The sequence below is a fragment of the Micromonospora endophytica genome (assembly GCF_003236305.1).
Taxonomy (GTDB): domain Bacteria; phylum Actinomycetota; class Actinomycetes; order Mycobacteriales; family Micromonosporaceae; genus Micromonospora; species Micromonospora endophytica.
This window is the reverse complement of sequence record NZ_POTX01000026.1, coordinates 1-42,242: the sequence shown is the minus strand read 5'-3', so window position 1 is coordinate 42,242 and position 42,242 is coordinate 1. Positions and strand designations below refer to the sequence as shown.

Sequence of the window (42,242 nt, the reverse complement as noted above, 5' to 3'; positions counted from 1 at the left end):
CGCTTCTCCTGGACCCCGCCCACCCCCTAGCCGCTGCGCCGCGTCTGAGGCGCAGCGTCGCGTCAGCCCCGGGTTGGGCGGTGGGCCGCGGCGAGGGCCAGCAGGGTGTCCACCGGCCACTGGTCGTAGGCGTGCTGGCCGTGGTGGGCGGCGACGATCCGGCCGTCGGGTGCGATCAGGAAGTCGGCCGGCAGGCCGAGTCGCCCACCGTGTGGTGTGCCGGCGGGCAGCCGCTCCCGGCCGCGGAGCACCTGCCAGGTGCCGGTCAGCACCGCGCGGACGATCGGCAGCCAGGCCCGGGGGTCCAGCAGCGCCCGGCGGCCCGCTTCCACGCCGAACTCCCGGTAAAGCCGCTTCTCCGGATCGGCGACCACGGCGATCGGCAGCTCCGCCACGTGCTCGCGCAGTTCGTCGGCGGGGGAGTGGAAGAGCACCACCTCGCGTACGCCGGCCGCCTCGATCTCGGCGTGCCGGCGTACCACCGAGCGCAGGTGCAGGTTGCACACCGGGCAGCCGGCGAACCGGCGAAACTGGAGGTGGACCAGCCGATCGGGATCGGGCAGCTCGACCGGTCCGGTGTTCACCGGCGTGAGCGTCCGGGCGTTCACGACAGGCAGGGGACGAGAGGTACGCATCGGGCTCTCCTCGTAGGCGTACGATGTATACCTACGAGGGTGCAGTAGGGTGTCAAGCGACATGCCTCGGCCCCGCTCGCTGACCCCCGACCGGATCGCCTCGGCGGCGTTGACCGTGATCGACCGCGACGGCCTCACCGGGTTCACCATGCGGGCGGTCGCCGCCGAGCTGGCGATGAGCGCGATGGCCCTCTACCGCTACATCGACGATCGCGGCGAGCTGGAACGGCTGGTCGTGGAGCGGGTGCTCGACGGGATCGACGTCAGCCCGCCCGACCCCAAGCTGCCCTGGGCCGCCCGGGTCACGCTCCTGCTGCGGCGGATGCGCGCCGCCGTCGCCGCCCACCCGGCGGTCGCGCCCCTGGTGCCCGTGCACCGGCACCGGTCGGCTGCCGTGCTGCGCTGGACGGAGACCGTGCTCGGGCTGCTCACCGAGGCCGGACTCACCGGCGAGCGGCGGGTGCTCGCCCTGCGCGCCCTGCTCGGCTACCTCCTCGGCGCGATCCAGTTGGAACATCTCGGCCCGCTCGCCGGGGCCGGCACCGCGGCACTGGCCGAGCTTGCGCCGCAGGCGTACCCGCACCTCGCCGACACGGCCCGCACCGCGCGGCACATCGATCCGGACGCCGAGTTCGACGGCGGCCTGGCCCTGCTCCTGCGCGGCCTCACCGCCCCACCCGACTGACCCACCTGACCCGCCTGGCCCGCTCCGGTTCGACCCACCTGGCCCGGCTCGAGTTGGCCCGCCTGATCTGCCGGGTTGGCCCGCCTGATTCGCCCAGGTCAGCGGCGGTGGTCAGCGCGCCGCGAGCAGGCCGCGCGGCCGGATCGAACGCAGCGGCTCGGTGGCCGCGCCCGCCGCCCGCAGGATGTGGTTGGCCGCGAGGATGCCGGTGGCCGCCGCCCGTTCCATCAAGGCGCTGGGAAAGTCGGTGCGGATGCCGTCGCCGGCCAGATAAAGCCCCTCGGCCTCGGTGCGAACCCCGGGTCGCCAGGCGTGACTGCCCGGCGTGAAAGCGGGCGCCTTGGCCTCCACCCGGGCCCGCAGCTCACGCACGCGCAGCCGGGCCGCCTCCGGCCAGAGCACGGTCAGCTCGGCGCGCATCCGCTCGGCCAGCTCCGTCGCGGGCACGCCCGGCTCACAGGCGTACGCGTGCAGCTCGATGATCGAACCGCCGGTGCGCTCCGCCCAACGCCGGGACTCGTCCTCCAACCGGTGGTACAACGTCACCGAGTCCAGTGTGGGCTGGCGGGACACCCCACTGAAGACCGCCCGCTCAGGGCCGACGTCCCCGTCACACCAGTAGCGGGCCACCGCGTACGGCGGGCCGGGCCGCCCGAACCCGGGCATCGCCGCCACCAGGCCCGGTGCGGCGTCGGCCAGCCCGGGTGAGGCCGCGACCAGCGCGGCGAGGGCCGGCGGGTCGACCGCGAGCACGACGTGCCCGACGTCGTACGCCCGCTCGGCGGTCGTCACCCGCCACCCGGCGGCTGCCCGGTGCAGCGCGGTCGCCGCGACCCCGGTCACCACCCGGCCACCGTGCCGCTCGACGTGCCGGGTCAGCGGCCCCCAGATGGCCGTGGCGTAGTCCTCGACCGGGCAGTCGAAAGCCAGCCCCTCGGGATTGCCGAGCAGATAGAAGTGGAACTGGGCGATCATCTCGGCGGCCGACATCTCCGCCTCGTGATTGAAGAACGAGTGGGAGAAGACCTCGAAGAGCATCGCCCGGGCCCGGTCCGGCAGCCGCAACGAGGTGAGCAGGTCATCGGCGGTCGCGCCGTCGAACTCGGCGTACGTGCGAACCGGGTGGTAGGCCAGCAGCGGCAAGGCGGCGTCCCGGTCCATCCCCCGCAGGTCCCGCAGGCGCAGGCTGGGGCTACGGGCCAGCAGGGTGAGCAGGTTCGCCGGTGGAGCCGGCGGCAACCGGCCGAACTCCTCGGCCGGCCACTGCGCGCTGAGCACCGGATAACCCGGCACCGGGCGGAGGAAACGCAGCGCCGGGTCGATCCGGCGCAGGATGCCGCGCCAGTTGTAGTACTGCCGGAAGAACGCGTGGAAGCCGTGCTCGTTGATCTGGCTGCTGCCGTCGGCGAGCCTCTCCGGCCAGGCACCCAACCGGCCACCCAGGGCCGGCGCGGCCTCCAGCACGGTCACCTCGACACCCCGCTCGGCGAGGACCACCGCCGCCGACATGCCGGCGATCCCGCCGCCGACCACCACCGCCGTCACCGGCTGCGGCACCCGGGCAGCGCCACCGCCGCCGGGCTCCTCCACCCGATGCGGCCGTACGCCGATCAGCCGACCCACCACCTGCGACAACGCCATCCCCCCAGTCTGCCTGAGGTGTAAGGAGGGTCCCCCTATTAACGCCTGCGGTAGAGGAGGGGCCCCCTGTTAACACTTGATCTAGCGCTGGAACGCTTGATCTAGCACTCGGCGGGCGCGTGTTAATAGGGGACCCCTGCTATGCACGAGGCGTTAATAGGGGGACCCTCCTTACGCGCGGTCGGAGGGGGGCCAGACGTAGTCGAGGTTGTCGGGGAGGTCGGGGCCGAAGATCGGGCGGTAGTGGGCGGGGTCCTTGCGCAGCAGCGCGGAGCGGTGGCTCAGGTGCAGGTCGGTGCGGCCCAGCCAGGGCGGCAGTTCCCCGGCTGCGGCCAACTCCTGCTGGGAGCGGACCTGCTCGATGCCGCGGGCGGCGGCGAGGTCGGCGGTCAGGGTCGCCGCGCAGGTGTCGGCGCGGCCCGTCGCGCACCAGACCGCGCAGATGTCGAGCCCGTAGCGGGTCAGCGCCTCCTCGTACCCGGTCCACATTTTGACCGCCGGGTGGTGGCGCCAGCCGTACCCGGGGCGGGTCAGCCCGCGCAGCACCTGGATCGCCTCGACCCGCTGTTTGCCCAGCCGTCGTTGGTCCAGCGCCCGGGCGCTGGCCAGGAAGTCCGGGTACGGCAGGAACGTCTGCATGGGCGGTGCCGTACCCGTCCTCGGCGTACCCATGCCGGACCAGTCAAAGTCAAGATCATCGGCGGGCTGCGCGGGTGCGACCAGGTGATTACCATGCGGGCATGGCGGAGCCGCTGCTCGATCGGGCCCTGCGGGCCGGCCGCCGGCTGCGGGCCAACGGTGAGACCCGGGCGCACTACGTGGTCTGCGGTCAGGATCCCCTCGCCTACTGGGTGGTGCGGGCGTTACGCGGCGGTGAGACGCAGGCCGGGCGGCTCCGGATCACGCTGATCGTGCCCGAACGTCGGCGTTCCCCCGGACCGGACGGCCGGGACCTGCCCGGTGTCGAGGTGATCCGGGCCGACCGGCTGGACGAGGCCGCTTTCCGCCGGGCCGGCCTGGCTGGGGCGGCCGGGCTGGCGTTGCTGCATCAGGACGACGTGGGCAACATGCACGCCGCCCTCTGTGCCCAGGAGGTCGAGCCCCGGTTGCGCCTGGTGGTGCGGATGTTCAACACCGGCCTGGCCAACGGGGTGCGGCAGATCTTCCCCGACTCGGCGGTGCTCTCCGACACCTCGATGGCCGCCCCGGCCTTCGTGGCCGCCGCGCTCGGTGAGGTCGCGCCCACCCACTTCCGGCACGGCGGACGCACCCTCTACGTGGCGCGTCGCGACGACGTACGCCCGAACGAGATCGTCTGCGGCGTGGCCGACACCCGTGACCCCCAGCAGGACCTGGTGTTGCCGGCCGACGAGCGGGACGCCGACGTGGTGCTCGCCGAGGCCAGCGGGCGACCGGCCGGTGCCGAGCTGGCCGCGCGCCGGTTGGCGCGGGCCCGGCGTCGGCGGCGGCCGGCGGCGACGCTGCTGCGGGCGGTCCGCAGCTTCGCCACCCGCAAGATCGGCATCGCGGTGCTCCTGCTGCTGGCCGTGGTGGGCACGCTGGGCGGGCTGTACGCCGGCGCGGCCCACGTCAGCCTGCCCGACGCGGTCTACCTCACCCTGGTCACCACCCTCACCGGGCAGGACCCGGACATCGCCAAGGGCGCGGCCGAACAGGTCATGCAGGTGCTGCTCAACCTGGCCGGGTTGGCGTTGATCCCGCTGATCACGGCGGTGGTGGTGGACGGGGTGGTGCACACCCGGCTGGCCCTGCACACCGGGCGGATCCTGCCGGAGCGTTCCGGGCATGTCGTGGTGGTGGGGTTGGGCAACATCGGGACCCGGGTGATGGCCCAGCTCAACGACTTCGGTGTCGAGGTGGTGGCGATCGACAAGAACCCGGACGCTCGCGGCGCCGGTCTGGCTCGGCGGCTCGGTGTGCCGCTCGTCGTGGGAGACGCCGCGCAGGAGGAGACGCTGCGGGCCGCCTCGGTGGCCACCTGCCAGGCGCTGGTGGTGGTCTCCACCGACGACGGGGCGAACCTGCGGGCGGCGCTCAACGGCCGCACCATCAACGACCAGCTCCGGGTGGTGCTGCGGCTCTTCGACGGTGACTTCGCCGAACGGGTGCAGCGTGCCTTCGGCATCGGCACCTCGCGCAGCGTCTCCTATCTGGCTGCCCCGTCCTTCGCCGCCGCGCTGCTGGACCGGGCGATGATTGCCACCATTCCGGTCGGCCGGCACGCCCTGCTGGTCACCGAGATCCCGGTGGCGGCCGGCTCGGCTCTGGACGGCCAGCCGCTCGGCGCGGTGGGCCGGGCGGGCAGCGTACGACTGCTCGCGCACGCCCGGCCGGGCCAGCGGCTCGACTGGTCGCCGGACCGGCGTCTGGTGATCATGGCGGGGGACCGGCTGACCGTGGTGGCCCGCCGCGCCGGCCTGAACGCCCTGCTCCGCGAGACCGCCCCACCTCCGCCCGACCCTGAACCGGTGCTGCCCACACCTCGCAGCTGAACCAATCACCTGTCGGAGAGTGGCGACAAAACCGGAGGACGGCCGTGCGCCCCAGATCACATACCGAAAATGATCAAATTTTTGCTGGTGATCTAGCGGCGTCCAGCCGATGCCAAATAGCCGTTTATCGATTGATAGTCGTGGGTGGTTGCTTCGTCACCTTCTGAGCGGGGCATCTCAACTGAGGTCGCAGCCTTGTGAGGTGGCGGGGGCCGCGGGTGCCGAGGAGCCCATCTGCCGGCCGACCGGCACTGCCGCGAACAACTGTGGCAGCGGCACCAACAGTCAGACCTTGGGTTGGGATGCTGAGGGCAAGCTGGCCACTGTCTCGGCTGGCGGGCAGACCGTCGAGACCAACATCTACGACGCAGACGGTACGAGGATCATCCGTCGGGACAGCGGGGGCACGACTCTTTACCTGCCCGGGCAGGAGATTCGCCGGGAAGGCGGCGTCAATACCGGCACCCGTTACTACAGCTTCGCCGGCACTGTCTGCGCGTCCCGCACGGGCGGTTCGGCGAGCACGGACCTGACCTGGCTGTTCAACGACCACCAGGGCACCCAGCAGGTCGCGGTGAACGCGGGGACGCAGGCGGTTTCGATCCGCCGTCAGACTCCGTACGGTGCGCCGCGGGGCGCGAACCCGGTTTGGGTGAACAACAAGGGCTTTGTTGGTGGGGACATCGATCCCACCGGTCTGACCAACGTCGGTGCCCGGCAGTACGACCTGACGTTGGGCCGGTTCATCTCGGTGGACCCGGTGCTGGTCGCGGACAGTCCCGCTCAGTACAACGGGTATCAGTATGGTGGGAACAACCCGATCGACAATGCCGACCCGACCGGCTTGTACTTCACGGAGAACGGCGAGGACACCGGGGACCGTGCCTACGTCGACACCACTCCCTTCGGAAACAACGACATCAAGATCGTCAAGAAGTACGTTCCTCCGGCTTGTGGCTCTGCCTGTCAGCAGCAGCGTGAAGCGTTCCGGCAGGCCAGCAACGAACGCGCCGAGCGGGAACGCAAGCAGCGGGAGTGCCAGTCCAGCTTCTGGTGTCGTAACGCCGGGGCGGTGGGTGCGGTGGCCGGTGTCGCCGCTGGTGTCATCGTCGGTGGTGCCTGCACGGCTGGCAGCTTCGGTGTGGGTGCTGTCGGCTGCGCGGCGATCGGCGGGTTCGTCGGCGGCTATGTCGCCTCGTTGACCACCAACAGTCTGGACGCCGACGAGGAAAGCTTCTTGCAACTCGCTGGTGAAGCCGTCCTCGGTGGGGCCATCGGTGGTGTGCTGGGCGCGGGTGGTGCGGTTCTCCTGCCAGCCCTCGGTGCAGGGGCCTTCGGTCTTGCCAGTGGGGCAGGGCTGCGGACGTCCGTGGGTATGGCAGGTGCCGGAGCGCGATCGGCGGCCCGTGGTGGTGGTGTTGGGGGTGCCTGTGGCTTCCGCAGCTTCAGCGGTGACACCGAAGTCCTGATGGCGGACGGCAGCAAGAAGCCGATCGAGGATGTCGAGATCGGCGACGTTGTCCTGGCCACCGACCCCGAGACGGGGGAGGAAGGCGCCCGTGAGGTGACCCACCTGTGGGTCCACGAGGACCAGCTCGTCGATCTGAAGGTGAGTGGCGGGGAAGTCACCACCACGGAGGACCACCCGTTCTGGAACGTGACCGACCAGCAGTGGCAGGACAGTCAGGATCTCGACCCTGGCGACCTGCTGCACACGGCCAACGGGGCGACCCTCACCGTCACGGGAGTCGACTGGAACACCACTCGACAGGGCACCGCCTACAACCTCACCGTCGCAGACATCCACACGTACTATGTGCTCGCCGGCAACACACCGGTCCTCGTACACAATACAAATTGCTCCACCAATGCCCAGATTCTTGGTGACAATCTTGAGGCCTCCAGGGTTGCGCGGCCTGCCGAAACGGCCGCGCACCACATCGTGGCCAGCACGTCTCCGAAGGCCGCAGCGGCACGGGCGCAGCTTAATAGATTCGGCATTGGCATCAACGATGCGAGCAACGGCGTATTCCTGCCGCGGGGATCGGCATCGGCGAACCCCGGAGCTATGTCGGTTCATTCGCGAATTCACACGAACGACTACTATGCTTACGTCAACGACATGATGAGCGGTGCACGAAACGCTGGTGAAGCCCGCGACGTCTTGAACCACATACGGGGTCAGCTCCAAGGCGGGTACTGGCCGTAGCCGAGTGTGTAGCCTGGCCGTGGCGCGGCCTAGGGATGCCGCTGTACCGCGGCAAGGCTTTAGCCGTTGAACCGGAGTGAGGGAGGTAAGTAGTGAGCAGACCGATCGACTCTGCACTAGGTGTGGTGCAAGGCATCGCTGACCAGGCAAGATCGAGTCGAGAGGTTCCGACTGTCGAGGAACTTATCGCGACGGTCCGCGGCTTTGAGCGGATTACGTTCGATGTTCCCGAAGGTAATGACTCCGACGGTTTCCTCTTTCAGTATGGCGAAGTAAACTGGTTTGCTGAGCCTGCATTCACAGTTGGCTTTGTGCGTCAAATGGAAATCGTCGACGCCGACGGCGAGCATGAAGGGTACTCGCAGGTTCAACTTGAGTATAGATATCGAGCTGATCCAGACCTGCGGTCGCTGCGAGGTCTCAACTCCTGGTGGTTCCGTGACGGCGGGACGTCGTTCGACGAATGGATCAGATCGGTAGAGCAGGATCCCATCTGGGGGATCATTCGAGGCAAGTTTCCTGTGGAATTCGACATCTCGCAGGAGCTTGCTTGAATTCGTCGGCTCGGGCATATAGCTGCGCTTATTTGCCGAAGGTCGGGCTGAATTCTGGATCGAATGGCGTGGCAAGCCGACGGACCCCTCCGGAAGTGTCTGGAGGTGGGTTGAGTAGGTGAACGAGGCGGGTCCGGAGCGGATGACGCAGATCCAGCGCGAGCAGATCGCCGCGTACGAACGGCGTGGGCCCATCATGGGCCGCTTGACGCAGCTCGCGACGGCGGTCGCCCTCATCGCCGCGGTCGTCATCTCGACGTTGGTGTTCGACACGGTGGCCAGTTTCTATCCGGGCACCGGTGCGGTGAGATCCACCCCTGCTGAACAGTCGGCCGAGGCTGCGGTGCGGGACTGCCAGCGAGTAGGTCCGGTAAGCGGCGAAGGTCTCGGCTACTGGTGGCGCTGCGCCGTGACGGTCCGGACCCGCGACGGTCGCGAGGTGAAGACAGTGGTGGGTCACTCGGTTGTCACCCCAGCCGACCGGGGGAAGTCGATCGATTTCCGTGAAGTGTGCTACGGGGAGGGGAATACCGATTGCCGGTACGGCCGTCCCATTTCACGCGTTTGGGCTCTCGCTGTATCGGTGCTGGGCATGGTGAGGATTGCCGTCGTTTTTCTGTTGGTCATCGGCGTCGGCTTCTACTTGGTTCGAAGCGTGGTTGGTGTCCCGAGGTATTACGCCTGGGTCAACCGACGCGCCAAAAAAGGGAATGTCTAACTTTTCTATTGGGTAACGGATATAGAAAAGAGTTTTTGAATATGAGCTCCGTGGATAAATATATCCAACTTGTTGCTGGCGACCGTGGGTGGATGGATTGCAGCCAGCCATGATCCATTCACCAGCGCTGTCGGCTCTATGATGGACTGACAGGCTTCTGGAGGTAAAGCATGGTCATCGTCACGGTGCTATTCGTCATTGCAGGGTTGACCACACTGATCTGGATGGCCAACTGGCCCTTCGGAACGCCGCTGGCAAAGGAACTCAGTGACGAGGATCGCCGCATTAACGCCGAGCACAATAGGCGCCACCATCGCGGTGTGGCGCGCGGCTTGTTGCCCATTCTCGCCGTCATTTTCGGAATTGCATCTATTAGCCTTTTCGGGGGCTCGAGTAGTGACAAGCCTGCGGCTATCGGCATGGGTGTGTGTTCGGCCGTGTGTGTCGGTTTGTTCGTTGCATCTATAAAGATGGGGCGCAGGCGGCGGTCTTCGAAACGGCGATGAACTCCCACCCTGGGCGAGCGTGGGGTCGGCGGTGGTGACCGTGGGCTCCGTGATGCAACGCGTGTAACGTTTTTAGGTGTTTGTGGGAAGTGTGTGCAGCAGGAGAAGACTGGCTGGGAGGTGATCGCGGTTGCCTAAGCGTGGCAATCGTCGTCAGAGCAAGGAGACTCCGGGCGTCGGTGAATCAGCTGGGACGGCAATGTTGGCGATCAGCCTCGCCTACCCACCTTCGGCGTTCGTCTATCGGGCTACGAAGCCGCGCCTGTTGGTAGATGGCGTTGACGTCGGAGTGGCGCGGTGGGGCAAACATCGAGTGCCGGTCACGGTGGGTCGGCACCGGGTGCAGGTGTGGGTGCCGTACGTGATGCCCCGGAAAGCTGGACGAGCGCAGATGGACATCTCGGTGAGTGATGGTGAAGTCGCCAGCATCGCCTACATGGCGCCGGCGGTGACCTTTGCCCGGGGGTCGCTAGGGGCCCCCGGGCAGAAGTCGACCGGACTTCCGACAGTGATGGTCCTCAACGCCATCGCGATCGTCGTGGCGGTCGCCGCCTTGCTCGTCCTTCTTGTAGCCAACCTCGCCTGAGGGACGGGCGGTGCTCCTGTGGCCATGTCAAGAATCGCGGGTGTTGCACCGCCCCTTCCTGGTTCAACGGAGGGGGACGGCCGCCGCCAGCATCCGACCTGAGTTGTAGCGATCGCGCAGTAGTTGTGCCTGCTCGGCCAGGTCGGAGGGGTTGGGTTCGCGCTATCGGCTCGATTTCACCAGCCTTCGGGCCGGGCAGGGCGTCACCCTGACCGCGCTGGAGGTCTCCGATGACGTCTCGGCGCAGCGGGACATCCGCCAGTACGTCGACTGGGGCGACGGGGAGTTCTCGTATCTGAACGGCGACGAGACGTCGCAGTGGCACCGGTACTACAACCCCGGCTCGTACACCGTGACCGTCCGGGTCACCGACCGGGCGGGCAACTCGTCGTCCGGGGTCTTCGCGAAGACGGCCACGGTCACCGTGGTGAAGATGCCCGGCACGTTCAAGATCGTCAAGAAGAAGGTGTGGATCGGCGACCCCGCGGTCGTCACCCTTGCGGGTATCCCCAGCGATGTCAGCAAGGTGCGGGTGTGGTGGGGCGACGGCAAGTCCTCCACGGTTGGCCGGACGACCAAGCAGGTCAAGCACTACTACACCAGCCAGACGCGGTGGACGGTGACCGTCAAGCTGACCAACGCGGCCGGTGAGGCCTACGGTCGGGACATCGGCGACATCACCACCGAGTATGACGAATCCGCTCCTCAGGTCCGGCTGACCAAGCCCAAGAAGCCGACGTACGTGTCGTCCTGGCGCACGATCAAGGGCACGGTCAGCGACCGGGGCCGAGGGACGGCCGAGGTGGGTCTCGTCCTGCTCGAACAGCGGGGCAGCGCCTGGTACTACTACACCGGCATGAAATGGATCAAGGCCAAGTCGTTCGACCAGGCCATGAAAAAGGTGAAGACGATCGCGGTGCGACCGACCGCGAAGAACACCTGGAAGGTCAAGATCAAGGGCCTCAAGAAGGGCACGCTGTACGTCGTCTACGCCGCCGTCGACAAGGACAGCAACCAGTCGGAGGCGAAAGCCAAGAAGCAGAAGCTGACCCGATGACGCTGCCGCACGCGGCTGCGGCTGACGCATCCGGGTAGCACGAGAAGCGTTCGGGTTGCTGCGGCTGTCGCCGGGGAGTGACCGCGACAAAGACGTGGCGATCCTGGCCCTACCACACCCCTCGCGGTGTGGTAGGGCCAGTTCGTTCGGTAGCTCTGCGGGCATTCTCGCTGGTGAGCTATGCGATGGCGGCGATGTCGCCATCGTCGAAGTAGATGGCTTGGTGGAGGCGTCCGCCGAGGGCGGCGGCGTAGCGGGCGACGATGTCTTGGCCGGAGATTTTACCCTGTTCGATTTGGGAGACGCGGCCTTTGGTGACGCCCATGCGGTCGGCGACCTGCTGTTGGGTTAGGCCACGGGCGCGCCGTACCTCGGCGAGGCGGTGTCCGACGACGTTGGTGAGTAGCTCCTGCTTGCCTGCTTCGACGGCCTCTTCGCCGCCGGCGCGTTCGACGTGGGCGGCGCGGATGTCGCTCCAGCGTGCATAGCTGCTCACGGCTGTCGTCCCTTCTCCTCGGCGCGTTCCTTAAGGTAGATCTCGTAGCGTTGCTCGGCCAGGGGGATCGCTTCGATGTACCACTGCTGCCAGCGTCCGGCCTTGTCTCCGGCGACGAGCAGGATGCTGGAGCGCCACGGGTCGAAGGCGAACAGGATGCGTACGGTGCCGGGGCGCAGCTCTTTGAGATTGGCGATCGAGGATCCGTGGATCGTGTCGACCAGCGGCCGGCCGAGCCCGGGGCCAGCTTCGGCGAGCAGGTCGATGGCTTGCACGACGCGGGCGTGAGTGAGTGGATCGAGGCTGTCGATCCACTCCTGGACCTCTTTGACGAGGTAGATCTCCCACTCGTCGGTAGCCATGCCTGGAGTATAGCGTCCGCTATACCAGGGGTGTTGGCGCGAGATTGAAAGCGTCAGCCTCGTCGAATTGATGTCGTGAATTCGCGTCAGTGGCGGGCGGGGCGTAGGGCGTACCAGGCGGCGCCGAGGGCGAGCACCCCGAAGCCGCTGAGCACGCTCGACAGCGGCAGGCTGACCGCGAGCACGACGCAGCCGATCAACCCCGCCACCGCGAGCGCCTGCACGGGCAGCTTCCGGGCCGGCTCGCGGCCCAGGGTCAGCGCGGCGGCGTTGGCGATGGCGTAGTAGACCAGCACGGTGACGCTGGAGAAGCCGATCGCGGAGCGGACGTCGGCCACCGCCACCACCACGATCACCACGGCGGCGACCGCCAGTTCGGCGCGGTGCGGGACCTGGTGCACCTGGTGCACGGCGGCCAGCGCGGCGGGCAGGTCGCGGCGGCGGGCCATCGCCAGGGTGGTGCGGCCGACCCCGGCGACCAGGGAGAGCAGCACGCCGGTGACCGCGACGGTGGCTCCGGCCCGGACCACCCAGGCCAGGCCGGGTAGCCCGGCGGCGGTCACCACGTCGGCCAGGGGCGCGGCGGAGGCGGCCAGCCGGGTCGGGCCGAGCACCCCGAGCGCGATCACGGCCAGCACCAGGTAGATCACCAGCACCAGGCCGAGCGCCAGCGGGACCGCCCGGGGGATGGTCCGCTCCGGGTCGCGTACCTCCTCGCCGAGGGTGGCGATCCGGGCGTACCCGGCGAAGGCGAAGAAGAGCAGGCCGGCGGCGGTGAGGATGCCCCGGGTGGTGCCACCGGGTTGGTCGATGCGGCCGAGCGACACGTCTGTCGCGCCGACCACCGCGACCAGGGCCAGCACCGCCAGCACGACCAGCACCAGGATCCGGGTGGTGGTCGCGGTCTTGGTCACGCCGCGCAGGTTCACCGCGGTCACCGCGACGACGGCGGCGACCGCGACCAGCCGGGCCTGCCCCGGCCAGAGGTACGCCCCGATGGTCAGCGCCATCGCCGCGCAACTGGCCGTCTTGCCGATCACGAAGCCCCAGCCGGCGAGGAAGCCGGCGAACGGGTTGAGCCGTTCGCGGCCGTACACGTAGGTGCCGCCGGACTCGGGATAGCGGGCCGCGAGCCGGGCCGAGCTGGTGGCGTTGCAGTAGGCGATGAAACCTGCGATCCCGAGCGCCACCAGCAGCCCGGGTCCGCCGGCCGCAGCGGCGGCGGGGGCGAACACCACGAAGACGCCCGCGCCGAGCATCGACCCGAGACCGATGATCACCGCATCCCGTACGCCCAACCGGCGGGCCAGTCGATCCACGCCCGCAGCCTAGGGCTGTCTGGTGAACGGTTCACCCCAGTTGCGTAACCGGCCGGGCAGCGGCAGGTCGTCCCAGGGCACTCGGTGCAGCGCCCGGTCCAGCAGCAGCCCGAGCAGCAGCGCGGCCAGCCCGTCCGTGAGCCAGTGGAAGTTCAGGTAGGTGGTGGTGACCAGCAGGATCGCCGGTGGCGCGTACCGGACCAGCCGGTAGAGCCCCACCGGCAGCCGGTCGCCGGTCAGGGCGGCCAGCAGCAGGGCGATCACGCCGTACCAGACGATCGCGTTGGCCACGTGCCCCGACGGGTACGACATCGAGTAGGCGTCCGGCGGCAGTTGGTGGTGGAAGATCCGCACCGCCTGGTCGAGTGGTAGGAACGGTTCCTTCACCGAGGCGGTGGGCGCGGCCCGGTCGGTCCAGAGTTTGAGCGGGCCGATGGTCAGCGTGGTGATCAGGAACGCGCCGCCGACAAGCAGGAACGGCCGGACCGTACGCCGACGCCAGGCCACCGCCACCGCGAGCCCGCCGGAGAGCGGCAGCAACAGCCCGCCGCCCTGGCCGAGCAGGTTGAACGCCCGAGCGGTCCAGTACAGCGGGGCGGGGACGTGCGCGAAGGCCCACTCGCTGACGGCCAGGTCGAGGGCGAGCAGGTGGCCGGCGGCGAGCAGGGCGGTGATCGCCACGAACCCTGCCAGCAGCAGCGCGTCGAACCACCAGCCGGCCGGCCGGACCGGGGCCGGGCGCAGCTTGCGGCGTACCGTCGTCTTCTCCCGCACCCCGATCACGCTACCGGCCCGACCGGGGGCGACCCGCGCGGCCGCCGGGCTGGCCCGACCTGGCCGGGCTCGCGCGCTGGCCCCGATCGCGGCCCGGCCCGGGACGCGATGGCGGCCGGGCCGCCCGGACCGCGACGGCGGCCCAGCGGTGGTCGGTGAATGTGGGCCGAGCCACGTGGAGCAGCGGTCCGGCGGCGAAGTTGTCACACTTGTGGCCGTGCGGATCACTTCGGCCCTCGTCGACCCGGCGCTGCTCGACCTCCCGTGGTCGACACCGTTGGAGCAGTGGCCGGCCGCGCACCTGGTCGCGCTGCCGCAGGGCATCTCGCGGCACGTGGTGCGCTTCGTCCGGCTGGGCGGGTACGTCTACGCGGTGAAGGAGACCGGCGAACGGGTGGCCGAGCGGGAGTACGACCTGCTGCGCGCCCTGGAGCGGATCGACTTCCCGTCGGTACGGGCGGTGGCGATCGTCGCCGACCGGAAGTCCGACGCCGGGGAGCCGCTCGACCCGGTGCTGATCACCCGGCACCTCCAGTTCTCCCTGCCCTACCGGGCGCTGTTCTCACACACGCTGCGGCCGGAGACGATGGGCCGGCTGCTTGACGCGCTCGCCGCGCTGCTGGTGCGGATGCACCTGACCGGCTTCTTCTGGGGCGACTGCTCACTGTCCAACACGCTGTTCCGGCGGGACGCGGGCGCCTTCGCGGCGTACCTGGTCGACGCGGAGACCGGGGCGCTGCGCACCATGCTCTCCAACGGTCAGCGGGGTGAGGACCTGGAGATCGCCCGGGTCAACATCTTCGGTGAGGCGCTGGACCTCCAGGCGGCCGGCCTGCTGCACGAGTCGATCGATCCCGAGGTGGTCTGCGAGGAGGTCGTCCAGCGGTACGAGCGCCTCTGGCACGAGATCACCTACGAGCAGCAGGTCGAGCGGGAGGCGCGGCACGACATCGAGGGGCGCATCCGCCGCCTCAACGAGTTGGGCTTCGACGTGGCCGAGGTGGCCATGGCGACCATCGGCAACGGGCGGTACCTGGTGCGGCCGAAGGTGGTCGACGCCGGTTACCACCACCGGCGACTGCTCCGGCTCACCGGGCTGGACGCCGAGGAAAACCAGGCCCGCAAGCTTCTCAACGACCTCGACGCGTACCGGGCGGAGAGCGACCTGATTGACGAGCAGCAGGCCGCCCACCGCTGGTTGACCGAGGTGTTCGAGCCGGTGGTCCGGGCGGTGCCGACCCATCTGCGGCGCAAGCTCGAGCCGCAGGAGCTGTTCGCCCAGATCATCGAGCACAAGTGGCTGCTCTCCGAGCGGGCGGGACGGGACGTCGGGATGCGCCACGCGGTGCAGTCGTTCCTCACCGAGGAACTCGTGCACCGCCCCGACGAGCAGGCCGTCCTCGGTGTCGAGATGTCGATGGACTGAGCCGGGTCACTGCACCCATTCGCCGGCGCGCATCACCCGTACCACGTTCAGCTCGTCGTCGAGCTCCACCAGATCGGCGCGCAGACCGGCCTGGAGGGCACCGACCTGGGCACCGAGACCGACGGCCAGGGCCGGCGTGGTGGAGACCATGCGGACCGCGTCGGGCACTGGGACGCCCACCTGCACCGCGTGCCGCAGCGCCGCGTCCATGGTGAGGGTGCTGCCGGCGATCGCGCCGTCGCGGGCGAGCCGGGCCACGCCGTCGGTCACGGTCACCGCCTGACCGCCCAACTCGTACTCGCCGTTGGGCATGCCGGCGGCGGCCATCGCGTCGGTGACCAGCACGCACCGTTCCGCTCCGGCGGTCGCTACGGCGAAGGTGAGGGTTCCCTCGTGCAGGTGCACCCCGTCGGCGATCAGCTCACAGAAGACGTTCGGCGCGGTCAGCAGCGCCACCGCCGGCCCCGGATCCCGGTGGTGCACCGGGCGCATGCCGTTGAACAGGTGGGTGCCGACGCTGGCACCCGCGGTCACCGCGGCGCAGGTCTGCTCGTACGTGGCGTCGGTGTGCCCGACCGCGGCGACCACGCCGTGGGTGGTGAGCAGTCCGATGGCCTCCAGCGCACCGGTCCGCTCGGGGGCGAGGGTGACCATTCGGACCGCACCCTCGCCGATCTTGATCAGCTCGGTCAGCTCCTCGAGGGACGGGTCGCGGAGGAAGTCCGGGTTCTGTGCGCCGCAGCGGGCGGCGGAGAGGTACGGCCCCTCGAAGTGGATGCCGGCGAGCACTCCCTCCTGCACCAGCGGCACGAAAGCCGTGGTGGCCGAGCGCATCAGCTCGAAAGGCGCGCTGACCAGGCTTGCCAGCAGGCTGGTGGTGCCGTGACCCAGGTGGAACGCGGCGGCGGCGCGGGCGGAGTCGGGCTCGCCGGTGGTGAAGGTGTGCCCACCCCCGCCGTGGGTGTGGATGTCCACGAAGCCGGGCACGATCCAGTGGCCGTCGCGGATCGACGGAAACTCGGCGACCGCGCTGATCCGGTCACCTCTGACCTCGACACAGCCCTGCCGGATCACCCCGCTCGGGGTCACCACCTTGCCGTTCACCCGAAGGGTCATCTCGTCTCCAGCTGGTCGAGGGCGAGCAGGGCGGCGCCGAGGCATCCGGCCTCGTCGCCGAGGGCGGCCGGGACCAGTCGGGGCTCCCGGTGAAAGGTCAGGCGGTCCCGCAACGCGGTCCGCAGCGGGTCGAACAAGCCGGCGCCGGCCTGGGCGAGGCCGCCGCCCAGCACGATCGTCTCCACGTCGAAGAGCGCCTGGCCGGTGGCGAGGCCGTCGGCCAGCGCCTCGACGGCCTCCCGCCAGACCTGGACGGCGAGTTGCTCGCCCGCCGCCGCCCGGGCGGCCACCTGGGCGGCGCTCACCATGGTCCGTCCCCGGCCCGGTCCGCCGCCGGACGCACCGTCCGGTGCGGCAGCGGATTCGGCGTTGCCGGCCGGGCCAACGGCCTCGGTGGGTGCGGCGGCCGGGCCGCCGGCCTCGGTGAGTACGGCGTAGCGGCGGGCCACGGCCGAGGCCGAGGCGACCGCCTCCAGGCAGCCTCGACGCCCGCAGCCGCAGGCCGGGCCGTCCGGGCGGACCAGGATGTGGCCGAGTTCTCCGGCGGCGCCGTGCGCCCCGGTGGCGGCCGAGCCGGCCACCACGTGTGCGGCGGCGATGCCGGTGCCGATGGCCACGAAGAGCACGTGCCCGGCGTCGCGACCGGCACCCAGTCGTGCCTCGGCGAGGCCGCCGGCCCGCACGTCGTGGCCGAGCGCCGTGGGCAGGCCGAGCCGCGCGGAAGCCAGCTCCCGCAGGGGTACGTCCCGGAAGCCGACGTTCGCCGACCAGACCGCCACGCCGCGTGCCTCGTCGACGACGCCCGGCACCACGATGCCGAGCGCGGTGGGGCTGAGCCCGTCCGCCCGTGCCTTGCCGGCCAGCCCTTCGGCCACGGTCAGGATCGTCTCGACCACGGCGTCGGGACCGCGTCCCGCGTCGGTGGGGTGCCGCTCGGTGTGGACCAGGGCACCGTCCGCGCCGACAAGCGCGCACTTCATCCCGGTGCCGCCCACGTCCACCGCGACGGCAACCCGCTCATCGCCCACCGTCACCGCATCCCCCACCGCGAACAGATCCTGGTGCGGGAGCGCCCCCGCGGAGACAGACTCGTACCAGGATCTTGTGGCGGGAGACTCACGTGAGGACCACGGAGCGGCTGAGGTGCCGGGGTGCGTCGGGGTCGAGGCCACGGCTGGTGGCCAGGGCGACGGCGAACCGCTGGGCCAGGATCAGGTCGGCCATCGGGTCGACCGGGGTACGCCCGGCCGCCCAGCGGCCGAGCACCGTACGGACCCCGTGGGTGCGGCTGTGCGCGAAGGCCGCGCCGGTGGCGGCCACGTCCTCGGGCAGCCCGTCGGGCAGCTCGCCGAAGGCCCAGACCAGCCGGCCGGGGGCGGCCACCGAGATCGGGCCGTGCCGGTAGTCCATCGCCGGGTACGCCTCGGCCCAGAAGGTGGCCGCCTCGCGGCACTTCAGCGCCGCCTCCTGGGCGAGCCCGATCGTCCAGCCCCGGCCGAGGAAGGTGACCTGTTCGATCAGGCTCGGGTCGATCGGCAGCGGGGCGCGTACGGCCACCTCGGCGTCGGCGACGAGGGCGGTGATGTTGTCACCGAGTTGGGCCCGGAGCAGGGCCAGCGCGGTGGTGGCGAAGCGGGTCTGCACCACCGAGCGCTCGTCGGCGAAGGGCATGGTGACGGCGGCGTCCGCGACACTCACCGCCGGTGAGTCGGGGTCACCGACCAGCACGGTGCTCGGTGTGCGCCCGCGCAGGGCGCTGAGCAGTTCCAGCACCTCGGTGGTGGTGCCGGATCGGGTGATCGCCAGCAGTCGGTCGTAGCGGCGGCCGGCCGGGAACTCGCTGGCCTGGAAGGCGTCCGTCTCGCCCTGGCCGGCGGCTTCGCGGCGGGCCGCGTACGCCGTCGCCATGAACCACGACGTGCCGCAACCGACCACCGCGACCCGTTCACCGGGGCTGGGTAGCCGGTCGAGCACTGTGGGTGCGAGCTCTGCCGCTCGGCGCCAGCAGTCCGGCTGACTCGCGATCTCCGCGTGAACGTACGCCATGAAGACTCCCTCGCCGGGCGGGCCGTTGCGCAATACGGCTCGTTACTCCCATCTTTCGCGCGTCATTCTGCGTGAAACCTGGTGGAAATAGCAACCGCAGGCGTGATCGCGCAGCGCGAGGTTTTGCCTCATCCTAGTTTCGAACACTACTGTGCACGCAACCAATCACCGTTCGTGCAGACACGGAGGCCCGGGGTGGACCGCTACGCGAGATGGAACGCCCTGCTCGAGATGCTCACCGACTCCGGTCGGGTCACCGTCGAGGAGGCCGCCGACCGGCTGGACGTCTCCCAGGCGACGATCCGCCGGGACTTCGACCAGCTCGCCCAACAGCAGATGATCACGCGTACCCGGGGTGGCGCGGTCGCCAACGGGGTCTCGTACGATCTGCCGCTGCGCTACAAGACGGCCAAGCACTCGGCCGAGAAGCAGCGCATCGGCGCCGCCGCCGCGGCCCTGGTCTCGCCCGGCACGGTGGTCGGCCTCAACGGCGGCACCACCAGCACCGAGGTGGCCCGGGCGCTGGCTGTCCGGCCGGACCTGAACACCAGCGCCGAGGGTGCCCAGCTCACCGTGGTCACCAACGCGCTGAACATCGCCAACGAACTGCTGGTCCGTTCCCGGATGAAGGTCGTGGTGGCCGGCGGGGTGGTGCGGCCGAAGTCCTTCGAACTGGTCGGGCCGTTGGGCGGGGCGCTGCTGCGCGAGGTCACCCTGGACGTGGCGCTGCTCGGCGTGGACGCGATCGACCCGCAGCTCGGCGCCGCCGCCCACCACGAGGGTGAGGCGGCGATGAACAACCTGATGGTCGCCCGCGCGAAGCGGGTGGTGATCATCGCGGACTCGTCCAAACTGGGCGGTCACGCCTTCGCCCGGATCTGCCCCGTCGAGCGGGTGGAAACGCTTGTCACCGACTCGGGCGCCGCGCCCGAGCTGATCGACGCCTTCCGCGCCGCAGGCGTCCACATCATCACCGCCTGAGGTGCAAGGAGGGGCCCCCTGCTAACGCCTCCGGTAGAGGAGGGGCCCCCTGTTAACACCCACCCCACCACTCCCGCGGCGTGCCGTGCATACCGGGTATTGCCTTTCGTTGCATACCGCGTATGGTGTCGTCGTCGCCCACACACCAACGGGGGAGGTGCAGCTTGCCAGCTGTCCTGGAAATCGAAGGTCTACGAAAGACGTACCGCAGCCGACGACGCGGCGTCCGCAATGCTCTGGACGGCTTCGACATGCGGGTGGAGGCGGGGCAGGTGCACGGCTTCCTCGGCCCCAACGGGTCGGGTAAGACCACCACTCTGCGTACGCTGCTGGGTCTCATCCGGCCGGACGGTGGCCGGATGGCCATCCTCGGCCACGAGGTGCCAGGAGCGTTGCCGCAGATCGCCGGCCAGGTCGGCGCGATCGTGGAGAGCCCACAGTTCTTCCCGCACTTCACCGCCCGTGACACCCTCTCCCTGCTGGCCAGCGCCGGTCAGGTGCCCCAGCAGCGGGTCGACGAGGTGCTGGAGCTGGTCGGCCTGCGCGACCGGGCCGGTGAGCGGGTCAAGACGTACTCGCTCGGCATGAAGCAGCGCCTCGCGGTCGCCTCGGCACTGTTGAAGAACCCGAAGCTGCTGATCCTGGACGAGCCGGCCAACGGCCTCGACCCGGGCGGCATCCGGGAGATGCGTACGCTGGTGCGAAACCTCGCCGAGTCGGAAATGACAGTGGTGCTCTCCAGCCACATCCTCGGCGAGATCCAGCTCATCTGCGACTCGGTCACCATCATCTCGCTGGGTCGGCGGGTCGCCTTCGGCCCGGTCGACGAGGTGTTGGCGCAGCACTCCTCCGGTGCGCTGCGGGTCCGGCTGGAGGCCGTCACCGACCTGCCGGTGGCCGCCGGCGCGCTGCACGACGCCGGTTACCGGGTCACCCCGAATCTGGATCACCTGATGCTGGCCGGTGTCGACAAGCCGGCCACTGTCACCCGGCTGCTGGCCGATCGGGGCCTCTATGTCAGCGAACTCGCACCGGTCACGGTCGACCTGGAGAGCGTCTTCCTCGAACTGACGAACACCGCGCCGGTTCCCGGCCAGCACCGTCAGGTCGACCAGTCCGCACGAGTCGATGGGGCGGAACCCTCCGCGCCCACCGGGGGAGGTTGGGGCGCGTGAGTCTCTTCCGTACCGAACTGCGCCGGCTGACCAAGCGGCGCTTCACCCGCTGGATGACCGTCGGTGGCCTGCTGGTGCTGGCCCTCATCGTGGTGGGGCTGTTCATCAGCAACCAGAAGATCGGCCCGGAGCAGTGGGCCGAGGCCGAGCGCTCCGCCGACCGGCAACATCAGGAGCAGGTCCAGTGGGCCCAGCAGGAGCGGGCCGCCTGTGAGCGGGCCAAGGCGGCGGGCGAGACCGTCGACTACTACCCGGCCGACTGCGCGGATATCACCCCGCCGTTGCGGGAGGATATCCGCGCGGAGTGGTTCCTGCCCTCGACCTTCGTCTTCCGGGACAACTTCGAGGAGATGCTCGTCCCGCTCGCCGGCATCCTGGCGATGATCGGCTTCGTGGTGGGTGCCTCCTTCGTCGGTGCCGAGTGGAGCACCGGCGGGATGATGAACCTGCTGCTGTGGCGTCCGAAGCGGTTGACCGTCCTGTTGACCAAGCTGGGTGCGCTGCTCACCGGGCTGCTCGCCCTGGCGCTGCCCGCCACGGCGGCCTGGTTCGGCAGTCTCTGGCTGGTCGCCAACTGGCGCGGGGTCACCACCGGAATGACCTCCGGCACCTGGCAGTCGTTCCTGATCACCGGGGGACGCGGCATCATCCTGGTGTTGGTGGCGGCGACGCTGGGCTTCGCCCTGGCGTCGCTGGGCCGGCACACCGCGATGGCGCTCGGCGGTGCGGTCGCGGTCATGGTGGTCGGCCAGGTCGGGCTCGCCATCCTGCTGGAGATGGCCCAGGTCCGGTTCGCCGAGGCATGGCTGCTGCCCACGTACGCGTACGCCTGGATGACCAAGAAGGTCACGCTCCAGGACTGGCGCTCCTGCAACGCCACCTACACCGGTGAGTGTGAGCCGGCCACCCTGGACCTCACCTGGCAGCACTCCTCCGCGCTGTTCACGGTCGGGGTGGTGGCGCTCCTCGGCGCCGCACTCTGGACGATGCGCCGGCGGGACATCGCCTGAGGGGTGTGGGCGCGATCTCTCCCCGGATCGCGCCCACCGGCGTCCGATGCGGCCGCGGTGACCTGTGGCTAGGCTGGGAAGCCCCGGTTGGCGTCGCCAGTGCCGGCCCGCCTGCGTGAGGAGCCTGATGCAGCCCGCCGACGCCACCCCGGCCGCGGAGACCACCGACGCCGCGGTGCCGCTCGGCGCCGGTCCGGAGACCGCCGCGGTGCCGCCACCGAGGACGGCACCGGAGGCGCAGCCGGGCGCTACCCGCCAGGTCCAGCCCCCCAGCGGTACGCCTGACGACGCCGAACCTGTCGCGGGCGGTCCCGGGGCAACAGGTGTCGCTGACGCCCTCGACGAGCGAAACCGGGAGATCCTCGCCTTCGAGCGGCAGTGGTGGCGGCACGCCGGCGCGAAGGAGCAGGCGATCCGGGACCGCTTCGGGCTCTCCGCCACCCGCTACTACCAGTTGCTCAACGCGTTGTTGGACAACCCGGCGGCCCTTGCCGCCGATCCGGTGCTGGTGGGCCGGCTGCTGCGCCTGCGCGCCTCCCGCACCCGCAACCGTCGTCGCTGACTTCCTTCGACCAGGCGCTTGACTTTGACCTCGGGTCGGCTTTGTCAGCTGCGTTGGGTGGCGTAGGCGGCTAGCCAGGCGACCTGGGCCGGGTCCAGGGAGGGGCGGACGCGGGAACGGGCCGTGGCGACGTGCGCGGCGGTGACAGTGGTGGCGGTAAGCGACTCGCGCATCGCGGCCAGCGCTGCCTCCCGGATCAGCGCCGCGCAGTCGGCGGCGGAGAAGCCGTCCAGCTCTGCGCCGAGCGCGGCGAGGTCGACCTCCTCGGCCAGCGGTACGTTGCGCGCCGAGGCGCGCAGGATCTCGGCCCGCGCCTCGGCGTCCGGCGGCGGCACGTAGACCAGCCGTTCCAGCCGCCCGGGACGCAGCAGCGCCGGATCGATCAGGTCGGGCCGGTTGGTGGCACCGATCACCACCACGTTGCGCAGCGCCTCCACCCCGTCCAACTCGGTGAGCAGGGCGGCGACCACCCGGTCGGTGGTGCCACCGTCGGTGGCCTGGCCGCGGGTCGGCGCCAGGGCGTCCACCTCGTCCAGGAACACAAGCGTCGGTGCCGCCTCGCGGGCCCGGCGGAAGAGTTCGCGTACCGCGCGTTCGCTCTCGCCCACCCACTTCGACAGCAGCTCCGCGCCCTTGACCGAGAGCACGTTGGCCCGGCCGGAACCGGCCAGCGCGGTCACCAGGTAGGTCTTGCCGCAGCCCGGCGGCCCGTAGAGCAGCACCCCGCGCGGAGGCTGCACGCCGAGCCGGGCGAAGGTGTCCGGGTAGGTGAGCGGCCAGAGCACCGACTCGGTGAGCGTCTGCTTCACCTCGACCAGGTCGCCCACGTCGTCGAGGGTCACCCGGGCCAGCTCCAGGGTGGCGGCGGCCATGGTGGTTGGCCGGACCACCTCCAGGGCGGCGGTGAAGTCGTTCATCCGTACCGTCGGGTTCTCTGCCGTCTTCTGCCGCAGCGCCGCGCGGACCCCGGCTTCGCGGACCAGTGCGGCCAGGTCGGCGGCGACGAACCCGGGGGTACGACCGGCCACCTCGTCCAGGCGTACGTCCTCGGCGAGCGGGACCGGGCGGGTCAGCACGGTCAGCTGCTCCCGGCGCAGGGCCAGGTTCGGCAGCGGCACGTCGATCCGGAGCGAGAGCAGGTCCGGGGCGCGCAGCGCCGGGTCGACAGCTTCCGGCCGACTGGTGGTGCAGACCACCGCCGCCCCGGCCCGGACCACCTCGGCCAGGCACTGGCGGAACACCGTCGCCACCGGCCCCGGGCTGTCCGCCGGGGCCAGCGCCTCCAGATCGGTGACCAGCAGTACGGCCGGCCCGGCGGCGACCACCTCGGCGGTGGCCGCCCGCAGCCGTGCGGCGGCCGAGGAGTTGGTCAATGCCGCGATCTCGGGTGCCCAGAGCGGCTGCACCCGGGCACCGACCTGCGCGGCCACCGCGTGGACCAGGGCGGACTTGCCGGAGCCGGCCGGGCCGGCGACGAGCACCCCGAGCGCGACTGTGGTGCCCAGCCGGCCCAGCACCTCCCGGTGATGGAAGCCGAGGTCGAGCAGCTCGGTCAACTCCTCGGCCTGGGTTCGCAGGCCGGGCAGTTCGTCCACGGACGGCGCGTCGGCCACCTCCGCCGCGCCGGTGCTCGTCGGGGATGCCTCGTCGGCCGGCCGGGTCGATCCGACAGGCGTGGCGGCACCGTGGGTGGCGGCACCATGTTCCCAACTGACGACCGTGTCCATGGTGACCAGCGCGCCGGGGTCGGGCTCGACGGCGATCACCCGTAGCAGGGTGCTGGTCCAGGCGTAGCCGACCCGGGTGGAAAGGCTCCGCCGGGCCGCCTCGACCAGGGTGCGGGTCGAGGCGGCCGGCAGGACATCCTGGGGCAACAGGGAGACGTCGTCGCCGGCGGTGACCACCTTGCCGAGCAACGCCAGCCGGAGCATCTCCGGGGAGACCACCGCGACGATCTCCGCCGGCCCGGCGAGCTGCACCCGGGTGGCACCGGTGACCGGGGCGGGGCTTACCCGAACCTGCCCGCCGTCGCGTACGCCGAGGTTGCCCAGCACCAGGTCGTCGGCGTGCAGCAGGGCGGCACCCGCGCTCTGCTCGGCAGGGGCGACGATGCCGGCGGTCACCCGGCGGCCGGTCAGCCGGACCGGGTCACCGGGCTTCAGCGCGAGCGCGGTGAGCACCTCCGGGTGCATCCGGACGATGCCGCGCCGGGCGTCAAGCGCAGCGGGCCGCAGGGTCGCGGTCAAGGTCAGCTCGGGTTCGCCCATCGCCCGACCCTAAACGGCCCGGTCATCCTTCGTCCGGTCAGCCCGGTGGCTCCTCGCCTGTGAGCAGGGACGGGTTGCGCCGGATCAGCGCGGCCAGCCGGGCCGCCGGGTCTGCTTCGAGGCCCTCCGGGTCGGCCGGCGAGCCCGGCCCGGTGTTCGCCGACATCGGCCAGGACGGCGGCGGCGCGGCAGGCTGCCCGGTGACCGTGACCTCACCGTCGGACCAGGCCGCCCGCAGGTCGTACGCCTGTCCGTCGTGCTCGATCCGGGCGGCGACCGAGGTCCGCGGGTGTGCCGCGACGACTGCCCGCAGCGCTTCGGCGGCGTCCTCCAACACGTGGCGCTGGGATGCCTCCAGGTTCAGCTCGCGGCTGCCAGCCCAACCAGGTGCCAGGTCGCGGCTGTCGGTCCGGCTCAGGCCCGTGTCGGTCCGGTCCGGATCCGGCGGGCCGCTCTGGTCCTCGGGTGACCGGAACTGGTCGCCGGTCGCCCCGGTCGACTCCGCCGCCCGTCGGCGCAACGCCTCCTCACGTCGGCGCAACCGAGCAAGGGTCTCGTCAAGTCCGCCTCTCATCCGCCTCACCCCTTCCCACGAGGAACCGCGAGCCGGTCGGCTCAGGCCCGGCTGTCCCGGGTGGCGCGGTCCAGGGCCCGGTCCAGGACGACCAGCAGGGCGTCCCGCACCGAGATCCGATCCCGAGCGTCGAACTGCACCAGGGGTACGTGTTCGCTGATGGCCAGGGCCCACCGGATCGATTCGAGGTCGTGCGCAAGCTCGCCGTCGAAGGCGTTCACCGCAACCACAAAGGGTAGACCGGTCTGCTCGAAATAGTCGACCGCCGGATAGCAGTCGTCCAGCCGAGCGCTGTCGACCACCACCAGGGCACCGAGTGCCCCCTCGGTCAGGTCGTCCCACATGAAGCCGAAGCGGGCCTGCCCGGGGGTGCCGAACAGGTAGAGCTTCAGGCTGCGGTCGATGGTGACGCAACCGAAGTCCATCGCCACGGTGGTGGTGGTCTTCGTGGAGTGTTGCCCCGGGTCGTCGATCCCGATGCCGGCGGCGGTCATCACCGCCTCCGTGGTCAGCGGAACGATCTCCGAGATCGCGCCGACGGCGGTGGTCTTCCCGACCCCGAAGCCGCCGGCAATCACGATCTTGACGGGGATCGGTGGGGCGGGACGGGACGCGTCACCGGGCACCGCCGGCGGCAGGTGCGCCGCCGGGTTGCTCGCCGCGGGCAGCGCCGCCCGTCCCACGTGGGTTGGGGCGGACGCAGGTCCGCCGTGGTTGTCCACAAGGCTGTTCGAAGTTGGCGCGCCCCCGGGGGCGACCGGCCAGTCAGGAGATCGCACGGAGTCCATCAATCACTCGTAGGATGACATCGGGTTTAAGGACGTCGCTGGTGTCCACGACGTGTACGTCCAAGTGGCCGGCGGCCCGCAGATCTCCCACCAGGACCCGGGCCACGCCGAGTTGCAGCCGGGTCTTGGCGGATATTTCGGCTACCGAGATCGGCTCGGCGCAGAGTGCCACGATCGCCTGTTGTTCGGGCGGCAGGTGGCCGGCTCCATAGCTCCATGGCTCGGTGAATCTGGCGGTCACCTGGGTCTCCAGGCCGATCGCCGGGTCCGCGCCGGTCACCCGTCCGGCAGTGAGCACGAAGGGGCGGGGCCCGGACGGCCCTGCTTCCGGCTCCGCTCCGACCGCCGCCGACGTGGCCGCCGGCCCGGAGCCGCCGGGCAGAGCGTTCTCCCGCAGGTAGGGGCGGATCCGGAAGATCCGTTCCGGACCCGCTCCGGCGGCGTCGGGGTTCATTGCTGTACGGCGTTCTTGAGTTCGGCGATCAGGCGTGGGGTGAGCGCACTACCGGCCCGACCGGCGAACAGGGTCATCTCGTACGCGACGGTGCCCAGGTTGGCCGACCGGTCGGCGACCACGCCGAGCACGGAGCCGCTGCTGATCGCGGTGATCAACAGGTAGCCGTCGGCCATGTCCACCACCACTCGGTTCAGCCCACCGAGCGCGTACCAGCTGGCCACGCCGCCGGCCAGGCTGGTCATGCCGGAGACCACGGCGGCGAGTCGCTCCGCGTTCGACCGATCCTTGATCGAGGACATGGCCATCAGTAGGCCATCCGAGGACACCGCGATTGCTTCCCGTACCCCGGCTGTGCCTGAGGTGAAGGAGTCCAGCAGCCAGTTGAAGGTACGAGCTTCGGGGCTCAGGTCACCAGCCGGATGAATCTGGTGATCGAGATTCTCGTGCACGTTCGGGCTTGTCACCGTGATGTTCCTTCTTCGTTGCTGTGATCGGGACGGACAACGCGTAGAGCTCGGGCCACCCCGGTCTCGAACGCGTTCATGAGTTCGCGGACCTCGGCCGGGTTGCCCGGGGTGTGCGCGGGTGCCGGTCGGGGCGGCGGCACGACCAGGTTGGCTCCGGGCACCCGCCGGGTCAGCTTCGACTGGGGCGCCGCGCCGACGGGCCGTGTCGTGCCGAGCGGCGCGGTACCGACCGGTCCGGGCAGGGCTTCTGCCCTGGTTTGTTCGGCTCTGCGTACGCCGGACTCGAACTGTTCGACCAGGGCGCGGGCGGCAACCGGGTCGGCGCTGGTGGTGCCGACGGGATCCACCCGGGGCGCGCTCGCCGGCAGGCTGGCGCCGGGCACCCGCTGCCGCATTCCGGCCACCGCGCCGGGCGGTGCCGGCGTCGCCACGTGCGCCACCCGGGCTCGTCCCGTTGCGGCGGGCGGGGCCGCTGCCGGTTCCGGCTCGGCGGCGACGGGGGCCGAACTCGTGGCGAAGGCGTCCCACGACTCGGAGACCTCAAGGCTCTCGGTGGCCCGGCTCAGCAGTCGGGAATCGAATCCGGGTAGGGCCGTCGAGTCGACCGCTGGTCGGGTCGATCCGCTGACCACCGCCAGCGCACGTCCTGGAGAGGTGGAACTGCCGTTGGCCGGCTGCCGGTTACCGCTCTGTGCTTCCCGGCCAGCACCGGATCGGGCGGTCCGGGCGAACGGCACCACTGCCGCACCGGGCTGCTCGGGCGGACCGACCACCAGCGCGGACATCGGTACCAGCAGATTGACGGTGACGCCGCCACCGCTGGTACCGGTGAGCGTGACCTGCCAGCCGTGTCGGCGGGCCAGCCGGCCCACCACGAAGAGCCCGAGCACCTCGGTCGGTGCGAGGTCGAGCCGCTCCCGTCGGGTGAGCCGCGCGTTCTCCTCGGCCATCCGCACCTCGGTCATGCCGATGCCGTGGTCCACCACGGAGATGCTGGCGCCGACCCGGGTGAGTTCGCCGGTGACTGTCACTCGGGTGTGCGGCGGGGAGAAGACGGTGCTGTTCTCCATCAGCTCCGCCAACACCAGCATGAGGTCGGTGACGATCGCGGGCGCGGCTGCCACCCCGGGGGGAAACTGCACGTCCACCCGGGTGTAGTCCTCGATTTCGCCGAGCGCCAGGCGGACCACGTCGCCCAGTGGCACCGGTGCCAGGTGGGGGTCCTCTCCGGTGGCACCGGAGAGCACCACCAGGCTGCCGGCGTTTCGCCGCAGTCGGCTGGAGATGTGGTCGAGCCGATAGAGGCTCTCCAGCCGATCTGGGCTGGTCTCCTCTCGCTCCAACCGGTCGATCAACGCCAACTGTCGACCGACCAGGTTCTGGGTACGCCGACCGACGTGACCGAACATCTGGGCCACGTTGCGCCGGCTGGCCGCCTGCCGTTCCACCAGCCGAGCCGCCGTGTCCTGCACCCGCTCGAAGGCTCGGGCCAGGTCACCGATCTCGTCGCGGGCGCGTACGTCGAGCGCGTCAAGGCGGACCGGTTGGGCGACGTCCGTCTCGTCGTCGGCGATCTTGGTCAGCTCGGACTCGGTGATCCGGGCGACCCGGTCCGCGGACCGGGTGAGCCGGGTCAACGGCAGGGTCACCGACCGGCCGATCGTCACGGCGAGCGCCACCACACCGATCAGGATCAGCAACACCAGGGCGAGGACCGAGTACGCGGTGGTCAGCGCCGCCTGGCGCTCGGCGCGGACCTCGGCGGTGACCTCTGCGATCAGCCTCTTCTCGACGAACTGGCCAAGTGTGATCATCGAGCTCATGGCCGGGAAGAGGTCCCTGACATTCAGTCCGGCGACCGCCCCCACCGGGTCCAAGGCGCTGCGTTCCAGGAACTCCGGGCTGGTTCGGGCGGCGACCGCGGTCTGTTCGAGGGTGACCAGCTCCAACTGTCCGGGGGTGAGCAGTGGGAGCACCTGCTGGCTCTCCGCGAGGAGAGCGGCGTTGTTCGCCACGAACAGGCTGGCCAACTGCGGGTCCGGATCCGCCGCGAGCAGCACGGTCAGGGCGCCACCGAGGGAGAGCCCCTCGCCCATCCGGAGGATCCGGTCCAGCGCCAGCACCTGCTGACCGGCCTTGGTGCGGGTGTCCACGTCGAACGGCAGGCGCAACGAGGCGATCAAGGCGGTGTTCGTCGGCCCGTACGCGCCGAGGATCTGTGCCACGTCGGCCTGCCCGGTCAGTGCGGCCGCGCGGACCTCGGCCAACTGCTTGACTCCGTCGATGGCCGCGGACACCTCGTCGGGCAGCAGGTCGCCGAGGTCTGTGCGGAGGTCGACGACCATGTCGTCGACCTCGGCGATCTCCTGAACCAGCTCGCTGCGCTCGACCTGGCCGAGCAGCAGACCGAAGGCGAGCATGCGTTCGTGCTGAAGGTGCTGGAGCAGACTGCCGATGCGGCCGGCCACCTGGATGGTCGCTTCCACGTCACCGGCCCGCTGTGCCACCCCGACCCGCTCGAAGACCACCGGCAGGGTCAGGCCGAACACGGCGAGCACCGGAACGATCACCAGTGCGGTGAGCTTGCCCCGGATCCGGAATCTATCGAGCAACATCGAAGGGCCTCCACCCGCCGGCTTCGCTGCCCTGACCTGCGGACTGGAGCGCGGGCACCTGTTCTTGCGCCTGGCGGTCCGGGATCGGCTCGTGGGCGGTGCGCGGCATCGGCTCAAGCGCGGTGTCGCCGGTCGCGGCGTGCGCGCCGACGGGGCCGCCGGACGGGCGGGTGGACAGCCAGCCGATCGCCATCAGGGCGGCGATGAGCAGCCCGGCCACCGTGCCCGCGCCGAGGACGCCCAGGTCTTCGCGGTCCAGCTGATCGATGCGTTGCTGCAGCAGTCGGTCGATCTCGTCCAGGATGACCGGCTGGAGCTGCTGGGCGGCCTGTTGCGCCTGTTGCCGCGCGGCGGTGAGTCGCGCGATGTCCACCGTGCCGACCCGACCGGTCGGCTGCGCGGCGACTGCCATCGTCTCGATGGCCTGCTGGTAGAGGTCGAACGGGGCCAGCACGTCGCCGCCCAACTCGGTGCTCTCCGAGCTGTCCACCGCCGCTTGAAGGTTGCTCACCAGGTCGCTGGCGGGTTGCAGCGCCGAGAACCGCAGGGTGGACAGTTCGGCGAGGGAACTGGCCCGGTCGGCGGCGGGCCGAGCGGCGATCAGTACGCCCATGTCGTTAAGTCGGCCAGCGGTCACCAGGGCCTCCGGCATTTCCTCGCCGATGCCGTCCTGGAGGAAGTACGAGTCGGCGCCGGAGTCCCGGATCAGACCCGAGGTTTCCCGCACCTTGCCGTGCAGGGACAGGAGCAGGTCGGTCACCTCGCTGTAGGCGGTGAAGGCGACCTCGGGGTTCGTCAGCGACCGCTCGGGCAGGGCCTCCAACTTCGCCCGCAGCCCGGCCCAGCGCTCACTGGTACCCAGCTCGCCGCCGATGCGGGCGTCGACGGTCGCGGCATGCTCGACGGCCTTGTTCAGCCCCTCCCGCGGTGGTGGCTGACCGGTGACCGCAGCGGTCTGCGCATCGACGAGCGCCTCGGTGACCGGGCCGAGGGCGCGGATGTACTCGACGCCGAGTCGCTCCCGTTCGAGAACCTCGCGGTCGGCGACGATGCCACGGTGGGCTTGGAGAACCAGGAACGCCACCGGCAGTAGCAGCGCGGTGGCGAGCAGTAGGGGCAACAATCGGCCCGGTGTCCGGGGCCGGCGGCGGGCCCGCGGCGCGGAAGCGGTCATGGTGGTCTCCTCCGGCGATTGCGCAGCTTGAAGGGCGGCGTGAGAAGCCAGTCCCGTGCGCCGGACCGGAAAACTAACCGAAGCGCGATGAGCTGGTAGCTATCTGCGCCGGTCAGTTTTGCGTCAGATCCCCTGGTGTGACGCTGAATCATGGGGTGATGCACGTTCAGTGCCGTTCCCGCGTCGAAAGATGAGTCATCTGCTTCTTGTCTCGAAAGCGAAAGTTTCCACCATGTGGAATCGCGGCGAGGTCCGCTCAGTGGGTGCTGGGCGGTTGACCTGTTTCTTCTGCCGGTTGGCTGCTCAGGACGGACGTACGGCGGATCTCAGCTAACACTCAGACTTCGGCCCGTACCGTGTGCCGCATGAGATCGCCGTTTGCGGCCGCGCGGATCCGCCGTGTCCTGCCCACCGGTCGCCGGGCCGTCGCCGCCGCGGTGGCCCTGGTCCTGTTGGCGGCGGCAGTGGTCTGGGCCGTCTGGCCGGACCGGCCCGGGTTCCGCACCGAGTCCGCGGTGCTCACCGTCCGCTCCGGCCCGAACGGCGACGAGCCGGTAGACCTGGACACCACCCTCTACCTGCCGCGCGACGCCGGCGATGGCCGCGAGGTGCCGGCGGTGCTGCTGGCGCACGGCTTCGGCGGCACCAAGGACTCGGTCCGCACCGACGCCGAGGAGCTGGCCGACCGGGGCTACGCGGTGCTGACCTGGACGGCCCGGGGCTTCGGGCGCAGCGGCGGCCAGATCCACCTGGACCACCCGGACTACGAGGTACGCGACGCCCAGCGGCTGCTCGACTGGCTCGCGGAACGCCCGGAGATCCGCACCGACGCGGCCGGTGACCCTCGGGTGGGCGTGGTCGGCGGCTCCTACGGCGGTGCCCTGGCGCTCCTGCTCGCCGCGCAGGACCAGCGGGTGGACGCGATCGTCCCGATGATCACCTGGAACGACCTGGCCCGCTCCTTCCTGCCGGAGAGCACCGGTGCGGCGCCGACCGACGGTGTCTTCAAGTCCGGCTGGGCCGGCATCTTCTTCGGCGGCGGCGGGAGCACCGGATCCGGCCCGACAGGCATCTCCGGCACCACCGAGGAGGCGCCGGAGGGCGCGCCCGCGCCCGGCCCGCCCAGCCCGGCACCGGGCACCGGTCCGGGAACCGCTCCGGGTGCCCCGGCCAACGGCGGTGGCCTGAACCCGTCATGTGGCCGGTTCGCCGCCGACATCTGCGCCACGTACCTGCGTATCGCCGCCACCGGCCGGGCCGACCAGGCCGCCGTGGACCTGCTGCGGCGCTCCAGCCCGTCCGAGGTGCTGGACCGGATCACCGCGCCCACCCTGCTGGTGCAGGGCAGCGCGGACACCCTCTTCCCGCTCGCCGAGGCCGACGCCAACGCCCGGGGCATCGCCGCGAACGGCACCCAGGTCCGGGTGGCCTGGTTCACCGGCGGGCACGACGGCGGCGCCGGTCCGACCAGTGACTCCGACCGGGTGAAGTTCCTGACCGCGCAGTGGCTCGACCGCTACGTCGCGCAGGGCCCGGAGACTCCCGCCGACACCTTCACCTTCTCCCGGATCGCCGGCTTCGACGCGATGGATCGTGGGCTGGTCGCGACCGGGTACCGCACCACCGACTACCCCGGCCTCGCCGGCAACGCCCGGCAGGAGGTGCCGGTGGCCGGGCCGGCGCAGCCGGTGGCGAACCCGCCGGGACGCAACCCGGCCGCCATCTCGTCGGTGCCCTTCGCCGGCTCGCTGAGTTCCTTCCTCAGCGGGGTGGCCGGCGACATCCCCGGCCAGCACGCCAGGTTCGAGTCGGCACCGCTCACCGAGGCCGTGGACGTGGTCGGGTCGCCGACCGTGCAGCTCCGCGCGGCCTCCGCCACCGGCGAGGCGGTCCTCTTCGTCAAGCTCTACGACGTCAACCAGGAGGGCGCGGCCACCCTGCCCAGCGGACTGATCGCCCCGGTGCGGCTGACCGGTCTGCCGGAGAGCATCGACGCCGCGCAGCCGGTCACCGTCACCCTGCCGGCGATCGTGCACCGGGTCGAGGCCGGGCACCGGCTGCGGCTGGTCGTGGCCACCTCGGACCAGGCGTACGCCACTCCGATCGAGCCGACCGTGCACACCGTGGCACTCGGCGACGCGCCGGTGAGCCTGCCCACCGTCGACGCCGAGCCGATCCCGACCGAGGCGGCGCTCTGGCGCTGGGTGCTGGTCGGGCTGCTCGCCGCGATCGTGATCGGGCTCGTCGTGCTGGTGGCCGTGGTCCGCTGGCGGCACCGCCGCCAGGACACCAGCATCCACCCGGAGTACGCGGACACCCCGCTGGCCGTGCGCCACCTGCGCAAGGAGTACGCGGACGGCTTCGTCGCCGTCTCCGAGGTGGACTTCGAGGTGCACCCCGGTCAGGTGGTCGGCCTGTTGGGGCCGAACGGTGCCGGCAAGACCACCACCCTGCGGGTGCTGATGGGGCTGACCCAGCCGACCGCCGGGGAGATCTACGTCTTCGGTCATCGGCTGGTCCCCGGCTCGCCGGTGCTGTCGCGGATCGGCGCGCTGGTCGAGGGCCCCGGCTTCCTGCCGCACATGTCCGGTCTGGAGAACCTGAAGGCGTACTGGCGGGCGACGGGTCGACCGGCCGACGACGCCCACTTCGCGCAGGCGCTGGAGATCGCCGGCCTGGGCTCGTCGGTGCACCGGAAGGTCCGCAAGTACAGCCACGGCATGCGGCAGCGGTTGGCCATCGCCCAGGCCATGCTCGGCCTGCCGGAGCTGCTGGTGCTCGACGAGCCGACCGACGGGCTCGACCCGCCGCAGATCGCCGAGATGCGGCGGGTGCTTCAGCGCTACGCCACCGACGGCCGGGCGGTGCTGGTCTCCAGCCACCTGCTCGCCGAGGTGGAGCAGACCTGCACCCACGCGGTGGTGGTCAACAAGGGCCGGATCGTTGCCTCCGGGCCGGTCGAGGAGATCGTCGGCGACTCGCCGAGCGTGCTGTTCGAGGTGAATGACCCGACTGCGGCCCGGACCGTGCTCGACGGTCTCGGTGGCGTTCGGGTGCTCGACGACGCCGACGGGCAGCTGGTCGTGGACACCAACGGCACCGCCCGCAGCGAGGTGGTGGCCGAGCTGGTCCGGGCCGGTGTCGGAGTGAACCGGGTGGTGCCCCGGCGCCGCTTGGAGGACGCCTTCCTCGCCCTGGTCGGCGAGAACTCTCGGGGAAGCGGGGACCGGTGATGGCGGGATCGACTGACGAACCGACGCGGGACGGCGACGAGCCGACGCCGTCGGGGGTGGCGACCGGGGTGGTGCCGTCGGGTGCGCCGGGTGGGGTGTCGGCGTCGGGCTCGGCGGCCGGCTACCGACCGTCGAGGACGCTGCCGTTCGCTGCGGAGTTCCGCCGGCAGGCGGCGCGTCGGCGTACCCAGTTGGCCCTGGGTTTCATGGTGCTGTTGCCGCTGATCATCCTGATCGCGTTCCAGTTCGACTCGGGGGACGACGACAACGGTGGGGGCGAGTTCGGCAGCCTCGTCTCGTTCGCCACCTCGGGCGGGCTGAACTTCACCCTGTTCAGCATCTTCGTCTCGGCCTCGTTCCTGCTGGTCGTGGTGGTGGCGCTGTTCTGCGGGGACACCGTGGCCAGCGAGGCGAGCTGGGGCAGCCTGCGCTACCTGCTGGCGGTGCCGGTGCCCCGGGCCCGCCTGCTGGCGATCAAGCTGCTGGTCGCGCTCACCTACTCGGCGTTGGCGCTGCTGCTGCTCGCCGGCACGGCACTGCTGATCGGCACGCTCCGGTACGGCTGGTCACCGCTGCGCAGCACGGTCGCCGCGCAACTCGAACCGGGTGAGGGACTGTTGCGCCTGCTCGCGGTGCTCGGCTACCTGGCGGTGGTGCTGCTGGTGGTCGCCGGTCTGGCGTTCCTGCTCTCGGTGATCACGGATGCGGCGCTGGGCGCGGTGGGCGGCGCGGTGCTGCTGTGGATCCTGTCCAGCATCCTGGACCAGATCACCGCGCTCGGCGCGATCCGGTCGTTCCTGCCGACCCACTACAGCACGGCTTGGCTGGGACTGCTCTCCACCCCGGTGCAGACCGACGACATCGTCCGCGGCGCGATCTCCGCCATCTCCTACGCCACCCTCTTCTGGGGGCTGGCCTTCTGGCGCTTCACCCGTAAGGACGTGGTCTCCTGACCGGATCCTGGTGCGCGCGTCCGGCGATGTCGGACCAGGATCTCAGGGCAGCGGCGCGGGGGAGACAGGCGATGGTGTCGGGGTCGGAGTCTCCCGGGGCGGGAGCTTCCGCCAGGCGCTGACCCCGACGCGGTTGGTGTTGCCCAGATCGAGCGGGCCTTCCATGCCGATGTCCTGCGTCGGCTGACCCGGCGCCGGGGCGACCTCCAGACGTTCCGCGTTCGTCGCGACCACCGTCGGATCGTCGACCAGGTTGCGCCAGAGCACAGCCGCGCCCGCCGCCTCGCCGGGAGCCAGCGTCAGTGGCCGGGGCGGCTTGTCGAAGCCTGAGGTGATCCCCTTCGCCCCCGGGATCACCCGGACGGTGATCGGCTTCCCGTCCGCGTCCAGCAGCCGCAGCACCGGGTAGCCGTGCAGCGCAACCGGCCCGGTGCCGCAGTTGAGCAGTTCCAGGCCCATGGCACGCAGGCCCATGGCGGCGTTGACACCCAGGTACCGGATCCGCACGCCGGACGCCGGGCAGGTGGTCTCGGCGTCCGGGCTTGTCGGTCGGTCCGGGTCGGTCGACTGACCCGGGCGGGGTACCCGTTCCCCGTCGGGCAACGGGTCGACGCCGGGCAACGGGTCGACGCCGGGCGGGGTCGACGGTGTCAGCGCCGGTGACCCGGCGGGGGCCGCCGCCGAGCTGTCACCGGGCCGCCCGGCAGGTGCGCAGCCGGCGAGTAGCGCGCCCGTGACGACGATCGCCGCGAGCGGCCGACGCCACCGGCCGGTCCCGCCGGTGCGGCGCGTTCCATGATCTGTTCCCCGCATCGCGCCATCGTCGCACCGATCACCGCCGCTTGTGGTCCCGCCCGGCCCGGGAACTGTTTCCGGAACTTTGTCGGCCACCGTGGGATGAATTCTGGAATCCTTCCAGTTAAGCCGGGCCTCGGAATGCGCTGGATAAACCGAACAATGCCGAGGTCGCAGCGGGTTTCCGCAGGGCTGTGCCTGCTTCCGGAAGTCGGGGCCGGTAAGATTGCTTTGGGAGCGTTCCCAAAGGAAGAGATTGCATCGACAAATATCAATGGTTCCCGCATTCTGGATGCCCACCACTCATCTCCAACGGAGGTATCCACATGCGTACCGACCGGTTCGGCGGGCCGGCCCTGTCCCTGTTCCGCATGGTCATCGGCCTGCTTTTCCTCTGTCACGGCCTGGCGTCGTTGTTCGGCGTCTTCGGCGGCAACCGCGGTAGCGGCGAGCCGGTCCCACTCGGCGTCTGGCCCGGCTGGTGGGCCGCCCTGATCCAGGCGCTCTGCGGCGCGCTGGTGCTCGTCGGCCTCTTCACCCGCCCCGCCGCACTGCTGGCGTCGGGCTCGATGGCGTACGCGTACTTCGTGGTCCACCAACCCGATGCGCTGCTGCCGCTGCGCAACAACGGCGAGTTGTCAGTGCTCTTCTGCTGGTCGTTCTTCCTGGTCGCGGTGCTCGGCCCAGGCAGCTGGGCGGTGGACAACCTGCTGCGGCAGCGAAGCGCCGAGACCGCGGAACTCGGCGCGGGCGAGCGGCGGTCCGTGCCGGCCTGACGGTGACCCTCAGCGGCACCGGGACCCGTGACGGTGCCGCTGAGGGATCGCTCACAGGCTGAGATTGGTTGGCGACGTACGGCCTCGGATTGCCTAGACTCGGCGACACAACTGCATACCTCATCCAGAGGGGCTGAGGGATACGGCCCGACGAAGCCCCGGCAACCACCCTGCGCGCTCACTGTTGAGCGTCCGGCGGGGCAGGTGCCAATTCCGTCCCCGCCGCACGGTGCGATGCGGGGAAAGATGAGAGGACTTCGACATGACGTCGACGCTCGCCGCTCCTGGTATCGACACCGCCACCAGCCCCGCTCGCGCCCTGGTCTGTCGGGGCTGTTCGGCCCGCTACCCGCTCGCCGCCCAGCACGCCTGTTACGAGTGTTTCGGCCCGCTGGAGGTCGACTACGACCCGGCCGCGCTCGCCACCGTCACCCGGGAGCAGATCGAGGCCGGCCCGCGCAACATCTGGCGGTACGCCGCCCTGCTCCCCGCCGGTCAGGACCCGGCCACCCGGGTCACCCTGGACCCGGGGTTCACGCCGCTGGTGGCCGCCGACCGGCTCGCCGCCGAGCTGGGCCTCACCGCCCCGCTCTGGGTCAAGGACGACAGCGCCAACCCGACCCACTCCTTCAAGGACCGGGTGGTGTCGGTGGCGCTCACCGCCGCCCGTACGCTCGGTTTCTCCCGGTTCGCCTGTGCCTCCACCGGCAATCTGGCCAACTCGGTCGCCGCGCACGCGGCCCGGGTGGGCGCCCCGTCGGTGGTCTTCATCCCCAGCGACCTGGAGCCGGGCAAGGTGGTGACCACCGCGGTCTACGGCGGTGAGCTGGTCGCCATCGACGGTTCCTACGACGACGTCAACCGGCTCTGCGGTGAGCTGGTGGAGACCGACGAGTTCGAGGACACCGCGTTCGTCAACGTCAACGTCCGACCGTATTACGCCGAAGGCTCGAAGACGCTCGGCTACGAGGTGGCCGAGCAGCTCGGCTGGCGCATTCCCGCCCAGGTGGTCATCCCGATGGCCTCCGGTGAACTGCTCACCAAGATTGACAAGGCGTTCACCGAGTTGGTCGAGATCGGTCTGGTCGAGGCGCCGGCCGGCGGCTGGAAGGTCTTCGGCGCGCAGTCGGCCGGCTGCAACCCGATCGCCACCGCCCTGCACGCCGGCACCGACACCATCACCCCGGTCAAGCCCACCGGCATCGCGAAGTCGCTGAACATCGGCGACCCGGCCGCCGGGTTGTACGCGCTGGAGGCGGTGCGCCGCACCGGCGGCTGGATGGAGTACGCCGACGACGACGAGATCCGCGCCGGGGTGCGGCTGCTGGCGCGTACCACTGGGGTTTTCGCGGAGACCGCCGGCGGGGTGACCGTCGCGGTGCTGCGCAAGCTGATCGAGGCCGGCAAGCTGGACCCGGCCGCGGAGACCGTGGTGTTCAACACCGGCGAGGGCCTCAAGACCCTGGACGCGGTCGCCGGTCAGGTTGGCCCGACCCACCGGATCAAGCCGTCCCTGCGGGCCGCTCGCGATGCCGGTCTGCTCAGCTGAGTTCTCCCCTTGTTAATAAGGGGCCCTTCCTATACATGAGGCGTTAACAAGGGGCCCTTCCTTGCGTTTTGCGAAACGCGCGGCGGGGACTTGACGGCAGGAACCGGACGGCGCAAAATGCTCCGTGCGGGAGGGCGTTTCGCCGGAGACTTTAAGTCTGTACGACCCAACGCCGGAGGCGTTGTGCGATCGACCCTCCCGACCAACGTACGAACGGGCCAGCGAAAAATCGCTGGCCCGTTCGCTTGTCCCTGGCGCACCCTGCCGCCATGAGCATCACTGTCGCCCCGATCGGGGCGGTCGACGAAGCGGCGATCGAGCAGGCGTACCAGATCGTTGCCGCGCAGGTGGCCGCCGACGAGCCGGACTTCCCGCCGTACTGCCGGCAGCGGTTCGGCACCCTGTTGCGCGATCCCATGCCGGGGAACGAACCGATCCACCTGCTGGCACACCTCGACGGTGAGCCGGCCGGCTTCCTCGGGCTCGACCTGCCGCAGCTGGACAACACCGAGAACGCCTCCGCCGAGCTGGCCGTGCACCCGGCGTACCGCCGCCGAGGGGTGGGCCGGTCCCTGTTGGCGCACGGTCTCGGCGTGCTGCGGGAGCGCGGGCGACGCCGGGTGAGCGCGATGAGCCGGGCGCATCTGCCCGGCGCACCCGACCGCCCGGCGCCGGCCAGCGCGTTTGCCGCCAGTGTCGGTGCGGTCGATGCCCTGGCCGATGTCCGGCGGCGACTCGACGTCACCGGGCTGGACCAGGCGAAACTGGACTCGCTGCTGGCTGACGCCCGGGCCCGCTCGACCGGCTACGAGGTGTTGTGCTGGCGTGGCGGCACCCCGGACGAGTTGATCGCCGACGTGGCGTACCTGGACGGGCGACTGCTGGCCGACGCCCCGATGGGCGATCTGGCCTGGGAGCCGGAGGCGGTCGACGCGGAGCGGGTACGCGCTACCGACGCGGTCCTGAAGGCGCGGGGCAAGCGGCGTTATCACGCCGGGGTCCGGCACGCCGCGTCCGGGCGGCTCGTCGCGTGGACCCTGCTGGACCTGGGTGCCTCCGCGGACTGGCACGCGTTCCAGCAGATCACCATCGTCGATCCCGATCATCGGGGGCATCGGCTCGGCCTGCTCGCCAAGATCGAGAATCTGCGGCACCTGCTCGCCCACGAGCCGGCCGTGCGGGCGATCGACACCTTCAACGCGGCAAGCAACGACCACATGATCGCGATCAACGAGCAGCTCGGTTTCCGGGTGGCCGACAGGTGGAGCAACTGGCAACTGACGCTGTGACGGCGGCGGAGCCGCTGTCGGAAAACGGGTGGCGGCGGTCGGAGCGGGCCGGGCAGGCTCGCGGTCATGGACATCGCCGTCACCCCGTTCGAGCCGTCCGACGAGACGGCGCTCGACGACGCGTACCGGATCTTCGCCGCGGCGCAGCAGGTCGACGCGCCGGACGTGCCGGCCGGCGAGCGCGCCGAGTTCGGCCTGATCGCAGCCCATCCGCCGTACGGCAGCCTGATCCACCGCGCGCTGGCCCGCCGGGGCGGCGAGACAGTCGGCTACCTGTGGCTCCGGCTGCCACAACTGGAGAACACCGACAACGCCTACATCGAGTTGTTCGTCGACCCGGCGCACCGGCGGCACGGCGTGGGCCGGACGCTGCTCGGGTACGCCCGGCGGCTGGTCGCCGAGCACGGCCGCAAGCGGCTGATCGCGGAGGTCGGTGGCACTGCGCCCGGTGAACCCGACCGGCCGACGCCCGGCGCGGCCTTCGCGGCGGCGGTCGGCGCGCAGGCCGCATTGCCGATGGTGCGCCGCCGGCTGGACACCACCCGACTCGACGAAACGGCGCTGGCCACGCTGCACGACGAGGCCCGGTCGCGGGCCGCCGGCTACCGGACCGTGGCCTGGCGCGGCGCAGCCCCCGAGGAGTACGAGGCCGACGTCGCCCGGTTGGGCAGCCGGCTGAACATCGACGCGCCGGTCGGTGACCTGACCATCGAGGCGGAGAAGATCGACGTCGTGCGGTTGCGGGAGTCCGAGCGGCTCCACGCGTTGCGCGGGCGGCGGCGCTACCACCTGGGGGCGGTGCACGAGCAGACCGGTCGGCTGGTCGCCTGGACGCTGATCCAGCTCGGTCCGCTCACGAACTGGTACGCCTTGCAGGAGATCACCATCGTCGATCCGGCGCACCGGGGACACCGGCTCGGCCTGCTGGTGAAGATCGAGAACCTGCGGCAGGTGCTGGCCCACGAGCCGGAGCTGCGAGTGATCGACACCTGGAACGCGGCGGTCAACGACCACATGGTCGCCATCAACGAGCAGCTCGGCTACCGGGTGGCGGAGATCTGTGCGGACTGGCAGCTCAGCATCTGAGTTGTGACACGCCCCTACTGATCGCGGGGGTTTCTGTTGCATGATGGCGGGCATGACGGACACCCCGCACCCCCTCTACGACAGGCACGCCGAGACCCTCCACCGTGCGCTGACCGCGATCACGGAGCGGGGGTACTGGTCCGCCTACCCGGAATCACCGAGCCCCCGGGTGTACGGCGAGACCGCCGCCGCCGACGGCAAGGCCGCCTTCGAGGCGTACCTGGGCGGCGACTTCCCGCTCGACCAGCCCACCGACGGCGACCGGGTCGCCACCGAGACCAGCCCGTTCGGCGTGGCGCTGAACGTCAGCTACCCGCATGCCACCGCCGACCAGCTCGTCACCGCCGCCGCCGCGGCGCTGCCGGCCTGGCGTGACGCCGGTCCGCAGGCCCGGGTCGGCGTCTGCCTGGAGATCCTCGACCGGCTGCACAAGCACGTCTTCGAGCTGGCCAACGCGGTGCAGTTCACCAGCGGCCAGGCGTTCGTGATGGCCTTCCAGGCCGGCGGCGCGCACGCGCTCGACCGCGCGCTGGAGGCGCTCGCCTACTCGTACGCGGAGATGACCCGGCACCCCGCGACGGCGAGCTGGGAGAAGGCCGCCGGCAAGGGCGACCCGCTGCGGATGAGCAAGACCTTCCACGTGGTGCCCCGCGGGGTGGCCCTGGTCATCGGCTGCAACACCTTCCCGACCTGGAACTCGTACCCCGGCCTGTTCGCCTCGCTCGTCACCGGCAACCCGGTCGTGGTCAAGCCGCACCCGCGTGCCGTGCTGCCGCTCGCCGTCACCGTGCGGTACGCCCGGGAGGTGCTCGCCGAGGCCGGCTTCGACCCGAACCTGGTGCTGCTCGCTCCCGAGGCCCCCGACGAGAAACTGGCCTCGACCCTGGCCCTGCACCCGGCCGTGAAGATCGTCGACTTCACCGGCTCCACCGAGTACGGCGACTGGCTGGAGGCCAACGCCCGGCAGGCAGCGGTCTACACCGAGAAGGCCGGCCTGAACACGGTGGTGGTGGACTCCACCGACGACTTCGCCGGGATGTGCCGCAACCTGGGCTTCACGCTCACGCTCTACAGCGGCCAGATGTGCACCACCTCGCAGAACATCCTGATCCCCCGCGACGGCATCGACACCGACCAGGGGCACAAGAGCTTCGACGAGGTGGCCGGCGGGATCGCCGCCGCGGTCGGCAAGCTCACCGCCGACCCGGCCCGGGGCGTCGAGCTGACCGGCGCGATCGTCAACGACGGGGTGCTGGAGCGGCTGGACGAGGTGACCAAGGTCGGCGAGCCGGTGCTGGAGTCGCGTACCGTCGCGCACCCGGCCTTCCCCGAGGCCGTGGTGCGTACGCCGGCGATCGTCAAGCTGGACGCGGGCGACACCGCGACCTACTCGCGGGAGTGGTTCGGGCCGATCTCCTTCGCCATCGCCACCGACTCCACCGCGCACAGCCTGGAGATCCTCCGCGCGACGGTGGGGGAGATGGGCGCGTTGACGGCCGGGATCTACTCCACCGACGAGGCGGTGCTGAACGCCGCCGAGCAGGCCGCGATCGAGGCCGGGGTGCACCTGTCGGCGAACCTCACCGGCGGGGTCTTCGTGAACCAGTCAGCCGCCTTCTCCGACTTCCACGGCAGCGGCGCGAACGCCGCCGCCAACTCCGCCCTCACCGACGGCGCATACGTGGCCAACCGTTTCCGCATCGTCCAAAGCCGCCGGCACGTGTAACCCCTCCCCGCCGATCTAGGGCTTATCGCAGTGAGTTGATCTCTGCGGGCAGCGATAAGCCCTAGATCGGCGAGGTTGGGCGGCGCATCTGGAGTTCGCGGAGGGCGGGGATGGTCGGGTGG

Annotated in this window: 38 protein-coding genes, 1 pseudogene and 1 riboswitch; of the genes and pseudogenes, 21 read left to right on the top strand and 18 right to left on the bottom strand. The window is 70.6% G+C overall.

Annotated features, from left to right (window positions below):
- Positions 1-62: 62 nt before the first annotated feature.
- Entirely contained in the window at positions 63-635 is a 573-nt protein-coding gene (locus tag C1I93_RS06430; protein WP_111242299.1) for a peroxiredoxin-like family protein, read from the bottom strand.
- 61 nt (positions 636-696) lie between these two features.
- Between C1I93_RS06430 and C1I93_RS06425 the strand changes: the two genes are divergently transcribed.
- On the top strand, positions 697-1,320 hold the full coding sequence (locus C1I93_RS06425; protein ID WP_111242298.1) for a TetR/AcrR family transcriptional regulator: 624 nt from the start codon (positions 697-699) through the stop codon (positions 1,318-1,320).
- A 111-nt stretch (positions 1,321-1,431) separates the two neighbouring features.
- Here C1I93_RS06425 and C1I93_RS06420 read toward each other — a convergent pair whose 3' ends face one another.
- Positions 1,432-2,961: an FAD-dependent oxidoreductase gene (locus C1I93_RS06420; RefSeq protein WP_111242297.1), complete on the bottom strand. Its 1,530-nt coding sequence runs from the start codon at positions 2,959-2,961 to the stop codon at positions 1,432-1,434.
- 171 nt (positions 2,962-3,132) lie between these two features.
- Positions 3,133-3,600 (bottom strand): MSMEG_6728 family protein, encoded by a 468-nt coding sequence (locus C1I93_RS06415; protein ID WP_111242296.1) that lies wholly within the window; start codon positions 3,598-3,600, stop codon positions 3,133-3,135.
- Positions 3,601-3,701: 101 nt separating this feature from the next.
- Here C1I93_RS06415 and C1I93_RS06410 point away from each other — a divergent pair, with 101 nt between their 5' ends.
- The 8 genes and pseudogenes from C1I93_RS06410 to C1I93_RS06390 all read left to right on the top strand — a co-directional run bounded on the left by C1I93_RS06410 (position 3,702) and on the right by C1I93_RS06390 (position 11,104).
- A complete protein-coding gene (locus C1I93_RS06410) occupies positions 3,702-5,474 on the top strand; it encodes a potassium channel family protein (protein WP_111242295.1) in 1,773 nt (590 codons plus the stop codon).
- 235 nt (positions 5,475-5,709) lie between these two features.
- A pseudogene (locus C1I93_RS06405) lies at positions 5,710-7,342 on the top strand (polymorphic toxin-type HINT domain-containing protein); the annotation flags it as partial.
- A gap of 8 nt (positions 7,343-7,350) precedes the next feature.
- Positions 7,351-7,683 (top strand): AHH domain-containing protein, encoded by a 333-nt coding sequence (locus C1I93_RS32275; protein ID WP_223256262.1) that lies wholly within the window; start codon positions 7,351-7,353, stop codon positions 7,681-7,683.
- A gap of 92 nt (positions 7,684-7,775) precedes the next feature.
- Positions 7,776-8,237: a hypothetical protein gene (locus C1I93_RS31155; RefSeq protein WP_146603449.1), complete on the top strand. Its 462-nt coding sequence runs from the start codon at positions 7,776-7,778 to the stop codon at positions 8,235-8,237.
- Positions 8,238-8,355: 118 nt separating this feature from the next.
- Positions 8,356-8,955 carry a DUF6346 domain-containing protein gene (locus tag C1I93_RS06400; RefSeq protein WP_111242293.1) on the top strand — a complete coding sequence of 200 codons (600 nt, stop codon included), beginning with the start codon at positions 8,356-8,358 and terminating at the stop codon, positions 8,953-8,955.
- Positions 8,956-9,125: 170 nt separating this feature from the next.
- The gene (locus C1I93_RS31150) at positions 9,126-9,461 is read left to right on the top strand and encodes a hypothetical protein (RefSeq protein ID WP_146603448.1); all 336 of its coding nucleotides are present in this window, start codon (positions 9,126-9,128) and stop codon (positions 9,459-9,461) included.
- Between the two features lie 391 nt (positions 9,462-9,852).
- Entirely contained in the window at positions 9,853-10,047 is a 195-nt protein-coding gene (locus tag C1I93_RS06395) for a hypothetical protein (RefSeq protein ID WP_146603447.1), read from the top strand.
- A 151-nt stretch (positions 10,048-10,198) separates the two neighbouring features.
- Positions 10,199-11,104 (top strand): PKD domain-containing protein, encoded by a 906-nt coding sequence (locus C1I93_RS06390; RefSeq protein WP_111242291.1) that lies wholly within the window; start codon positions 10,199-10,201, stop codon positions 11,102-11,104.
- Positions 11,105-11,282: 178 nt separating this feature from the next.
- Here C1I93_RS06390 and C1I93_RS06385 read toward each other — a convergent pair whose 3' ends face one another.
- From C1I93_RS06385 to C1I93_RS06370, 4 genes are all read right to left on the bottom strand, one after another.
- Positions 11,283-11,600, bottom strand: a complete 318-nt coding sequence (locus C1I93_RS06385) for a helix-turn-helix domain-containing protein (protein ID WP_111242290.1) — start codon at positions 11,598-11,600, stop codon at positions 11,283-11,285.
- Positions 11,597-11,962, bottom strand: coding sequence for a type II toxin-antitoxin system RelE/ParE family toxin (locus tag C1I93_RS06380; protein ID WP_111242289.1), 366 nt, complete (start codon positions 11,960-11,962; stop codon positions 11,597-11,599). Before C1I93_RS06380 ends, C1I93_RS06385 begins: the two co-directional genes overlap by 4 nt.
- A gap of 86 nt (positions 11,963-12,048) precedes the next feature.
- Positions 12,049-13,281, bottom strand: coding sequence for an APC family permease (locus tag C1I93_RS06375; RefSeq protein WP_111242288.1), 1,233 nt, complete (start codon positions 13,279-13,281; stop codon positions 12,049-12,051).
- Between the two features lie 9 nt (positions 13,282-13,290).
- On the bottom strand, positions 13,291-14,055 hold the full coding sequence (locus C1I93_RS06370; RefSeq protein WP_111242304.1) for a phosphatase PAP2 family protein: 765 nt from the start codon (positions 14,053-14,055) through the stop codon (positions 13,291-13,293).
- A 217-nt stretch (positions 14,056-14,272) separates the two neighbouring features.
- Here C1I93_RS06370 and C1I93_RS06365 point away from each other — a divergent pair, with 217 nt between their 5' ends.
- Positions 14,273-15,481 carry a DUF4032 domain-containing protein gene (locus C1I93_RS06365; protein WP_111242303.1) on the top strand — a complete coding sequence of 403 codons (1,209 nt, stop codon included), beginning with the start codon at positions 14,273-14,275 and terminating at the stop codon, positions 15,479-15,481.
- Positions 15,482-15,487: 6 nt separating this feature from the next.
- Here the strand turns inward: C1I93_RS06365 and nagA are convergent, their stop codons facing one another.
- The 3 genes from nagA to C1I93_RS06350 form a co-directional block, all read right to left on the bottom strand.
- A complete protein-coding gene (gene nagA / locus C1I93_RS06360) occupies positions 15,488-16,597 on the bottom strand; it encodes an N-acetylglucosamine-6-phosphate deacetylase (protein ID WP_111242287.1) in 1,110 nt (369 codons plus the stop codon).
- The gene (locus tag C1I93_RS06355) at positions 16,594-17,643 is read right to left on the bottom strand and encodes an ROK family protein (protein WP_420811713.1); all 1,050 of its coding nucleotides are present in this window, start codon (positions 17,641-17,643) and stop codon (positions 16,594-16,596) included. Before C1I93_RS06355 ends, nagA begins: the two co-directional genes overlap by 4 nt.
- 70 nt (positions 17,644-17,713) lie before the next feature.
- Positions 17,714-18,643, bottom strand: coding sequence for an SIS domain-containing protein (locus C1I93_RS06350; protein WP_111242302.1), 930 nt, complete (start codon positions 18,641-18,643; stop codon positions 17,714-17,716).
- Positions 18,644-18,838: 195 nt separating this feature from the next.
- Here C1I93_RS06350 and C1I93_RS06345 point away from each other — a divergent pair, with 195 nt between their 5' ends.
- The 4 genes from C1I93_RS06345 to C1I93_RS06330 all read left to right on the top strand — a co-directional run bounded on the left by C1I93_RS06345 (position 18,839) and on the right by C1I93_RS06330 (position 22,371).
- Positions 18,839-19,624 carry a DeoR/GlpR family DNA-binding transcription regulator gene (locus tag C1I93_RS06345; protein WP_111242285.1) on the top strand — a complete coding sequence of 262 codons (786 nt, stop codon included), beginning with the start codon at positions 18,839-18,841 and terminating at the stop codon, positions 19,622-19,624.
- Between the two features lie 164 nt (positions 19,625-19,788).
- Entirely contained in the window at positions 19,789-20,799 is a 1,011-nt protein-coding gene (locus C1I93_RS06340; protein ID WP_111242284.1) for an ATP-binding cassette domain-containing protein, read from the top strand.
- Positions 20,796-21,809 (top strand): ABC transporter permease subunit, encoded by a 1,014-nt coding sequence (locus tag C1I93_RS06335; protein WP_111242301.1) that lies wholly within the window; start codon positions 20,796-20,798, stop codon positions 21,807-21,809. Before C1I93_RS06340 ends, C1I93_RS06335 begins: the two co-directional genes overlap by 4 nt.
- 127 nt (positions 21,810-21,936) lie before the next feature.
- On the top strand, positions 21,937-22,371 hold the full coding sequence (locus C1I93_RS06330; RefSeq protein ID WP_111242283.1) for a DUF3263 domain-containing protein: 435 nt from the start codon (positions 21,937-21,939) through the stop codon (positions 22,369-22,371).
- Positions 22,372-22,415: 44 nt separating this feature from the next.
- Here C1I93_RS06330 and C1I93_RS06325 read toward each other — a convergent pair whose 3' ends face one another.
- From C1I93_RS06325 to C1I93_RS06295, 7 genes are read right to left on the bottom strand one after another with little or no spacing between them, the layout of a single operon-like run.
- Positions 22,416-24,638: an AAA family ATPase gene (locus C1I93_RS06325; protein WP_111242282.1), complete on the bottom strand. Its 2,223-nt coding sequence runs from the start codon at positions 24,636-24,638 to the stop codon at positions 22,416-22,418.
- 37 nt (positions 24,639-24,675) lie between these two features.
- Complete coding sequence (locus tag C1I93_RS06320; RefSeq protein WP_111242281.1) at positions 24,676-25,212, bottom strand: hypothetical protein; 537 nt, start codon at positions 25,210-25,212, stop codon at positions 24,676-24,678.
- A 41-nt stretch (positions 25,213-25,253) separates the two neighbouring features.
- Entirely contained in the window at positions 25,254-26,000 is a 747-nt protein-coding gene (locus C1I93_RS06315) for a GTP-binding protein (protein ID WP_111242280.1), read from the bottom strand.
- The gene (locus C1I93_RS06310; RefSeq protein WP_111242279.1) at positions 25,978-26,454 is read right to left on the bottom strand and encodes a DUF742 domain-containing protein; all 477 of its coding nucleotides are present in this window, start codon (positions 26,452-26,454) and stop codon (positions 25,978-25,980) included. The genes C1I93_RS06315 and C1I93_RS06310 overlap by 23 nt, the downstream gene beginning before the upstream one ends.
- Complete coding sequence (locus tag C1I93_RS06305) at positions 26,451-26,921, bottom strand: roadblock/LC7 domain-containing protein (protein ID WP_111242278.1); 471 nt, start codon at positions 26,919-26,921, stop codon at positions 26,451-26,453. Before C1I93_RS06305 ends, C1I93_RS06310 begins: the two co-directional genes overlap by 4 nt.
- The gene (locus C1I93_RS06300; RefSeq protein ID WP_111242277.1) at positions 26,918-29,539 is read right to left on the bottom strand and encodes a sensor histidine kinase; all 2,622 of its coding nucleotides are present in this window, start codon (positions 29,537-29,539) and stop codon (positions 26,918-26,920) included. Before C1I93_RS06300 ends, C1I93_RS06305 begins: the two co-directional genes overlap by 4 nt.
- Entirely contained in the window at positions 29,526-30,713 is a 1,188-nt protein-coding gene (locus C1I93_RS06295) for a hypothetical protein (RefSeq protein WP_111242276.1), read from the bottom strand. The genes C1I93_RS06300 and C1I93_RS06295 overlap by 14 nt, the downstream gene beginning before the upstream one ends.
- Before the next feature lie 365 nt (positions 30,714-31,078).
- On the opposite strand from C1I93_RS06295, the gene C1I93_RS06290 reads away from it, so the two are divergent.
- On the top strand, positions 31,079-33,946 hold the full coding sequence (locus C1I93_RS06290) for an alpha/beta fold hydrolase (RefSeq protein ID WP_111242275.1): 2,868 nt from the start codon (positions 31,079-31,081) through the stop codon (positions 33,944-33,946).
- Positions 33,943-34,899: an ABC transporter permease gene (locus tag C1I93_RS06285; protein ID WP_223256255.1), complete on the top strand. Its 957-nt coding sequence runs from the start codon at positions 33,943-33,945 to the stop codon at positions 34,897-34,899. Before C1I93_RS06290 ends, C1I93_RS06285 begins: the two co-directional genes overlap by 4 nt.
- 42 nt (positions 34,900-34,941) lie before the next feature.
- On the opposite strand, the gene C1I93_RS06280 is transcribed toward C1I93_RS06285, so the two are convergent.
- Positions 34,942-35,712, bottom strand: a complete 771-nt coding sequence (locus C1I93_RS06280; protein WP_111242274.1) for a DUF4232 domain-containing protein — start codon at positions 35,710-35,712, stop codon at positions 34,942-34,944.
- 308 nt (positions 35,713-36,020) lie between these two features.
- Between C1I93_RS06280 and C1I93_RS06275 the strand changes: the two genes are divergently transcribed.
- The 5 genes from C1I93_RS06275 (at position 36,021) to paaN (ending at position 42,120) form a co-directional block, all read left to right on the top strand.
- Positions 36,021-36,470: a DoxX family protein gene (locus C1I93_RS06275; RefSeq protein WP_111242273.1), complete on the top strand. Its 450-nt coding sequence runs from the start codon at positions 36,021-36,023 to the stop codon at positions 36,468-36,470.
- Between the two features lie 117 nt (positions 36,471-36,587).
- Positions 36,588-36,723: riboswitch (SAM riboswitch) on the top strand.
- A 9-nt stretch (positions 36,724-36,732) separates the two neighbouring features.
- The gene (gene thrC, locus C1I93_RS06270; protein WP_111242272.1) at positions 36,733-38,019 is read left to right on the top strand and encodes a threonine synthase; all 1,287 of its coding nucleotides are present in this window, start codon (positions 36,733-36,735) and stop codon (positions 38,017-38,019) included.
- Positions 38,020-38,288: 269 nt separating this feature from the next.
- Complete coding sequence (locus C1I93_RS06265) at positions 38,289-39,308, top strand: GNAT family N-acetyltransferase (RefSeq protein WP_111242271.1); 1,020 nt, start codon at positions 38,289-38,291, stop codon at positions 39,306-39,308.
- A gap of 66 nt (positions 39,309-39,374) precedes the next feature.
- Entirely contained in the window at positions 39,375-40,394 is a 1,020-nt protein-coding gene (locus tag C1I93_RS06260; RefSeq protein WP_111242270.1) for a GNAT family N-acetyltransferase, read from the top strand.
- A 52-nt stretch (positions 40,395-40,446) separates the two neighbouring features.
- Positions 40,447-42,120 (top strand): phenylacetic acid degradation protein PaaN, encoded by a 1,674-nt coding sequence (paaN, locus tag C1I93_RS06255; RefSeq protein ID WP_181445036.1) that lies wholly within the window; start codon positions 40,447-40,449, stop codon positions 42,118-42,120.
- Positions 42,121-42,242 lie beyond the last annotated feature (122 nt).

Coding starts and splice junctions, on each gene's coding strand:
- C1I93_RS06430 (WP_111242299.1), bottom strand. CDS start 635: ATGCGTACCTCTCGTCCCCTGCCTGTCGTGAACGCCCGGACGCTCACG.
- C1I93_RS06425 (WP_111242298.1), top strand. CDS start 697: ATGCCTCGGCCCCGCTCGCTGACCCCCGACCGGATCGCCTCGGCGGCG.
- C1I93_RS06420 (WP_111242297.1), bottom strand. CDS start 2,961: ATGGCGTTGTCGCAGGTGGTGGGTCGGCTGATCGGCGTACGGCCGCAT.
- C1I93_RS06415 (WP_111242296.1), bottom strand. CDS start 3,600: ATGCAGACGTTCCTGCCGTACCCGGACTTCCTGGCCAGCGCCCGGGCG.
- C1I93_RS06410 (WP_111242295.1), top strand. CDS start 3,702: ATGGCGGAGCCGCTGCTCGATCGGGCCCTGCGGGCCGGCCGCCGGCTG.
- C1I93_RS31150 (WP_146603448.1), top strand. CDS start 9,126: ATGGTCATCGTCACGGTGCTATTCGTCATTGCAGGGTTGACCACACTG.
- C1I93_RS06395 (WP_146603447.1), top strand. CDS start 9,853: ATGGACATCTCGGTGAGTGATGGTGAAGTCGCCAGCATCGCCTACATG.
- C1I93_RS06380 (WP_111242289.1), bottom strand. CDS start 11,962: ATGGCTACCGACGAGTGGGAGATCTACCTCGTCAAAGAGGTCCAGGAG.
- nagA (WP_111242287.1), bottom strand. CDS start 16,597: ATGACCCTTCGGGTGAACGGCAAGGTGGTGACCCCGAGCGGGGTGATC.
- C1I93_RS06350 (WP_111242302.1), bottom strand. CDS start 18,643: ATGGCGTACGTTCACGCGGAGATCGCGAGTCAGCCGGACTGCTGGCGC.
- C1I93_RS06330 (WP_111242283.1), top strand. CDS start 21,937: ATGCAGCCCGCCGACGCCACCCCGGCCGCGGAGACCACCGACGCCGCG.
- C1I93_RS06325 (WP_111242282.1), bottom strand. CDS start 24,638: ATGGGCGAACCCGAGCTGACCTTGACCGCGACCCTGCGGCCCGCTGCG.
- C1I93_RS06320 (WP_111242281.1), bottom strand. CDS start 25,212: ATGAGAGGCGGACTTGACGAGACCCTTGCTCGGTTGCGCCGACGTGAG.
- C1I93_RS06315 (WP_111242280.1), bottom strand. CDS start 26,000: ATGGACTCCGTGCGATCTCCTGACTGGCCGGTCGCCCCCGGGGGCGCG.
- C1I93_RS06310 (WP_111242279.1), bottom strand. CDS start 26,454: ATGAACCCCGACGCCGCCGGAGCGGGTCCGGAACGGATCTTCCGGATC.
- C1I93_RS06300 (WP_111242277.1), bottom strand. CDS start 29,539: ATGTTGCTCGATAGATTCCGGATCCGGGGCAAGCTCACCGCACTGGTG.
- C1I93_RS06295 (WP_111242276.1), bottom strand. CDS start 30,713: ATGACCGCTTCCGCGCCGCGGGCCCGCCGCCGGCCCCGGACACCGGGC.
- C1I93_RS06290 (WP_111242275.1), top strand. CDS start 31,079: ATGAGATCGCCGTTTGCGGCCGCGCGGATCCGCCGTGTCCTGCCCACC.
- C1I93_RS06280 (WP_111242274.1), bottom strand. CDS start 35,712: ATGCGGGGAACAGATCATGGAACGCGCCGCACCGGCGGGACCGGCCGG.
- C1I93_RS06275 (WP_111242273.1), top strand. CDS start 36,021: ATGCGTACCGACCGGTTCGGCGGGCCGGCCCTGTCCCTGTTCCGCATG.
- thrC (WP_111242272.1), top strand. CDS start 36,733: ATGACGTCGACGCTCGCCGCTCCTGGTATCGACACCGCCACCAGCCCC.
- C1I93_RS06265 (WP_111242271.1), top strand. CDS start 38,289: ATGAGCATCACTGTCGCCCCGATCGGGGCGGTCGACGAAGCGGCGATC.
- C1I93_RS06260 (WP_111242270.1), top strand. CDS start 39,375: ATGGACATCGCCGTCACCCCGTTCGAGCCGTCCGACGAGACGGCGCTC.
- paaN (WP_181445036.1), top strand. CDS start 40,447: ATGACGGACACCCCGCACCCCCTCTACGACAGGCACGCCGAGACCCTC.